Annotated in this window: 57 protein-coding genes and 2 pseudogenes (1 of these 59 running past the window's edge); 34 read left to right on the top strand and 25 right to left on the bottom strand. The window is 61.0% G+C overall.

Annotated features, from left to right (window positions below):
- The 6 genes and pseudogenes from urtE to BD293_RS19400 form a co-directional block, all read right to left on the bottom strand.
- Nucleotides 1-549, bottom strand: partial view of an urea ABC transporter ATP-binding subunit UrtE gene (gene urtE, locus BD293_RS19425; RefSeq protein ID WP_142085174.1) — the 5' portion only. 147 nt of this gene lie to the left of the window's left edge; the window shows 549 of its 696 coding nt (coding positions 1-549); it begins with the start codon at nt 547-549; its stop codon lies off the left edge, out of view.
- Nucleotides 550-558: 9 nt separating this feature from the next.
- A complete protein-coding gene (gene urtD, locus BD293_RS19420; protein WP_142085172.1) occupies nt 559-1,287 on the bottom strand; it encodes an urea ABC transporter ATP-binding protein UrtD in 729 nt (242 codons plus the stop codon).
- Nucleotides 1,284-2,342: an urea ABC transporter permease subunit UrtC gene (gene urtC / locus BD293_RS19415; RefSeq protein WP_281286717.1), complete on the bottom strand. Its 1,059-nt coding sequence runs from the start codon at nt 2,340-2,342 to the stop codon at nt 1,284-1,286. The genes urtD and urtC overlap by 4 nt, the downstream gene beginning before the upstream one ends.
- A gap of 67 nt (nt 2,343-2,409) precedes the next feature.
- The gene (urtB, locus tag BD293_RS19410) at nt 2,410-3,279 is read right to left on the bottom strand and encodes an urea ABC transporter permease subunit UrtB (protein WP_142085167.1); all 870 of its coding nucleotides are present in this window, start codon (nt 3,277-3,279) and stop codon (nt 2,410-2,412) included.
- Nucleotides 3,280-3,431: 152 nt separating this feature from the next.
- Nucleotides 3,432-4,676 carry a transporter substrate-binding domain-containing protein gene (locus BD293_RS19405; RefSeq protein ID WP_142085165.1) on the bottom strand — a complete coding sequence of 415 codons (1,245 nt, stop codon included), beginning with the start codon at nt 4,674-4,676 and terminating at the stop codon, nt 3,432-3,434.
- Between the two features lie 1,149 nt (nt 4,677-5,825).
- Nucleotides 5,826-6,422, bottom strand: a pseudogene (locus BD293_RS19400) (IS110 family RNA-guided transposase); the annotation flags it as partial.
- A gap of 525 nt (nt 6,423-6,947) precedes the next feature.
- On the opposite strand from BD293_RS19400, the gene BD293_RS19395 reads away from it, so the two are divergent.
- Nucleotides 6,948-7,232, top strand: coding sequence for an HU family DNA-binding protein (locus tag BD293_RS19395; protein WP_142085162.1), 285 nt, complete (start codon nt 6,948-6,950; stop codon nt 7,230-7,232).
- 169 nt (nt 7,233-7,401) lie between these two features.
- Nucleotides 7,402-7,710 (top strand): hypothetical protein, encoded by a 309-nt coding sequence (locus BD293_RS19390; RefSeq protein ID WP_142085160.1) that lies wholly within the window; start codon nt 7,402-7,404, stop codon nt 7,708-7,710.
- 356 nt (nt 7,711-8,066) lie between these two features.
- On the opposite strand, the gene BD293_RS19385 is transcribed toward BD293_RS19390, so the two are convergent.
- Nucleotides 8,067-8,879, bottom strand: a complete 813-nt coding sequence (locus tag BD293_RS19385; protein ID WP_170207236.1) for an N-acyl homoserine lactonase family protein — start codon at nt 8,877-8,879, stop codon at nt 8,067-8,069.
- A 931-nt stretch (nt 8,880-9,810) separates the two neighbouring features.
- Nucleotides 9,811-10,227 carry a MerR family transcriptional regulator gene (locus tag BD293_RS19380; RefSeq protein ID WP_142085156.1) on the bottom strand — a complete coding sequence of 139 codons (417 nt, stop codon included), beginning with the start codon at nt 10,225-10,227 and terminating at the stop codon, nt 9,811-9,813.
- 76 nt (nt 10,228-10,303) lie between these two features.
- Between BD293_RS19380 and BD293_RS19375 the strand changes: the two genes are divergently transcribed.
- The 6 genes from BD293_RS19375 to merA are packed head-to-tail and all read left to right on the top strand — an operon-like array spanning nt 10,304 to nt 13,071.
- Nucleotides 10,304-10,693: a mercuric transporter MerT family protein gene (locus tag BD293_RS19375; protein WP_142085154.1), complete on the top strand. Its 390-nt coding sequence runs from the start codon at nt 10,304-10,306 to the stop codon at nt 10,691-10,693.
- A gap of 17 nt (nt 10,694-10,710) precedes the next feature.
- Nucleotides 10,711-11,016, top strand: coding sequence for a cation transporter (locus BD293_RS19370; RefSeq protein ID WP_142085151.1), 306 nt, complete (start codon nt 10,711-10,713; stop codon nt 11,014-11,016).
- A gap of 4 nt (nt 11,017-11,020) precedes the next feature.
- On the top strand, nt 11,021-11,284 hold the full coding sequence (locus tag BD293_RS19365; protein WP_142085148.1) for a hypothetical protein: 264 nt from the start codon (nt 11,021-11,023) through the stop codon (nt 11,282-11,284).
- The gene (merF, locus tag BD293_RS19360; protein WP_211841092.1) at nt 11,271-11,495 is read left to right on the top strand and encodes a mercury resistance system transport protein MerF; all 225 of its coding nucleotides are present in this window, start codon (nt 11,271-11,273) and stop codon (nt 11,493-11,495) included. The genes BD293_RS19365 and merF overlap by 14 nt, the downstream gene beginning before the upstream one ends.
- 14 nt (nt 11,496-11,509) lie before the next feature.
- Nucleotides 11,510-11,665, top strand: a complete 156-nt coding sequence (locus BD293_RS22970) for a hypothetical protein (RefSeq protein WP_211841091.1) — start codon at nt 11,510-11,512, stop codon at nt 11,663-11,665.
- Entirely contained in the window at nt 11,662-13,071 is a 1,410-nt protein-coding gene (gene merA / locus BD293_RS19355) for a mercury(II) reductase (RefSeq protein ID WP_246086406.1), read from the top strand. Before BD293_RS22970 ends, merA begins: the two co-directional genes overlap by 4 nt.
- A 349-nt stretch (nt 13,072-13,420) precedes the next feature.
- Here merA and BD293_RS19350 read toward each other — a convergent pair whose 3' ends face one another.
- Nucleotides 13,421-13,741, bottom strand: coding sequence for an H-NS histone family protein (locus BD293_RS19350; protein WP_142085143.1), 321 nt, complete (start codon nt 13,739-13,741; stop codon nt 13,421-13,423).
- Nucleotides 13,742-14,167: 426 nt separating this feature from the next.
- On the opposite strand from BD293_RS19350, the gene BD293_RS19345 reads away from it, so the two are divergent.
- Entirely contained in the window at nt 14,168-14,572 is a 405-nt protein-coding gene (locus BD293_RS19345) for a single-stranded DNA-binding protein (RefSeq protein ID WP_142085141.1), read from the top strand.
- Between the two features lie 195 nt (nt 14,573-14,767).
- Here the strand turns inward: BD293_RS19345 and BD293_RS19340 are convergent, their stop codons facing one another.
- Both BD293_RS19340 and BD293_RS19335 read right to left on the bottom strand, forming a co-directional pair.
- Nucleotides 14,768-15,733 carry an SEL1-like repeat protein gene (locus tag BD293_RS19340; RefSeq protein ID WP_170207235.1) on the bottom strand — a complete coding sequence of 322 codons (966 nt, stop codon included), beginning with the start codon at nt 15,731-15,733 and terminating at the stop codon, nt 14,768-14,770.
- 442 nt (nt 15,734-16,175) lie between these two features.
- Nucleotides 16,176-17,621 carry an IS1182 family transposase gene (locus BD293_RS19335; protein ID WP_142082272.1) on the bottom strand — a complete coding sequence of 482 codons (1,446 nt, stop codon included), beginning with the start codon at nt 17,619-17,621 and terminating at the stop codon, nt 16,176-16,178.
- A 185-nt stretch (nt 17,622-17,806) separates the two neighbouring features.
- Between BD293_RS19335 and BD293_RS19330 the strand changes: the two genes are divergently transcribed.
- Complete coding sequence (locus BD293_RS19330) at nt 17,807-19,006, top strand: DUF932 domain-containing protein (RefSeq protein ID WP_142085136.1); 1,200 nt, start codon at nt 17,807-17,809, stop codon at nt 19,004-19,006.
- Nucleotides 19,007-19,056: 50 nt separating this feature from the next.
- On the opposite strand, the gene BD293_RS19325 is transcribed toward BD293_RS19330, so the two are convergent.
- Nucleotides 19,057-19,404 carry an SH3 domain-containing protein gene (locus BD293_RS19325; protein ID WP_142085134.1) on the bottom strand — a complete coding sequence of 116 codons (348 nt, stop codon included), beginning with the start codon at nt 19,402-19,404 and terminating at the stop codon, nt 19,057-19,059.
- 181 nt (nt 19,405-19,585) lie between these two features.
- Between BD293_RS19325 and BD293_RS19320 the strand changes: the two genes are divergently transcribed.
- The 6 genes from BD293_RS19320 to BD293_RS19295 all read left to right on the top strand — a co-directional run bounded on the left by BD293_RS19320 (nt 19,586) and on the right by BD293_RS19295 (nt 22,446).
- Nucleotides 19,586-20,104, top strand: a complete 519-nt coding sequence (locus BD293_RS19320; protein WP_142085131.1) for a DNA repair protein RadC — start codon at nt 19,586-19,588, stop codon at nt 20,102-20,104.
- A 97-nt stretch (nt 20,105-20,201) separates the two neighbouring features.
- The gene (locus BD293_RS19315; protein ID WP_142085129.1) at nt 20,202-20,717 is read left to right on the top strand and encodes a DUF6878 family protein; all 516 of its coding nucleotides are present in this window, start codon (nt 20,202-20,204) and stop codon (nt 20,715-20,717) included.
- The gene (locus BD293_RS19310) at nt 20,717-20,914 is read left to right on the top strand and encodes a hypothetical protein (protein ID WP_142085127.1); all 198 of its coding nucleotides are present in this window, start codon (nt 20,717-20,719) and stop codon (nt 20,912-20,914) included. Before BD293_RS19315 ends, BD293_RS19310 begins: the two co-directional genes overlap by 1 nt.
- A gap of 78 nt (nt 20,915-20,992) precedes the next feature.
- Nucleotides 20,993-21,412 carry a hypothetical protein gene (locus tag BD293_RS19305; protein WP_142085125.1) on the top strand — a complete coding sequence of 140 codons (420 nt, stop codon included), beginning with the start codon at nt 20,993-20,995 and terminating at the stop codon, nt 21,410-21,412.
- Nucleotides 21,405-22,049, top strand: coding sequence for an antitoxin of toxin-antitoxin stability system (locus tag BD293_RS19300; protein WP_142085123.1), 645 nt, complete (start codon nt 21,405-21,407; stop codon nt 22,047-22,049). The genes BD293_RS19305 and BD293_RS19300 overlap by 8 nt, the downstream gene beginning before the upstream one ends.
- Before the next feature lie 88 nt (nt 22,050-22,137).
- The gene (locus BD293_RS19295; RefSeq protein WP_142085088.1) at nt 22,138-22,446 is read left to right on the top strand and encodes a type II toxin-antitoxin system TacA family antitoxin; all 309 of its coding nucleotides are present in this window, start codon (nt 22,138-22,140) and stop codon (nt 22,444-22,446) included.
- Nucleotides 22,447-22,455: 9 nt separating this feature from the next.
- Here the strand turns inward: BD293_RS19295 and BD293_RS22830 are convergent, their stop codons facing one another.
- Both BD293_RS22830 and BD293_RS22825 read right to left on the bottom strand, forming a co-directional pair.
- Nucleotides 22,456-23,058, bottom strand: coding sequence for a hypothetical protein (locus tag BD293_RS22830; RefSeq protein ID WP_170207233.1), 603 nt, complete (start codon nt 23,056-23,058; stop codon nt 22,456-22,458).
- A 115-nt stretch (nt 23,059-23,173) separates the two neighbouring features.
- Complete coding sequence (locus BD293_RS22825; protein WP_170207234.1) at nt 23,174-23,320, bottom strand: hypothetical protein; 147 nt, start codon at nt 23,318-23,320, stop codon at nt 23,174-23,176.
- 176 nt (nt 23,321-23,496) lie between these two features.
- Between BD293_RS22825 and BD293_RS19285 the strand changes: the two genes are divergently transcribed.
- From BD293_RS19285 to BD293_RS19270, 4 genes are all read left to right on the top strand, one after another.
- Nucleotides 23,497-27,909, top strand: a complete 4,413-nt coding sequence (locus BD293_RS19285; RefSeq protein ID WP_142085121.1) for a strawberry notch family protein — start codon at nt 23,497-23,499, stop codon at nt 27,907-27,909.
- Between the two features lie 14 nt (nt 27,910-27,923).
- Complete coding sequence (locus tag BD293_RS19280) at nt 27,924-28,955, top strand: DUF7146 domain-containing protein (protein WP_142085119.1); 1,032 nt, start codon at nt 27,924-27,926, stop codon at nt 28,953-28,955.
- 367 nt (nt 28,956-29,322) lie between these two features.
- Entirely contained in the window at nt 29,323-30,258 is a 936-nt protein-coding gene (locus BD293_RS19275) for a DUF2493 domain-containing protein (protein WP_142085117.1), read from the top strand.
- Between the two features lie 101 nt (nt 30,259-30,359).
- A complete protein-coding gene (locus tag BD293_RS19270; RefSeq protein WP_142085116.1) occupies nt 30,360-30,617 on the top strand; it encodes a WGR domain-containing protein in 258 nt (85 codons plus the stop codon).
- Between the two features lie 383 nt (nt 30,618-31,000).
- Here the strand turns inward: BD293_RS19270 and BD293_RS19265 are convergent, their stop codons facing one another.
- The 4 genes and pseudogenes from BD293_RS19265 to BD293_RS19250 all read right to left on the bottom strand — a co-directional run bounded on the left by BD293_RS19265 (nt 31,001) and on the right by BD293_RS19250 (nt 33,915).
- Nucleotides 31,001-31,420 (bottom strand): type II toxin-antitoxin system VapC family toxin, encoded by a 420-nt coding sequence (locus BD293_RS19265; protein ID WP_142085114.1) that lies wholly within the window; start codon nt 31,418-31,420, stop codon nt 31,001-31,003.
- On the bottom strand, nt 31,420-31,665 hold the full coding sequence (locus tag BD293_RS19260) for a type II toxin-antitoxin system VapB family antitoxin (RefSeq protein ID WP_142085112.1): 246 nt from the start codon (nt 31,663-31,665) through the stop codon (nt 31,420-31,422). The genes BD293_RS19265 and BD293_RS19260 overlap by 1 nt, the downstream gene beginning before the upstream one ends.
- A gap of 316 nt (nt 31,666-31,981) precedes the next feature.
- Nucleotides 31,982-33,277, bottom strand: a pseudogene (locus BD293_RS19255) (IS1182 family transposase); the annotation flags it as partial.
- A 326-nt stretch (nt 33,278-33,603) separates the two neighbouring features.
- Nucleotides 33,604-33,915: an H-NS histone family protein gene (locus tag BD293_RS19250; protein ID WP_142085111.1), complete on the bottom strand. Its 312-nt coding sequence runs from the start codon at nt 33,913-33,915 to the stop codon at nt 33,604-33,606.
- Nucleotides 33,916-34,340: 425 nt separating this feature from the next.
- Between BD293_RS19250 and BD293_RS19245 the strand changes: the two genes are divergently transcribed.
- Entirely contained in the window at nt 34,341-34,745 is a 405-nt protein-coding gene (locus BD293_RS19245) for a single-stranded DNA-binding protein (RefSeq protein WP_142085109.1), read from the top strand.
- A 233-nt stretch (nt 34,746-34,978) separates the two neighbouring features.
- Here BD293_RS19245 and tnpC read toward each other — a convergent pair whose 3' ends face one another.
- From tnpC to tnpA, 3 genes are read right to left on the bottom strand one after another with little or no spacing between them, the layout of a single operon-like run.
- The gene (gene tnpC, locus BD293_RS19240) at nt 34,979-36,622 is read right to left on the bottom strand and encodes an IS66 family transposase (protein ID WP_142085107.1); all 1,644 of its coding nucleotides are present in this window, start codon (nt 36,620-36,622) and stop codon (nt 34,979-34,981) included.
- A 59-nt stretch (nt 36,623-36,681) separates the two neighbouring features.
- Nucleotides 36,682-37,032 (bottom strand): IS66 family insertion sequence element accessory protein TnpB, encoded by a 351-nt coding sequence (gene tnpB, locus BD293_RS19235; protein ID WP_142085105.1) that lies wholly within the window; start codon nt 37,030-37,032, stop codon nt 36,682-36,684.
- Entirely contained in the window at nt 37,029-37,445 is a 417-nt protein-coding gene (gene tnpA / locus BD293_RS19230; protein ID WP_142085103.1) for an IS66-like element accessory protein TnpA, read from the bottom strand. Before tnpA ends, tnpB begins: the two co-directional genes overlap by 4 nt.
- Before the next feature lie 138 nt (nt 37,446-37,583).
- On the opposite strand from tnpA, the gene BD293_RS19225 reads away from it, so the two are divergent.
- From BD293_RS19225 to BD293_RS19190, 8 genes are all read left to right on the top strand, one after another.
- Nucleotides 37,584-39,686 carry an ATP-dependent nuclease gene (locus tag BD293_RS19225; protein WP_142085101.1) on the top strand — a complete coding sequence of 701 codons (2,103 nt, stop codon included), beginning with the start codon at nt 37,584-37,586 and terminating at the stop codon, nt 39,684-39,686.
- 177 nt (nt 39,687-39,863) lie between these two features.
- On the top strand, nt 39,864-41,063 hold the full coding sequence (locus tag BD293_RS19220; RefSeq protein WP_142085099.1) for a DUF932 domain-containing protein: 1,200 nt from the start codon (nt 39,864-39,866) through the stop codon (nt 41,061-41,063).
- A gap of 173 nt (nt 41,064-41,236) precedes the next feature.
- Complete coding sequence (locus BD293_RS19215; RefSeq protein ID WP_142085097.1) at nt 41,237-41,755, top strand: DNA repair protein RadC; 519 nt, start codon at nt 41,237-41,239, stop codon at nt 41,753-41,755.
- A 105-nt stretch (nt 41,756-41,860) separates the two neighbouring features.
- Entirely contained in the window at nt 41,861-42,376 is a 516-nt protein-coding gene (locus tag BD293_RS19210) for a DUF6878 family protein (protein ID WP_142085095.1), read from the top strand.
- Nucleotides 42,376-42,573 carry a hypothetical protein gene (locus tag BD293_RS19205; RefSeq protein WP_142085093.1) on the top strand — a complete coding sequence of 66 codons (198 nt, stop codon included), beginning with the start codon at nt 42,376-42,378 and terminating at the stop codon, nt 42,571-42,573. The genes BD293_RS19210 and BD293_RS19205 overlap by 1 nt, the downstream gene beginning before the upstream one ends.
- Nucleotides 42,574-42,651: 78 nt before the next feature.
- Nucleotides 42,652-43,071, top strand: a complete 420-nt coding sequence (locus BD293_RS19200; protein WP_142085091.1) for a hypothetical protein — start codon at nt 42,652-42,654, stop codon at nt 43,069-43,071.
- The gene (locus BD293_RS19195) at nt 43,064-43,708 is read left to right on the top strand and encodes an antitoxin of toxin-antitoxin stability system (RefSeq protein ID WP_142085089.1); all 645 of its coding nucleotides are present in this window, start codon (nt 43,064-43,066) and stop codon (nt 43,706-43,708) included. The genes BD293_RS19200 and BD293_RS19195 overlap by 8 nt, the downstream gene beginning before the upstream one ends.
- 88 nt (nt 43,709-43,796) lie before the next feature.
- Nucleotides 43,797-44,105: a type II toxin-antitoxin system TacA family antitoxin gene (locus tag BD293_RS19190; protein WP_142085088.1), complete on the top strand. Its 309-nt coding sequence runs from the start codon at nt 43,797-43,799 to the stop codon at nt 44,103-44,105.
- A 9-nt stretch (nt 44,106-44,114) separates the two neighbouring features.
- On the opposite strand, the gene BD293_RS22820 is transcribed toward BD293_RS19190, so the two are convergent.
- Nucleotides 44,115-44,717, bottom strand: coding sequence for a hypothetical protein (locus BD293_RS22820; RefSeq protein ID WP_170207233.1), 603 nt, complete (start codon nt 44,715-44,717; stop codon nt 44,115-44,117).
- A 115-nt stretch (nt 44,718-44,832) separates the two neighbouring features.
- Nucleotides 44,833-44,979, bottom strand: coding sequence for a hypothetical protein (locus BD293_RS22815; protein WP_170207232.1), 147 nt, complete (start codon nt 44,977-44,979; stop codon nt 44,833-44,835).
- 176 nt (nt 44,980-45,155) lie between these two features.
- On the opposite strand from BD293_RS22815, the gene BD293_RS19180 reads away from it, so the two are divergent.
- The 5 genes from BD293_RS19180 to BD293_RS19160 all read left to right on the top strand — a co-directional run bounded on the left by BD293_RS19180 (nt 45,156) and on the right by BD293_RS19160 (nt 53,626).
- Nucleotides 45,156-49,553, top strand: coding sequence for a strawberry notch family protein (locus BD293_RS19180; protein WP_142085085.1), 4,398 nt, complete (start codon nt 45,156-45,158; stop codon nt 49,551-49,553).
- A 14-nt stretch (nt 49,554-49,567) separates the two neighbouring features.
- Nucleotides 49,568-50,599 (top strand): DUF7146 domain-containing protein, encoded by a 1,032-nt coding sequence (locus tag BD293_RS19175; RefSeq protein WP_142085084.1) that lies wholly within the window; start codon nt 49,568-49,570, stop codon nt 50,597-50,599.
- Nucleotides 50,600-50,965: 366 nt separating this feature from the next.
- Nucleotides 50,966-51,901, top strand: a complete 936-nt coding sequence (locus BD293_RS19170; RefSeq protein WP_142085083.1) for a DUF2493 domain-containing protein — start codon at nt 50,966-50,968, stop codon at nt 51,899-51,901.
- Nucleotides 51,902-52,003: 102 nt separating this feature from the next.
- Nucleotides 52,004-52,261 (top strand): WGR domain-containing protein, encoded by a 258-nt coding sequence (locus BD293_RS19165; RefSeq protein ID WP_142085082.1) that lies wholly within the window; start codon nt 52,004-52,006, stop codon nt 52,259-52,261.
- A gap of 345 nt (nt 52,262-52,606) precedes the next feature.
- On the top strand, nt 52,607-53,626 hold the full coding sequence (locus tag BD293_RS19160; RefSeq protein ID WP_142085080.1) for a threonine aldolase family protein: 1,020 nt from the start codon (nt 52,607-52,609) through the stop codon (nt 53,624-53,626).
- A 183-nt stretch (nt 53,627-53,809) separates the two neighbouring features.
- Here BD293_RS19160 and BD293_RS23460 read toward each other — a convergent pair whose 3' ends face one another.
- On the bottom strand, nt 53,810-53,980 hold the full coding sequence (locus BD293_RS23460; RefSeq protein WP_342781418.1) for a hypothetical protein: 171 nt from the start codon (nt 53,978-53,980) through the stop codon (nt 53,810-53,812).
- A gap of 429 nt (nt 53,981-54,409) precedes the next feature.
- The gene (locus BD293_RS19150; RefSeq protein ID WP_142085078.1) at nt 54,410-55,096 is read right to left on the bottom strand and encodes a hypothetical protein; all 687 of its coding nucleotides are present in this window, start codon (nt 55,094-55,096) and stop codon (nt 54,410-54,412) included.
- Nucleotides 55,097-55,505: the final 409 nt, after the last annotated feature.

Below are 55,505 nucleotides of genomic sequence, written 5' to 3'. Positions count from 1 at the left end.
CCCAAATTCGCGATTTAGCCGGGTTATAACTTCGTGAATTTGCTGCACTATGTTTGGCTGAATTCCCTCTGTTGGTTCATCCAGGATCAACAATTTGGGTTTCATTGCGAGGGCCCGCGCAAAGGCGATCTGTTGTTGTTGTCCCCCTGAAAGATCTCCACCCCGACGATGAAGAAATTCGCGCAAGACTGGAAACAAATCGAAGATATATTCGGGGATATCACGGCTTCCGTCTTTGCGTGCATAGGTACCCATCACAATGTTTTCTTCCACAGTGAACCGCGGGATCACCTCGCGGCCCTGCGGGATATAACCGATGCCTAAAAGCGCTCGATCACTGGTCGGCAAGCTTGCGATGTCTTTGCCATCAAAAGTCAGAGTCCCTTCAACACGGTCAGTCAGCCCCATGATCGTCCGCATCAATGTGGTCTTGCCCACGCCGTTGCGCCCAAGCACGCTTAGCAATTTTCCAGGCTCCAGCGTAAAGCCGATATTCTGCAAAACTGGGCTTTTCCCGTAATAGGAATAGAGGTTTTTTGCCTGAAGCATGTGTCTTTCCTAATGTCCGAGATACACGGCCTTGACCCGAGGGTCTGCTTCGATTTCAGCGATGGAGCCGTCAGCCAGCACGCTGCCTTGGTTCATCACGGTGACGCGTTCGGCTACTTCGCGCACGAATTGCATGTCATGTTCGACAACAATCAGCGTGTGCTCGCCTTTCAATGTATTGAATATCTCGGCCGTCTTGAGGGTTTCTTGAATGGTCATGCCTGCGGTGGGCTCGTCCATCAGGATCAGCTTGCTGTCCTGTGCCAGCAACATCGCTATTTCAAGCCATTGCGTCTGACCATGCGAGAGGTTGCCCGCGTGAGTGTCGATCATTTCTATCAGGCCGACGCGCTCAAGAACCTCTTTGATCCGACCGCGGACTGGCGTTCGAAATACCAGAAGCGCATCCAGCACACCCGCCTTTCGAGATTGGGCGACTTCAAGATTTTCCAGCACGGTCAGCTGTTTGAAAACAGATGGCACTTGGAACTTGCGGCCAACGCCTTGGCGCGCGCGCTTGTACTCCTTCAGCCAGGTGATGTCCTGACCCTGAAATAATATTTGTCCGGAGGTCGCCTTGGTCTTGCCGCAAATCAGATCAAGCATCGTGGATTTGCCAGCTCCATTCGGCCCCAAAAGACAGCGCAACTCGCCGGCTTTCACATCGAGGCTTAGATCGTTCACCGCCTTCAAACCGCCGAACTGAACCGTGAGGTTGCGTATTTCCAGAAAGCTCATGACGCAGTTTCCTTTGATACATGGGGGTCTGGATTTGGGCGACCCGGGCTTTCCATCCGCGGTTTGTTTTTTCTGATCAGCGCAAAGGTGCTGCGCATCAGCCCGTACAACCCGCGTGGCAGAAAGATTACAAAGAAGATAAACATTAGGCCAAGTATCAAGAGCCAGCCTTCGACGAAAACATCCGACAGCCGCCCTTCGGCTAGGTTGACCAATATCGCTCCGATGGCTGCCCCCAGCAGGGACTCACGTCCGCCGACGGCACACCAGATGACAATAGCCAAGCTAAAGGCGACTCCCATGTATGTGGGTGAAGCGAATTCCAGTACCAACACATACAGCATGCCGGCCCAGCCAGCGATTGCGGCTGAAAGACAGAACACAACTGTCTCATATCGCGCCACGTCGTATCCGAAGTATCGGACCCGCAGATTATCGTCGCGGATCGCGCGCAAGATCAGGCCAAATTTGCTTCGCGTCACCAGCGCCCCAATTAGGAGCGCAGTAATCAGGCAGCCTGCAACAAGATAGTAGAATTCAACACTATAGTTATCAACGCGCCATCCGCCCAGAACCAGTGGCGCTAGTCCGGTCAGCCCGTTTTGCCCGCCAGTATAGCGTTGCTCTTCGATAAAGATCAGCTGCAAGGCCACAAGGAAAGCCAGCATGATGATCGCGACAAACACCCCTGTCACTCTGCCGCGGAACATAAACTGCCCCATCAAGCCCGCGACCAATGCTGGGACGACAAATCCGGCAATCAGCGTGACAGGCAACGAATGGAACGGTTCCCAGAACAATGGCAACCTGTCGACATTGGTCCACCCCATGAAGTCAGGCATGCCCCCGGGGTTGTTGACGCTATTCTTCAGCTTCAGGTGCATGGCCATGATATAGGCACCGATCCCAAATGTAGCGGCTTGGCCTAAGTTCAGGATCCCTGCAGTCCCCCAAGAAAGCGCCAATGCCATCGCGACCATAGCCAGCGCCAAATAGCGTGCAAACGTGTTCAATTCGAACCCGTCAAAACCTAGCACCGAAGGCACTGCAAGCATGATAACGAATGCGAAAATAGCGTAACCAAGCAAATCATATTGGTTTGTGCGGTTCATTCCGGTCTCCTCAATGCCGTACTGACTGTGGGAACAATCCGTTTGGCCGAAAACGGATAAACAGAATGATTGCTATCAAGACACCGATGCGCCCAATTGTGTCGTTCATCATCATGGAGAAGAATGCTGTTGCCTCGCCGACGGCGCCGGCCGCGATTGCAGTGCCGGCAATTGAGCCCACACCACCCATAATCACGACCAGAAATGCATCAACAACCAGATATGTACCCATCGAGGGCGTCGTACTGACCAGAGGCGCGATCAGGGCACCAGCAACGCCCGCCAGCCCTGCTCCATATGCGAAGGTTAGAGAATAGATTTTCTCGGCACGAATGCCATAACACTCAGAAATTTCTCGATTCTGGATAACCGCACGAAGCTTCTTTCCAAATTCAGTGCGGCTGAGAAGTATCCAAGTGGCCATCAAAACGGCAATTGAAAAGACCAACACAAAGATTCGGTAATTCGACATGTAGACATTGCCGATTATCAGGTTGCCCTCGAGAATCTTGGGACCGGCTACGAACCGGGATTCGGAACCGATGCCCATGCGAACGCACTGTTGCAGCACAATTCCAATACCCCATGTCGCGAGGATCGTGTCCAGCGGTCGCCTGTAAAGTCGGTGAACAACTCCACGCTCGATCAACCAGCCGACGACACCAATCGCGATGAAAACCACTGGAAGTGCCATCAGCAGCCCGACGCCCAGAAATGTTTGCATGGCCCAAGTGACATAGGCCCCAAGCATGACAAATTCACCATGCGCGAGATTGATGACCCCCATGGCCCCGTAGATGATGGCCAACCCAAGGGCGACCATCAAAAGTATCGAGGCCATGCTGAGGCCTGCAAATGCCTGATTTAGGATCGCATCCATCGGCGACATCCCTTTGGTTTTTTGGACGAAGCATGCTTGTCAGTTAGTCGCGCCATGACACGACCAACTGACAGAAAACATGTCATTCCAGGGTGGCTTATAATTCACCGTGGGCACTTTGATTGCCCAGTGTGTATGGCTGATTGGCGGTATTAGCCTCGGATGAGACCTTCTCCGGTACAAGTTTCCCCCTCATAGGCCCAGTAGGGTTCTGGCGCCACGCGTGCCCCAGACTGTACCAGAACTTCTGCTTGTCCGTCCGACTTCCAGCGAGCGATTTTGGGCCAGAGATGTGTGTGCAGATTGGGATCGATTACTATTTCACCCTGAGGTGCGGTGATCGTGGTTCCGACTGATGCATCGCGTATTGCCTCAGGGGTGATGTTTGCGGGATCGAGTTTCTCCAGCGCTGCCTTGAACTGATAGACTTGGAAATAGGCAGCCTCTGAGACAAAATGCGTCACTTCATTTGCACCGAAGCGCGAGCGATACGCTTCGACAAAGCGTTCGTTTTCAGTAGACTGGTGACCCATGAAATATGGTGCCGACGAAAAATGTCCGGCTGCGGCGTCACCACCGATTGCTGCAACTTCAACTTCTGAGCGCGTAAGGCTGGCGCAAGGCATCTTTTCTGGATCGAAGCCAGCAGCGCGATATTGCCGCGCGAAGGCCACATCCGAGTCGCCGACCAGAGTGCAAAAGATGACATCGGGTTGTTCCGAACGGATCCGGTTTATAACTGAGCTGAAATCAGAATGCCCAAGAGGGACATATTCTTCGTGAACCGCCTCCCCGCCAATCTGGGCAAGGATCATCTTACATACGTTGTTTTCCTCGCGCGGATAGACGTAGTTATTACCAATCAGATAGAAACGGCCACCAAAATTTTCTTTCAGCCATGGCACAAACTCCTGCTGCTGTTGGTTTGGAACAGCGCCGCCGTACATGACGTTGCGCGAACACTCACGGCCTTCGTAGAGAGTTGGGTACCAGTAAAGATTGTTTCGCCCCTCTACGACTGGCAACACTGCCTGTCGGCTTGCGGATGTGTAAGAACCGAACACGCTGACGCAATTATCACGGATCATCAACCGGCGCGCACGATCAGCATATGTCGCCGGATCTGATGCCGGATCCTCAATGAATGTCCTCAATTGCATTCCGTGTATTCCGCCGGCCGCATTGATTTCTTCAATGGCCAGCAACGCTGCATCATGAAGCGTTCGCTCAACAACGGCGACTTCACCTGTCAATGAAAACAGCAATCCAATCGGGATTTCTCCATTTGCTGCAAACGCTCGACCGCCACCGGAAATAAGTGCTGGGGCACCGAGTACACCTGTTGTTGCCATCGCGCCTACGGCTCCGACACTTCGTATAAAACTGCGACGCTTCATCGTTACATTCCTCCCTGGACATGATTCTTGAGTACCGCCAAAACAGAAAAAGCCCTGCAAGAAGCATCACTCTTGATGCTGTCATGCAGGGCTTTATTGCCTTAACTCTGTGAAGATCGCTGTTGATCTCTCTCTTTACGCTACAATATTTTTATAAAATTAGCAACACAAAAGAATGTATATTTTTCAGATTCTTACGTGTTTCAGCCAGGAAGGAGATTAGGCTTGGATTGACAACATCTGTTTTAATCTTTCGAACTTATACGGGAGCGAGCGTCGCAAAGAGCCAAGCTTCCTCATCAGTTGAGGCAACCTAATGGAGTGTCCGGTTGGGCGATTGAACAGCTGCCGGGGATGTGAACTTCAACATCACCGGTTAGCCAGATAGGCGTTTGTTTTGAGGCCGCCAACAAATGATAAACTTGAAGAGGGTAGCGTTCGATGCTCCGCACCCGCACTTCAACATGGGAGGCGCTTCAAGGCTTTCGATCATTTGCCAGAGCTGTCAGGGCGTTATCGCGCGCTACATGACCTTCAACAGAAATGCCAATCTGAATCCCGGATCCGGTAAAGATGATACCAACTTTGCTGCCTGGACCGGTGGTCAACCACGACTCATCAAATAATGCCCTAAACCATCTTACAGACAATAGGTTGCCGCGAAATCATGGTAGGATAGGGCATGTCATTGAAGCGGATCCTGTCACCGCGTGATCGAGACAGCGCGAATGAAATGGCTGCTTTCGGAGGACTCTCCGGAAGCATTGCCGCGGCGCCGTCAGTCGGCTTTCGCCCTGTCTGTCGATCTCCCGGTACATGCCTCACCCTGCCTGAGGGTCCGCAATGAGGCTCCTGCAGCCGACTGCCCCTGCAGCATTTCAACTTGGCGGAATGTCCTCTGTGGGTGGCTCCTGCATTGCAAGCGTTTTCTGTCGATGTTTGCGGTCATTTTCGTCAGTACTGTCGTCTGTCCGGCCTGTTTATGTTTTGGCATTGCCTCCACTGGCCCTGATGAATTCCGCGAGCGAGGTTCCAATCGGCTTATCGACCTCAGAGGGCCGTAGCCATTCCCGGAGTGTCCTTGCTCTTGGTTGACTTATTTCCGCATCATCACTTCAACGTCTTGCATCTCGTAGGCAGTCGGCGCGGTTAGAACGCAGGCTGCCGGTATTCCTGTTTCTTTGTGAGCATCGCCCAGATGGAACGCGCTGCTTTGTTTGCCATCGCGACTGTTGCCAGCCGGAACGGTTTCTCCGCGATAATCTTGGCCGTCCACAAATCCACTTTTTCAGGTGAGCGCTTCGCCATCACGGCGCGAGACGTCATGCCCACGACCAGAAGCTTGCGAATGTAGCGGTCGCCAGCCTTTGTAATCTTGCCCAATCGCTCCTTGCCGCCACTGGATTTGTTGAGCGGGGTCAGCCCCAGCCAAGCCGCTAGATCGCGCCCGGTGCGGAATTGTTTTGCGTCCCCGACCGTGGCGACAATGGCCGATGCCGTTATTGGCCCAATTCCTGGCATACGCATCAATCTGCGCGCATCAGCATTTAGCAGAGCATGTTGTTCGATCATCTTTGAGTAGCCTTCGACGCGCTCGTTCAAACCGATGAATTGGTAGCACTGGATGCCAAGCATTCCGTTCGCGATCTCGGGCATGTCCGGGTGATCACCGTCAAGGTGGCGCTTCGCAAAGGCCGTTACCGCTTCGATCCCGATAGGCAAGATATGCCCGAACTCGCGCAACAAGGGGTTGGTTGAAAGTACGTGTAAAAAGTTCACACTCGGTCGATAGTTCTGTTGCTCGAACAGCGCGTGGTCACGTATCGCTGTGTCGCCGACAGGGCTACACCTCAGTTTTTTATGGGCAATCTAGCTGATATTTGAAACACCTGCCTCAGGGAGGAGTGTCAGGCACGCAATCGCGTTTTCTAAAAAGACGTAATAGAAAGGGCAATAGTGAACGCTCACCATCATGCTGCAGGTTTGGTTTTTGCAAGCTCGGCCAGATTGCGTCGTCCACAAATGTTTTCCTTTTTGGACATCAAAGCGCTATCGCCTAAGTTGCTCAATATAAACACCTTTTGATAAGCCTATGGCTGACCCTTTTTTGGACACTCATTATCATGCCCCTGATCCGTGCGCCAAAGCGAGCTGTGCAGAGCACAAACCATCATACTTCAACACGCCACAGTGAACTTTTTACACGTACTTTCAACCAACCCGATGAGCGAGCATCAGTACATTCTCAAGGCAACAAGAGGAGACAATGTAATGGTCAGATCAGAATTGATTGCGCAGCTCGCGTCGCACTATCCTGACCTCACGCACAGGCAGATTACGGCAGTTGTAGATGCGGTCTTTGATGAAATCACTGATGCCCTGGCGCGTGGTAATAGGGTCGAGTTCAGAGGCTTTGGTGTCTTCGCGCCGAAGCAGCGTGGCGGGCGTATAGGGCGAAATCCGAAAACTGGGGAATCTGTTCAGGTTGCGCCCAAGCAGATTGCGATGTTTCGCGCCTCCAAGGCGCTTCTGGCGCGCCTCAATGGTGAGACCTGAGCCCACGCCCGAAACCGCAACGATACCGATATTGACAATGTGCACTTAGATGCCCGGTAGTCATCAATGCGGAACTATATGTAGTGTTTCTTACGAAACAACACACAATATAATTGAATTATACCCGGATTTATGCCATCATTTGATCACATCAATTGGGGGCACTGCCATGTCAACAACCGAAACCCTGGACCGGCCACAGGCTCTTCCTGCAACCGAGAAACAGCTCATGTTTGCCCGCAAACTTGCGTTACAGAATCAGGTCATTCTCCCGTGGAATGTCCAGCAAGATCGGCGGGCTCTGAGCCAGTGGATTGACGCGCAATCTCGAATGATGCCCGCTGCGTCTGAGCACCCCACCTCCAAGCAGGTCGCATTCGCTGAGCGGCTTGCGCGTGCGAAGCGGAGATCAGTGCCCGAGGAATGCTTTCGCAGCCGCGAACTGATGTCACGCTGGATTGACTGCAACAGGTTTTGAAATCTCGAGGGAACCGAGCTGGCAGTCCAACACAAAGCGGCCGGTCGCGGTGCCAGCTCGTTCGGCCGTAAGTCGCGGGAAACAACCCATCAGAAGCTTCAAACAGTGGCCGGCCTTCGTAACGTACCCGGCCCTTTGCGGTCGGTCAGCGTCGGTGGCACGCTGCAGTTCTGCGTCACCAAACCGGCCAATCGTGCATCGCGCAGCATTTTTTGCTATTGAACGTCGCTGATGCGGGACGAGCGGTCATTGAGGGGAAAGCTATGTGTGGAGCCATCAACGCGGTGTTCCGGACATATAGGCACTTACCAGCCGGTCGATCGCTTCCCTGCGGACCGTGGGTTTCGCAACAAGACTCAGGCAGGCAACGCTTCCGAAAGGCGGGCGGCGGTTTCCATGTCATGACTGGGCAATACAATCAGCCCCGGCAGCCGCTCGCGCAGGGCGCGCACCCGGGCGTAGGAGTCGCGCATCGCGTCGAAATCCTCGCCCACGCCGGGCATGTGATCGGCCATGAGCATGTCGAGTTCGAAGGCAAGATCGGCAATCAGCAGAATCGGAGGCATACCGGCGCTGCGCAACAGCATCGATACCGACCCCGCCGTGTGACCCGGGGTCGGCAGGATCATGATCGAGCCATCACCCATGACATCGAGACAGCCATCGAACGACGCAAGATCAGGGTCATCGCATGGCGCCATGTCGAACAGGGTCCATTGCGCGCCCGGCAGGTCGACGTGCTGGCGCAGATACCAGCTGCGCTCAGCCTTGGGCCGGGTCAGTGCCTGCCATTCGCGCCGTGGCGCAATGAGTTCGGCATGGAGCAGGTGATCGATGCAGCCGGTATGGTCGAAATGCAGATGCGAGAACACCACCTTGCGCACCGCCCCGGCATCATGTCCCATCAAGGCCAGCTGATCGGTGACGTTGTCCTCGGGGCGGATCTGCCAGCGAAACAGACGGTTGAGGAAGAATACTCCCAGTGCGCTGCCCAGATACTCCCGTGGATTGCTTGCGCAGGCCGGGTCGAGGCCCGTGTCGAACAACACCAGCCCGTCGCGATGGTCGATGGCGAAGAAATGCACCGGCACCCCGTCGACCCAGCGTCGCGACAGAAGCACCCAAAGCAATGTTGGCAGCGGGGAGCCATACCTGTGCTCGCGGTGCATGCTGCCGGTCCCTGTCGTACCAACGCGCACGCTTCGAATGGCTGGCAACTCTCCAGGGCTCTGCATGGATCAATCCCTTCGCATCGGGGTGGACGTCCGTCACGCGCGTGGCACGCTGTCGTCGTGCAGCCTAACGGGTTTTTGCCCCGCGATCAAAACTGCCGAAGCAATTCAATGGGACAACGCCAGAACCCGCCACTGACAGAGATCTCGGAATGGACAACCGAGGGCGAAGAAAGACCCCAATAGCCGCTGTGGGCTCCCTTGCGGTCATGCGACGTCGCAGCATGGGCCGTGTCTTCGCGCGTCTGATGCCATCGACGTGGTCGGCCCATTGCGGCCTGTCGGCCTGCGGTGCATCATTCTCCGAAGCTGCCGCTCAGGGACGGCGCAGCATATGACAGGAAGAGCCCCTCTAACGTCGGGAATATTGGTGCGGCCCTTGGCATTGATGATGCAGAGGGCAAGGGGCGGACGTGCGCCGTGTTTGCTCATCGGGTATTAACTTACCGGACGGGGCCACTTTTTTGGGGTCCGGTTGAGAAATTCCGTGCTTGCCATTGCGGTGATGTTTGCCTCACATGGGAGCGTGATGCTCGACAACCCGGGTGTGATCCTCTTGATAATCGGTCCCGGAGCCACCTTCTTCGCGGTGATCTTCATCGTGATGTTGGGCGTCAGCTGGACGGCGAACCTGACCAATCCGCAGACCGCGCTAATGGTCTTCACGACGCCGGTACGAAACTCCAAGGCTTCACCGGACGTGGCGGTGACAGCCTTTACCAGCCCGCTGATTGCCTTGACGGTCGTGATCGGTCCCGCAATCGAGCTTCCCGTCCTGATCGTCCTGCTGAACATCCTGAAACAGATGCGGACACGTAGGGACGCTGCCGACGCGTGTCCTTTGGTCACGCCTTCGAAGGCCGCCTTGTCAGTCCCCGGCAAGCGTCCTGAGTACTGGGCACTGCGGCACCTGATCGCCAGAGCATTGCGCTGCGGTCTGGGCCAGAACCGCCTCGATCCGCTTCAGGTCCGCGATTTTCGCCCGCACATCCGAAAGATGCCGTTCCGTCCGGTACTTGACCTCTGAGCACGTTGGCGCGGCACCATCCCCCAGCCCCAGAAGCCCGCGGATGTCGTCCATGGAGAAGCCGAGTTCGCGGGCGCGCAGGATGAATCGAAGGCGCAGGGCGTGGGCCGCTGAATAGACACGGTAGCCCGCGCCCGTTCGCGGCGGGTCGGGCAGCAGGCCGGTTTTCTCGTAGTAGCGGATCGTCTCGATGTTGCTGCCTGTCGCGCGGGCAAGTTCGCCGCGCGACAGGCCACTCTCGCTCTTGTGACCGGACATGGTGCATTATTTCCTTGAGCCTGTAGTTGCTACAGACCGTACACCGATCCTCGATGATAGACGAGAGGTGACTTGCATGAGCATTGCGGAAGACAAGACAAGTAGCACGGTTCCGGGTCGCCCGGCGCGCAAGGGCTGGTTCGCGGCAGGCGGTGTTGTCGGGGCGTTTCTCGCCTCGGCCTGCTGCATCGGACCTCTTGTGCTGCTGACACTGGGGATTTCCGGCGCGTGGATCGGCAACCTGACAGCGCTGGAGCCCTACAAGCCGATCTTCGCTGTCATTGCGCTCGGCTTCATCGCGGCGGGGTTTTGGCAGGTGTATTTCCGCCAGCCCACAGTCTGCGAGCCCGGGTCCTACTGCGCGCGGCCCAACTCGGCCCGGATCACCAAGACCCTGCTCTGGGCGTCGCTCGCCCTCGTTCTGGCCGCTCTCACCATCAATTGGTGGGCGCCGCTTCTCTACTGACCCCGAAAGGAAACCCCATGAAGAAGATACTTGCCCTTGCCCTGTTTGGTCTGACGGCCGTGGTGCCGATGGCCGTGGGTCCCGCCGCGGCGCAGTCGGTCGCCACCGAGCATAGCGTGACCTTTACGGTCGAGAACATGACCTGCGCGCTCTGCCCGGTGACGGTGAAGCGTGCGATGGAGGGAGTCGAGGGCGTGCGCGCTGTCGAGATCGACTTTGCCGCCCGTACCGCCACCGTACTGTTCGATACGGCATCGACAAGCGCCGAGGCCATTGCTGCCGCCTCTGCCAACGCAGGTTATCCTGCGCTCGTTGAGGGCTGACCCCATGCGTGATGACCTGATGGGCGGTGTGCTGGCAACGGCGGTCGCCGCCCCTGCCATGATCGTCTGTTGTGGCGGTGGCGGGGTTCTGCTGGCCGGGCTGACCGGCGCGGTCGGCGGCTGGCTGAGTGGGCTTGGCGGCATTGCGGCGCTGATCGTCGCGGCGGGTGCCGCGCTGGCCTGGCGCAGTTTGCGGCGGCGAAGGGGCGATGTCGAATGCTGCGTTGATGCAGCTGACGCAAAGGAGACAGTCCATGGCCAGTCCTGACGACCGCAAGCTGCTCGGCATCGGGATTGTTGGCACCGTCATAGCCGCGCTCTGCTGCTTCACGCCGGTGCTGGTCATCCTTCTGGGGGTTGTCGGCCTGTCTGCGGTGCTGGGCTGGATCGACTATGTGCTGTTTCCGGCGCTCGCCTTCTTCATCGCGCTGACCGTCTACGCCGTCTGGCGCAGGCAGCGGCGTCAGAATCACACCTGAAAGGACATTCCATCATGACCCACTGCTTTTCCGCGATGGCCTGGTTCGGCCCTAGCTGGACCCTGACCGTCACCTTGATCCTGGCTGCGGTCGCGCTGACCTACCTGGTCACAAGGCGTGCAGATGCGCAGCACGGCGAGGCGATCGGAAACGAAAGGCGCACCTCGTGACAGACACATATGACTACGATCTGATTGTGATTGGCGCCGGATCGGCGGGGTTTTCCGCAGCGATCACGGCGGCCGAAGCGGGCAAACGTTTGGCGTTGATCGGTCATGGCACAATTGGCGGCACCTGTGTCAACGTCGGCTGTGTTCCGTCCAAGACGATGATCCGCGCCGCCGAGGCCCTGCATGGTGCGAAAGCCGCAGAGCGGTTTCCCGGCTTGCAGGGAGAGGCACGGGTGGATGATTGGGCGGCGCTGGTCGCGGCCAAGGACGATCTGGTCGGGACGCTGCGGGAGAAGAAGTACGCCGACCTGCTGCCAGGTTATGAGAACGTCACCTATATCGACGAAGGCCCTGCGCGGCTGGTGGATGGCGGAGTCGAGGTCGGAGAGCGTAAGGTTACTGCGCCCAAGATCATAATTGCCACGGGCGGTCGGCCTGCGGTGCCAGAGATCGCGGGGATCGATGCGGTGCCGACGCTTGATAGCACGCAGTTGCTGGACCTTGAGACCCTGCCCGAAAGTCTGATCTTTCTTGGCGGGGGCTATGTTGGCGTGGAACTGGCGCAGATGATGGCCCGCATGGGCGTTGCGGTGACGATTGTCTGCCGCTCGCGTCTGTTGCCGCAGGCTGAGCCGGAGGTGGGCGGGGCACTGGCCGATGCACTGCGCGCCGAGGGCGTGTTAATCATGGATGGCGTTGCCTATGGGGGGGCACGGCGCAACAGCGATCGGGCGATCCTGATCGTGATGCGGAATGGCGAAACCCATGATCTGACGGCCGATCATATCGTCCTGACCACCGGGCGCAGGCCCAACACCGAAGGGCTAGGACTGGTCGAGATGGGCATAAAGACTGACGCACACGGCGCGGTCGTGGTTGGAGATGACATGCAAACCACCCGCCCCGGCATCTATGCAGCGGGCGATGTGACCGACCGCGACCAGTTCGTCTACATGGCTGCCTATGGTGCCAAACTCGCCGCGCGCAATGCCGTGCTGGGCGGCGTCGAGCGGTATGACAGCGCCGCCATGCCCTGGGTGGTGTTCACCGATCCACAGGTGGCGGGCGCGGGCCTGACCGAGGCACAGGCGATCAAGGCCGGCCGCACCGTCAAGACCAGCCTCATCAGCCTCAACAACGTGCCCCGCGCCCTGGCCGCGCGCGATACGCGGGGCCTGATCAAGCTGTTGGCGGACGCAGAAACCGATCACCTGCTGGGCGGGGTGATCATGGCACCCGAGGGCGCGGACTGCGTCCAGACGCTTGTCATGGCACTGAAGTTCGGCATGACGATCAAGGCACTTGGCGAGACGATCTTTCCCTATCTCACCACGGTTGAGGGGCTGAAACTTGCCGCGCAGACCTTCGACAAGGACGTGGCAAAGCTGTCCTGCTGCGCGGGGTAGGTTGAAAAGACTGCTTCGGTTCAGTCGATGGCGCATTATGAGCGTCATTTAAGGACGATCGCTCAAATCCAACCGGACGACTGCGCCCGATCTCGGAATAGCGCTTCTGCGTATTTTCATCGGTCGAGCGGGGCACGACGACCGACCGCTTTCGCAAGGTGCTGCGAATGCAATGCTGCGGTGCCGTCAGGCAGCTCACCGCCCTCTGCGTCGGTCTCGCGCAGGTTCTCTATGCAAGACCTGCACCCCATTGAGACTGGTGGCGCTCGGTTGCTGCGCCACGCCTGAGCGGCCGCTTTGCTGAAATATGGCAATGGTGAGCTGCCGCCGGGATGTCAGCCGCAGCTCATCACCCGATGGCCATGTCCTCTGCGGTTTTGCCCGCCTCCAGCGCCTCCACAAACCACAGCGGTTTGCGCCCCCGGCCGGACCAGGTGAGCGCCGGGTTCTCAGGGTGGCGGTATTTCGCCGGGGCGGGCGCACGCTTGGGTTTTGCATCCTCGCCCATGAGTTCGGCCAGCGAATAGCCCAGCTCTCTGGCGAATGCTTCCACCTTGGCGCGGGTTTCTGCCTTTTGCCGGTCCTCGTAGGTGGTGATCGCCTTGGCGATGTCCTTGTGCAATTTGCGCAGTTCCGTGAGCGACAGCGCCTCGAGATCGAAATCAGCCATGTTATGCTTTCCGTGTCCTGAATGATCCCGCAAGGTAGCCTGTATCGGCAGTACCCCGCAACTCCCTGACGGCGCGGGGGCGGATGGCGGTTGGGGATGATTGCTATCGACCGCCAGTGCAGTGCCGGGCTCGGGTTCTGACAGGCCATGTGTGCCGGATGACAGGGTCTGGCACGGGCTTCCCCGTGTCGCTCTGTCTGCTGGCCCATCCCTTCGACTGACAATCCCCTAATCCCGTTCGGGCTCTCGCGCGCAACCCCGCGTCAGACCGGGCCGTGTTGCCCCTTTGGGGCTGCCCGCGCCACCCCGGTCCTCTGGGGGTTTCCGGCGTCCGTTCCGTCCACCGTGCACGCGTCACCCGACGGGCTTTTTCAGGGTCTTGTCGAAGGGACGGTCCCGAAGACAGGACACAGAAGGAAGCTACCCATGCAAAACATCGTCATCCTCGCTGGCAACATTGGCCAAAAACCCGAAACCCGCACCACCCAAGGTGGCACAAAGATCACCAATTTCAGCCTCGCCACCTCCCGCCCCCGCCTCTCGGAAGGTCGCGTGCTGCGCGACGAGAACGGCTACCGGGTCATGGACACGGAATGGCACCGCATCACCTGCTTCAATGGCCTCGGCAAGACGGTCGCGGAGCACTGCGAAAAGGGCATGAAGCTCCTGGTCCATGGCCGCATCCACTACACGAAATGGACCGACGCCGCAGGCAACGACCGCTACGGCTGCGAAATCATCGCCGAGAAGGTCGATTTCCTGAGCCGCCCGAAATCGGCCGAGAGTGAAAACCCCGAGCTGGTCGACCGCGACGACGAGATCCCGTTCTGAAAGGAACGGGGTCTCCCCCTCGGGCCCGGCGGGGAAACCCGCCGGGTTCGCTGCACTGCCGCAAGGCAGCTTCGAGCCCTTTGCGGACGGTCAGTTGCTCACAGCGCCAACTTTACGCGCATGACAGAGATCCACCACCGCGATGCCAAACAAGCTGTCATTTCGAAGTTTGGGTGTTGATCGACGATTATTGGCTCACAGGCCGCAATCGCGGTAGTCCTGTTCGATGCAGCGCTCGGCGCGTCTTTGCAAAAGCGCGCGATCTTCCGCGGGCAGCGCATCGATCGCCTCATCGATGGCGAAAATTCTGTGGCCGGAATTGTTTTGTGCGCCGATGACATACCAGAGCAGCGCCTTTTCCACGTCGGGCGCGACGCCTTCGCCATCGAAATACATGCCGGCAACTTCGGTTTGCGAAAACGCCAAGCCCGCGAGCCCGGCGCGCCGGTACCAGTGATGGGACAAGGCCAGATCCCGAACCGCGGTTGAATTGCGGTAGATATTCCCCAGATTGTGCATCACCGCCCTAGAGCCAGTCTGGGCGACGTAACGCTCGAATAATTGCGCTGCGCGGGCGCGGTCGGACTCGATGGAGAGAGGGCCGCGATCCAGGATCGCAGCGAGTTGATACATCGCCTCCAGGTCATCATTCTCGCGTATCTCGCGCTCAAGATGAACCAGCGCCTGGTCGTACCAGTGCGTGGCCTCGTCATGATCCTCGAAGAAGCCTTCGCCATCAGGATACCCTAACTCCAGATGCCTCGCCAAAATGGCCATCGAGATGGCATGACCTGACAGCGCCGCCTGTCGCCGCCAATGGATCGCCCGAGGCTGCGCCATGCCACGCGCTGAAAAGTCAAAACTTTCGTAATGCTCGGCCATGATGATCTGCGCGCGCTGCTCGCCGTTGTTTGCGGCAGCCTCGAACCATTCCAGCGCGGTGCCCGGATCACGCGCCACGCCCTGGCCATTGGCATAGAGCACGGCTATATTGAACTGCCAGGTGGCGTCGCCCGCCAGCGCCAGCGGCAGCCATTGCGCATAGGCCTCCGCGAAATCGCCGGCGCGATAGGCATCGATCCCGCGCTGGGCGTCCTGTGCGGTGGCATTGCCAGACATGAAAAAAAGCAAAGCACCGACCAGCAAGCCTGATTGTCGCATCCTGTTCACCTCGTCCAACTTGGGGTGTCCACGCATACACCCACACTCGACTGTATTAGCTTTTCCGAAGCGCATCACCGAGTCAAGGTGATGTCGCCATAGCGATGCCTGCCCCGGGCGTCCGCTGCAAATGCGAACAAGCGACAGGCGCTATGCGGGTGGGTGCGAACAGCGCCGCATCGGTGCTGACCGACCCCTATAGCAAAAGTCGCGGTTATGGCTAAACAGCGAAGGATCATGGGCGGATGGCGCGAACGTCCGCAAGGTCCGGAGGGTGTGTGAAAACTCGACTATTTTTGGAAAAACCGGTCGTTCTCGCCGTATGGGCGTGTTTTTAGTCGTGCGAAGTATTTGGTCCGTCTCGGGGGGCCACGAGGGCGGCGGGAGCATCTGAGGATGGTTTCTGTGTTTTCGGGAGCGGATTTTGAGCAATCAAGGCCATTTACGCCTTCATCGCCGCGATCATCGCCGGAATGCCCATGATGTTCATGACACGGGTCATGTTATAGGCCAGCACATGCAGCGCCATTTCCGTCGCCACCTTTTTCAGGGTCCGCATTTTGAAATGCGTAGCACCCATCCATGATTTAATCGTGCCGTAGGGGTGCTCTACCGTCATGCTTCGGACAGCCAATTGGCCCGGGTCGGCATCCAGCCGCGCCTGAACGCGCTCAAGGACAGCCTCGTGTTCCCACCGGCGCACGCGGCGTTCCTTGCCGGTCGTGCATTTGTCCTTGATGACGCAATCAGCACATGCGCCCGACCAGTATGATCTGATGGCTTTGTCGTCTTGTTGACTGGTAAATCTGTAAATCAAATCCTCGCCCGCTGGGCAGATGTAGACATCCTTTGCGGCGTCATACGCGAAGTCTGCCTTGTCAAACTGGCCGCGCGCACCGGAATTTGATGTCATGGGTTTGGGAACGACAACCGAGATGCCAGCCTCTTCGCTGACGACGATTTCCTCCCCCTTGTAGTAGCCTTTGTCCGCGATTGCCGTGAGTTGATCTGTCGTCATTTCATCGCCCGCGGCTACCGCCATCATCGATAAAGCGTCCCGATCAAACCCAAGCATGGTGACTTCATGTGCGACGATCAGATGGTGATCGGCTTCGACAGCGGTCTGAACATTGTAGCCGACAATGCGCGGCATGCGCGCTGTTGTTGCCATTGATCTGGCGTCAGGGTCGCTGAGCGAGACCTGGCTTTCACCAGTCTCATCCATGCGCTGTTCAATTGATCGGTAGCGGACCGCCTCTTTTTTCAGATGTTCCAGCTTTCTCAGGGTGCGTTCCATGCGGGCCTCTGGCAGCACAGTGCCCGTCTGCTCAAACACCGCATCAGCACGATCCAACTCGCCCAGATAACGCTCGATTGCTTTATCAATCTCATCGAGCTTCTGGCGCAGCTTGCCGCGCGTGTAATTCTTGGCCTTGGAGTTCAGCGCTTTAAAGCGGCTGCCATCAATCGCGACAACATCGCCGTCGAGCAAACCCATGTTGCGGCATAGGGCAACAAATTGCTGGCAGGTTTTGCGGATCGCAGGCCCGTTATCCTTACGAAAATCAGCAATCGTCTTGAAATCCGGCTTCAACCGACCGGTCAGCCAAATGAGTTCCAGGTTCCGACCGCATTCTCGTTCCAGCCGCCGTGATGACTGGATCTGGTTCAAATACCCGTAAAGATAAATCCGCAGCAACAGCCCAGGATGATAGCCTGGCCGACCGGTCGGCGATGGCTGCACAGTGAAGCCAAGCATCGCGAGATCAAGCATGTCGAGAAAGGCATCAATGGCGCGGACCGGGCTGTTCTCATCAACATAATCGTCCAGATGTTCAGGCAGCAACATCGTCTGCTGGCGGTCCAAACCTTCGATAAATCCCGCCATGATATACCCCCGCTTCAGATGTAGAGAGCATACCACAATTCACTAAAAGAGGCGAGTTTTCACACACCCTCTCCGCATTGCTGCCCCTCACATCTGCGTTTGAGAGTCAGAGAAGGGCTGGTTGCTTTCGCGACAGGTTAAGGGCTGGGAGAGTGGCTTCCAGCGCCTGTCACGGAGGAATACCGATGGGTGTTGTGGAAGTTCTGGATCCGGTCGCGCCGACGCGGGCTGGCGGCTGGAAAGTGGATGTGAGCCGAGGCGAGCGGAACGGGCGGGTGTCGTCCGAATGGTTCAACCGGCCGGATGATGAGCGGTATCTGTCGCTCGACGATCTCTGGGCCGATGTGAAAGGCCGGTCCGAGCGCAGCCGGAGCCGGGTGGTGCAGACCGCCGACATCCGGGTCGAGGCCGCGCGCGACAACCCCGAGCGGTTGCACCTGATGTTGCCGAAGGCGCAAGAACCGGTCGCACCCACGCATTGGGCCTTCGGCCAGCTTGCCAGCATCGTCGGTGCACCAGCGTCCTACCTGCGGCAGCTGCCTGCGCCGCTTGCGGGGATCAACCTGCAATATGGTCTGACCAACCACCGCGCTGAGCAGGTGAAGACTTTCGAGACGGAAGATGGCCGGACCGAACTGCGCGCGATAACGGGTTTCAGCTACGGCAGGATCCATGACCATGAACTGGTTGAGGCGGTGCAGCGCATCGCGGGCAATGGCACCGGTGATACGCGGTGGAAGGTGCCGGGCGTGCTGGACTGGTCGACGGGCGTCTATAACCCCGATGTCGAAATCAGCCGCGACACGACCACGCTCTATGCCTCGGACCGCGACGTCTTCCTGTTCCTGGTCGACGATCGCAACCCGATCGAGGCGGGCAAGCTGCCCGATGGCTCGCCCGATCTCTACTTCCGGGGGTTTTACTGCTGGAACTCCGAGGTTGGGGCCAAGACCCTCGGAATGGCGAGCTTTTACCTGCGGGCGGTGTGCCAGAACCGCAACCTCTGGGGCGTCGAGGATTTTCAGGAGATCAGGATCCGGCATTCGAAATACGCGGCATCGCGTTTCGCACATGAGGCAGCCCCGGCGCTGACGCGGTTTGCCAATTCCTCGCCGCAGGGGTTTGTGAACGGCATCAAGGCCGCGCGGCAGCAGATCGTGGCGCGCAGCGATGAGGATCGCGCGGATTTCCTGCGCAAGCGCGGCTTCTCGAAGGCGGAGTCTGGCAAGATCATCGAGAAGGTGCTGATGGAAGAGGGCCGCCCGCCCGAGAGCATCTTCGACTTCGTGCAGGGCATCACGCGGCTGGCGCGCGACAAGACCCAGCAGGATGCCCGCCTCGACATGGAAGGGCGGGCCAAGAAGCTGCTCGACCGGGTCGGATGAAGTTGGGTGGGGCGCCTCACTGGCGCCCCATAAAAAATCAAGATGAACCCTTACTCGACACTCGACACAAGGTTTTTCAGCGGAACCCAACCGGCAGAACCGTCCGCTGACCGGCAGAATACCCAGCCGTGTGTTTCCTTTTCGCCTGTAACAATTTCGCCCACCTGACAAGTAAGTTCAGCAGCATTATAATCTTCAGCTGCTGCACAGCCATCGTTTGCTTTTCTTACGATGGTATCGGGTATCCAGCCCTCCAGACCGCCTGCGGATTTCGCCCATAGCCAGATGTAGCCATCCCAGTTTTCCTTACGACCCGTGAGATAAAGCACGTCGCCGGCCTGTAAAACTATTGGATCAACATAAGTGGCTGTCCAGTCCTCTGTAACCTTGAACTTCATGATGGCTGTCCCCCGGTCGAGCGATCCGAGGCTGGCATAAGCTGGTAGTGTCTGCAACATCCTGATTGCTGACTTAAGCCTAGATTATCTGCCGCCCCCTTTCGAGGAAGAGGGCGGCGGTTTGGTCTTTGACGGTTTGAAGCGGGGAGAGAGGCTTTCCGCGCCGTCGGAGATATCAGCCATGTTCGACTTTCCCATGCCGTTTCACCCGACCCCTCGCCCGAGCGGCCCCGCGCCACACAACCCAAATGGCACCGCTGATCCCAATCGCCCCTTCGCCCTGACAGTCTCAAACACCTTGCCCGCTGCGCAGATGTCGGGCCGGGCCGCGCCCATGGTCCTTGCCCGGTTCGCCACGTTGGCCGAGGCCATGCAGGGCGCGATCGATCATGCCGAGGACATGGCCCCCGATGCTGCCCGGCAGATGATCGCCATTCTGGACCGCGACGCGCGTCTGGTGCTCGCGGGTGCGGCCAGCGAGAGCGCAGTGGCCTGGTGCCATCCGGTGACCAGTGCTGCCGAGGCGCGATCCGTGGTGCAGGAGGCAAGCCAGCTGCGCGCACAGGCGGGCCGTGCCACTGACTGGCGCGAGACCGATATGGCGCAGCGGCTGCGCCACCGCGCCGATCTTCTGGATGGGCGTCTGGTCGATCCGCTCTGGCGCGCCTTTGCCGCCCGCGTGCTGCAGCTGGCCGCGTGAAGAGGAAGAGGCTGGCAGGGCAGAGATGCGCCTTGCGGGGCAGAGGAAAGACCACCCCGCGACGCGCACGTCCCCCGCCTGTTTCAAGGAGAGATCGATGCGCCAGAATACCCCGACATTACCCGCCCCGCTGCCCCCGGCCCGCACGGATTTTCACGGGCTGCAGGCCCGGCATGCCGAGGCCGAGGCTTGCCTCGCCGCGCTGATGGCCGCCAATATGACCCGGCTTTATGATCACCTGATCCAGGCCGGTATCACCCATGTCATGGTCAGCTTTCACTGTGATCATGACATCTGCCTGATCACAGGCCTCACCGCCTGGGCGGGTGATGTGGAATGCCCCTGTCCAGACGTGATCATCCCCTATGTTGCGCTGGACCAGCCAGCACCTGCGCCCCGCAATCTGGCGCTCAGGCACGCGATTACGCGCATCGCCTGCGATGTGCTGCAGGATTTGCGCGCGGCATCCGGAACGACCCGTGCCGCAGATGGCAGCTTTTGCTTCGACGCCGCCGCGCGCGCGAACCTGCTCGATTACAACCCATGCGGTGCCCTGTCCCCCTCCGGCCCGCCGCAAGCTTGCCCCGCCAGTTATGCGCAGGGGTCATGGTGATGGACCCGTTCTATGCACATCTCGGGGTAACCCCTCAGGACAGGCCCTGCACTGTGCTGCGCGCCGCGATCCGGGCGCTGCATCCCAGCTTGCGGCGCATGCGCGGGCTTCGCGTCGCGCGCCAGCGGTTTTACCGCGCCATGCTGGCCAGCCATGCGCGCCTGCAGACAAAGGCTAACCCAATGGGCGCGGACTGACGCCGCCGCCCCTGATCACCCCAACCCATCACACCCCACGCCCGGCCATCGGTCGGGCCTTTTCTTATGGAGACCCCAATGGCGGATTATTTCACCCGTTTCTCGTGCCTGCTGGACGTTGGCACGCCCCAGAATGCCGCGCGCGCCTATGAGGCGTTTCTCGCACTGCGCAACGACGCCTATGCCAAGGCAGAAACGCTGTGTTGCGGTTTTGACCTGACGATCGAGAGCGATCCTTCCGGCTCACAACTCTGGATCCGCAGCGAAGACCACGGCGACCCCGAAGCGGTCACCCGCTTCGTGCTGAGCCTTGCGGAAGACCTCGATCTCACCGGCCTGTGGGGGTTCACCTATGCTGTGACCTGTTCCCGCTTGCGCCTCGACGCCTTCGGCGGTGGCGCGCATGCAATCGACCTTGGCGCGCGCAAATTGATTGGCTGGATCAGCACGCAAGACTGGTTGGCGGCCGCACTGAACGGGGAGGACCCCCATGCCTGAGGTGATTTGCACGACAGTCTACCAGTTCCCGGAACTCTCTGACGCCGCCAAGGACAAGGCGCGCAGCTGGTATCGCGAGTTGGGCCCACATGATGATTGGTGGGATGCGGTCTATGAGGATTTTGAGCAGGTCTGCGAGATTCTCGGCATTCGCCTCAAGACCACCCCTGTGCGCCTGATGGGCGGCGGCACGCGTCAAAAGCCCTGCATCTGGTTCTCCGGGTTTTGGAGCCAGGGCGATGGGGCCTGTCTGGAAGGATTTTACAGCCACGCCAAGGGCGCAGCCGCACGCATCCGCGCCTATGCGCCCCAGGACGCAACTTTGCACGGCATCGCCGACCGGCTGCAGGCCGTCCAGCGGCGGAATTTCTACCAGCTCGCCGCCGAGATCAGCCACCGAGGCCGCTACTACCACGAATACACCATGTCGGTGGACGTCACCCGCGACAGCCCGACCTGGCAGCCGCCGACCGAGGACGCCGAGGAAACCGTGGTTGAAGCAATCCGCGATCTGGCCCGTTGGTTCTATCGCCAGCTTCATGTTGAGTATGACCACCTCACCTCGGACGAGGCCATCGAGGAAGGGATCATCGCCAATGACTACACTTTCACTGAGACTGGGCGACGGTTTGGGTGAGCGGGCTTTCGTTGAATTTCTCTGACCGAACGCTTGTATTGTACGTCAAAATGGCGTACATGATGGATTGGCAAAACAGGAGGCGACCATGCTTGGTTTCCACGACACCACGCGCGCGATCGATGAGCGCAACGAGGCCCGGATGAATTTCCGGACGAAGCCGCGCATCAAGACTGCGATCCAGCAGGCGGCGGCGCTTTCTGGCGTCGACGATTCCGTCTTCACGATGAATGCCGCTTACCAGGCAGCGCTGGCAACGATCGCAGCGCATGAACGGACGGTGCTGCAGCCGGTCGATCATGAGGCGTTCTTCGCAGTGCTTGATGCGCCGGCGGCGCCGACTGAGGCCCTGCGCGCGGCCTTCCGTCGGCACAGCAAAACAGTTGTGTCGCAGTAAATGTCGGGCTCACGACCTGCTACCTATATCATTGAGCCGTTCGATCCTTCGAGGCATGATCGGGCGGCTTTTTCTTGCGGTGTCGAGCAAGTCGACAACTATTTTCAGAAGACCGCAAACAAGCTCGCCAAGGCAGATAACGTCCGCCTCTATGTTATGGTTGACCGAGACGGCACGGTCATCGGCTTCTATGCTCTGAATGCGCACGCGGTTGAGTTTACCGATCTTCCTGCAAAGTTTGCGCGGTCCCGGCCTTCGCATGGGAACATCCCCGCCGCCTATATCTCGATGATCGGGCGTGATCAGAAGTTCCACGGGGGCGGGTTTGGCGGCGATCTGCTTGTCGACGCCCTCCGGCGAATCGCCGTTGCGGCCGACGCCATTGGCGTCGCGGTCGTCATGCTTGATGTCCTTGACTGCGGTGATCCTGATCGCGTTGCGCGCCGCAGGGCACTTTACGAAGGCTACGGGTTCCAATCCTTGGCTTCGAACCCGCTCAGAATGTTCATGTCCGTCAGCAATGTTCGCAAGCTCATCGCTGGAGAGAACGACTTGTAGAAAAAGGACGCCGCGCTCACGGAGCTGGTGCGGCTCGGACAGGAGTTTGATCAAGGTTGAAGTCCTGACGACCCAATCTGCCACTCTACAGGTTGGCAAATACGATCGGTTTGTGAACCTATGGAGTGGCAAAAGCTCCGAATGCTCGCGCGGCGGTATCGTGCCACCCTCACCTGATCCCGTCGATCCATTTCGCCATCAGCCCCTTGTCGCGAAAGCATTCATTCGGGACGGCGCGGCGTTTGATGCGGGCGAGGCGTTCGGCGAAGGCGATCTGCTTCGGCGTTGCGGGCAGGGCGTAAGTGGTGCTGTCCATCGGGGCTCTCCCTTCATAGCTCGACCCTCAATATAGAACATAACAGGAACAAAAGCAAGCCACCTGCGCAGATCATGGGGTTCGAGAGGAAGAGGAGGGCCGGGGAGGGTCAGGCCTGAGGGTGCCCGAGAGAGGGTGTCCTGGCCTGATCCTGTCCCTCATTCCGGAGTTTCCCGATGACCCATCTCGCCCATTTTGCGACCGAGCGCGCACTTGCTTCTGTTGCCCCCATCCCGTCGCCCGATACGGCCGCTGCGATCTTGAGCGTGGCCGAGGCGCTGCAGCCCGATCTGGCGCAGGGCTTCCAGATCGACACGTTGCGCCTGCGCGTTGAGATGGAGCGCGCCTTTGGCGGCTCCGATGCGACCGGCGCCTGGGACTGGAAACTCGCCTATGAGGCGGGCGAGGTGGCGCTGGTCCTGTTTCTGCGGAAATTCGGCCGCGCGCTTCTGGCCCGTGCCGGCTCGCCTGCAGCACTCTTTCCCATCCTCGCCAAGGTGGCGGGCCTTTTGCCCACGCATACCCGCCGCTCGGAGGAGATGGAGCGGTTCCAGCAATTCAGCACACCCCTGCCCATGGGGCTGGCGGCTTTGGCTGCGGCACAGATCACGCCCCGCGATCTTGTGCTGGAGCCCTCGGCCGGGACCGGCCTTCTGGCGATCCTCGCCGAGATCGCAGGCGGCAGCGTGATGCTGAACGAGTTGGCTGACACCCGCGCCGATCTTCTGCGCCGCCTGTTCCCGGGCCGTCCGGTCACCCGTTTTGATGCCGCACAAATCGACGATCATCTGGACGCAGGCCTGCGCCCGAGCGTCATCCTGATGAACCCGCCCTTCTCGGCAGTGGCCAATGTCGACGCCCGCACCACCGAGGCGACAGCCCGGCATCTGCGCTCGGCCCTCGCGCGTCTGGCCCCCGGCGGACGGCTCGTCGCCATCACAGGTGCGGGTTTTGCGCCCGATACGCCCGCCTGGGCCGAAACCTTCGCCCGCCTGACCGAGTCTGCACATCTGGTCTTCACTGGTGCTGTGTCAGGTGCCGCCTTCGCCAAGCACGGCACCAGCTTCGAGACGCGCATTTCGGTCTTCGACAAATGTCGCGGTGGCGAGCCGGGCGGCATCACCGCCGATCTGGCGCGCCCGATATCGCCCGATGTCGCCAGCCTGCTCTCGCTGATCACCGTCCATGTCCCCCCGCGCCTCACGCTGGCGCAGGTCGTACCAGCCGGGCAGGGCCCCAGTTCCCCCTTCCCGGGAAATCCTGCCCGCACCACGCGCACGGCCATCAGCACATCGCGCGCCACGCCAGCAACACCCCCCACCAAAACGGCCGCGCAGATCGAGGCCACAGACCTCGCCTACACGCTGCGCGATGCGACCGAAGACGATGCCAGTGCGCGCCTGTCGGATGCCATTTATGAAACCTTCCGCCTGCAGGCGATCGACATCCCAGGAGCGGAACCGCACCCGACCAAGCTGGTGCAATCAGCGGCGATGGCCTCGGTCGCGCCTCCCAAACCCAGCTACCGCCCCAAGCTGCCCGCCGCCGTTCTGCACGACGGATTGCTTTCAGACGCCCAGCTCGAGACCGTGATCTACGCGGGCGAAGCGCATTCGGCGTATCTCGCCGGATCATGGTGCGTCGATGAAACCGGCGACATGGTCTCGGCTGCGCCCGATGATGCCGCTGACGCCATCCGCTTCCGCCGCGGGTTTTTCTTGGGCGATGGCACGGGCGCGGGCAAGGGCCGCCAGTCGGCCGGAATTGTTCTTGACAACTGGTGCTGCGGCCGGCGCAAGGCGCTCTGGATTTCCAAAAGCGACAAGCTGTTGGAGGATGCGCAGCGCGACTGGTCGGCCCTCGGGCAGGAGCGGCTGCTGGTCACGCCCCTGTCGCGCTTTGCGCAAGGCAAAGACATTCCGCTCACCGAGGGCATCCTCTTCACCACCTATGCGACGCTGCGCTCGGAAGAGCGGGGCGCCAAAAAGTCCCGCGTCGATCAGATCGTTGACTGGCTGGGGGCTGATTTCGACGGGGTGATCCTCTTTGACGAAAGCCATGCCATGGCGAATGCCGCAGGGTCCAAGGGCGAGCGCGGTGACACCGAGGCATCGCAGCAGGGCAGGGCGGGTCTGCGTCTGCAGCACAAGCTGCCCAATGCCCGCGTGGTCTATGTCTCTGCCACCGGCGCGACTTCGGTGCACAATTTGGCCTATGCGCAGCGGCTTGGCCTCTGGGGTGGGGAGGACTTTCCGTTTTCAACGCGGGCAGAATTCGTGCAAGCCATCGAGGCAGGCGGGGTTGCCGCGATGGAGGTCCTCGCCCGCGACCTGCGGTCCCTTGGCCTCTACACGGCCCGCTCTCTCTCCTATGACGGCGTCGAGTACGAGATGCTGGTTCATGCGCTGACGCCGGAGCAGCGGAGCATTTATGATGATTTCGCGACCGCGTTCAAAATTATCCATCAGAACTTGTCCGCTGCGATGGAGGCGGCCAACATCACTGGCCCGGCCAGCTCGACTGGTCCGACCAGTTCGACTGGCTCCAGCAGCACGCTGAACCGCCAGGCCAAGTCGGCCGCGCGCTCGGCGTTTGAATCCGCCAAGCAGCGCTTCTTCGGCCATCTGCTCACTTCCATGAAAACCCCCACCCTCATATCCTCCATCGAAGCCGATCTCGCAGCAGGCCATGCGTCGGTCATCCAGATCGTCTCGACCGGCGAGGCGCTGATGGAACGCCGCCTGTCAGACATCCCTACGGATGAGTGGAACGACATTCGCGTTGACATCACGCCGAGGGAGGCGTGCCTGGACTACCTCGCCCATTCCTTCCCGGTGCAGCTGTTTGAGCCTTTCACCGATAGCGAGGGCAACCTCTCCTCGCGCCCTGTCACGCGCGATGGCCAGCCGGTGGAATGTCGCGAGGCGGTGCGCCGCCGCGATGCGCTGATCGAGCATCTGGCATCGCTTCCGCCTGTGCCCGGCGCGCTGGATCAGATCGTCCAGCGCTTCGGCACCGATCTGGTGGCCGAGGTCACGGGCCGCTCGCGGCGCATCGTGCGCAAGGGCGAGGGTCACGCGGCGCGGCTCGTTGTGGAAAGCCGGGCAGGATCTGCCAACCTCGCGGAAACCGCAGCCTTTATGGATGACCAGAAGCGCATCCTGATCTTCTCGGACGCGGGCGGAACGGGACGCAGCTATCATGCCGATCTTGGCGCGAAAAACCAGCGCCTGCGGGTCCATTACCTCCTTGAGCCCGGCTGGAAGGCAGATGCAGCGATCCAGGGCCTTGGCCGCACCAACCGCACCAACCAGGCGCAGCCGCCACTGTTCCGCCCCGTCGCCACCGATGTGAAAGCAGAAAAACGGTTCCTGTCGACCATCGCGCGCCGTCTCGACACGCTCGGTGCCATCACGCGCGGTCAGCGCCAGACCGGTGGCCAGGGGTTGTTCCGGCCCGAGGACAACCTCGAGAGCCCCTATGCCCGCGACGCGCTCCGCCAGCTCTACCGCAAACTGCATCGCGGCGATGTGGCGGGGTGCTCGCTGGAGACGTTCGAGGATGCGACGGGCCTCAGCCTGACCGATGACAATGGCCTCAAGGACAATCTGCCCCCCATCACCACTTTCCTCAATCGCCTTCTGGCGCTGACAATCGACATGCAGGGCACTTTGTTCACCGCATTCGAAGAGCTTTTGGCGCAGCGCATCGAGGGCGCCATCGCCGCCGAGGTCTATGACCTTGGTCTCGAGACCCTGCGCGCAGAGAGCTTTCGGGTGACGGATGCACGGGTGATCTATACGCACCCCGGCTCTGGCGCGGAAACCCAGCTCCTGACCATCGCGCAAAAGCAGCGCAACACGCCGCTGTCGCTGGCCGACGCGCTGGATTGGCTCGAAGACCCCAAAGCGCGCCTTCTGGTCAACAGTCGCTCAAACCGCGCTGCGGTGCAGGTGCCCGCAACCAGCCTGATGCTGGATGACGGCACGATTGAGCCGCGGCTGAGGCTGATCCGCCCCACGGAATCCAGCACGGTCCCGGCCAAGATCATGGACGACACCCACTGGCTGGAAGCCGACCGCGCGGCGTTCACTGCCGCCTGGACCGCGGAACTGGCCGAGGTGCCGGAATTCTCGGAGACCACGCTGCATATCGTGGCAGGCCTTCTTCTGCCGATCTGGAAGCAGCTTCCTCAGGACGAAACCCGCGTCTACCGGCTGCAAACTGACGATGGGCAGCGTATCATCGGCCGCCGCGTCTCGCCCGCCTGGGTCGCAACCACGCTGGCGGACGATGCACCAAAACTGTCCGCGGCGCAGGTCCATGCCCTCATTCTGGAGGGCAAGACCGTGGTGCGCCTCTCGGAGGGGATGGAGTTGCACCGCTCGCGCGTCATGGGCGTCAACCGGATCGAACTTTCCGGTTTCTCCGAGGCCGCCAAGGACCGGCTCAAGGCCGATGGGTTCTTCTCGGAAATCATCGCCTGGAAGCTGCGGCTCTTTTGCCCGACGGATCCGCGCGGGATTGCGGTGCTGGAGCAGCTGCTTGCGCGCCTGCCTGTGGCTGGCCTACATGCACGCAATGGTTGAAAAAGATGTGGTGCATGTCGGTTGAAACAGAAAATCTTCTGCGCGAACTTGCGCAAAACGCTGAAAGCGTATGTCGTCATTACCTTCCCGCCGGACGGCGGGAAGGGTCTTACTGGATGGTGGGCGATCTGCAGAACAGCCCCGGCCGGTCGCTTTTTGTGCGGCTGACCGGGCCAAGCTCGGGGCCGGGGGCGCGCGGAAAATGGAGTGATTCCGCCACGTCGGAATATGGGGATCTGCTGGACATCATCCGTGCACGCACGGGGATCACGCGGTTTCCCGAGCTTCTGGACGAGGCCCGCGCGCATCTTGGCCGCCCAATGCCGGTGATGCCGGATGCGCCAGGCCCTCGAAAACCCAAACCCCCCGGGGGCACACTAGGGGCGGCGGCGCGTCTGTTTGCAGCCTCGGTGCCGGTCGCAGGCACGCTTGCCGACAGCTATCTGCGCGCCCGGGGCCTCACCCAAGGCGGCATGATGAGTGCCCTTCGCTTCCACCCGAAGTGCTGGCATCGCGATGAGGGCCAGACCCGGAGCCTCCCCAGACCGGCGCTGATCGCGGCGGTCACCGATGGGGCAGGGGCCTTGCAGGGTTTGCATCGCACCTGGTTAGCACCTGACGGTCAGGGAAAGGCGGCGGTCAAAACGCAGCGGCGGGCGATGGGTCACCTTCTGGGCAATGCCGTCAGGCTGACCCCGCATGACAACATCCTCGTGGTTGGCGAGGGCATTGAGACCATGTTGTCGCTCACGCAAGCGGTCCCCGGCCTTCCTGTCTGGGCGGCGCTCTCATCGGGTCACCTCGGGGCTGTCCTGCTGCCGAAGGAGGTGCAGCGCCTCTATATCGCCATCGACCGCGATCCTGCGGGTGCGCGCGCGGCAGAGCGGTTGAGCGCCAGAGCAACCGAGGTCGGGGTTGCTGTTCGGGTGCTGGAACCGCGTCTCGGGGATTTCAACGATGATCTCCGAGCGAACGGCGCGGAGGCGCTGCGCCAGCATCTGGCAGGGCAGATCGGGCCCCAGGATCGGCAGCGCCTGTTCGGCTGAGCCGCATCGCGCAGGGGTCGGTCGGGGATGGCGGGGCAGGGGTCACGGATCCCTGTCGCGGCTCTGGACCATCGCTTTGCCTCTTCCCGGGTGAATCTTATCCCCCCGACACCCGCACGGCCTTCTCAGAGATGGGCGTGCTGCCGTCAAAGGGTCCGCCCCCTCAAGGGCGGCAGGCAGGCTATTTCCGCCGCGGGATAAATCCCGCTTTGCATCGCGAAACAAATAGCCCGCCTGCCGCCCTCCTCCACATGCGTTTCGGCCCCGAAGAGGGGGTGAAGGGGCGTCCGCCATGACGGCTCAGAGCTGCCCATGAAGGCCGCGCGGGATGTCGCGCGGACGAGACAAGCCCGGAGGCAAGAAACAGATGACGATCCAGACCCATGAGGATGCCTATGACCCCGCCCAGACCGTATCCCAGACCGCCCATGCGCTCGAAGAGCTGCAGCTCTATGGCTACCGACCCTTTGAAGACGAGCCCGATCCGCGCCCGATGCCGGATGCCGATCACCTGCGCCGCGCCGCTGCCGATATCTTCGATGCCCTCGTCGCGACCCTCGAAGACACCCGCATGGAACCCGACCTCGAAGAAGTCCTCTGGGGCCAGGTCAACCTCTTCCACCGCGCCACGGCGAGGGTCGAGCGGTCGCTCGATGAGAACGAACAGGCGCAGCGCCGCCTCCAGCGCGAGCAGGACGGCTCCGAGGTGAAATCCACCGAACTTGAGCGCCTGATGGCCGAAGGGCTGACGCTTGTCGAGCGACGCAACTGCATGGACATGATGCGCGATCACGCCGCCACCGAGTTTGTCCATCACACGGGATCCGCCTGGCGCCCCCGCACGGGATCGATGGTGAACCGCCAGCACATGACCGCAGCGCTCATTGACAGCCGCGACTTCCTGGCCGCCAAGCGCCGGGCAGAGACTGAGGTGATGCTGCCCGCAGGCCCCAAGGTTGCCCTCACCGGTGGCAGCGATTTCAACGATCACCGCCTGATCTGGGGCAAGCTCGATCAGGTCCGGACCAAACATCCCGACATGGTCCTTCTGCACGGGGGAAGCCCGAAGGGCGCAGAGCTCATCGCCGCCAAATGGGCCGAGGCCCGAGGTGTCACGCAGGTGGCCTTCAAACCTGACTGGACCAAGCATGCCAAGGCCGCGCCCTTCAAGCGCAACGACGCCATGCTGGACGTCCTGCCAGTAGGCGTCCTCGTCTTCCCGGGCAATGGCATCCAGGAGAACCTCGCCGATAAGGCCCGCAAGCTGGGCATCCCGGTCATGAAGTTTGAGAAGGGGGCGTGAGCCCCTTTCCTCTCACGGGGACATCACAGCGGCGGACATCACGGTGGAAGCAAGCGCTTTCCCCTGATATCATGGCACAAACCCCGCGCCCGGATTGCGACATGTTTGATACTGTCAGCCAACTGGAAATCTTCCCGACCGACCTGCAGATGCGCCGGGTCGATGCTGCGCGCAACATGCGGCGATTTTACCGCATGAGCATCCAGCCCGACCTGTTCGGCGGTGCCAGCCTTGTGCGCGAATGGGGCCGGATCGGATATCGTGGTCAGATGATGATCGAGCCGCACGCCGATGAAGGGCAGGCCGTGACCGCGCTGATGAAACTCGCGCGCGTGAAGCAGCGGCGGGGATATGCGTGACCTGCGTGGTGCCGCCTGTGCCTTGGCATGTTGCGCGCGTGCGCGCTGTGCGCATCGCAGGGTGACGTTTGACCCACCCGAGATGTTGCAGCCGCGCTGAAATTTGTATTCGCAGGGTTTTTGGTCAATAGTGGCGGGTGCCGACGTACCGTAGGGGAGGGTCGGCGACATGCGAGGATAGCATCATGGCCAAGAAACCCGAGATCAAGAAGCTCAAGAAAGAAGTCAAATCGCGCAAGGCAAAAGTCGCCAAGCAGGAAGCCAAGCTGAAAACCGCCCGCAAGGCCCTCAAGAAAGCCTCCTGAGACGGCTTTGCAACAAGATGCGCGCATCTGGCGGGGGTTTTGCAAGGAGCAATGATAGCGGCTGTCGACCGCCAGCGTTCACGCAAGATCTGTCTGCGCGAAATCATTGCCCTTGTAGATCAGCTTGAGCCGATAGGCCCGGGCGCAGGCATAGGCAAAGCAATCGCCGAAATTCAGATCGGCGGGATGTCCGACGATCTTGCCATATTCCGCCGCGGCTTGAATCGCGCCATCCCCGATGCTGCCCGTGATATGGATATCCCGCGCGGATAATTCTTCCACGAAATCCTTAACCAGCCCGGCACAGGCGTCCATCAACGCGCGCGATGGCCTTGCCTGCGCGCCGGAGCGCGAGCGCGCAAGGCTGACACTCGCCTCAAACCGCGCCATCGGCGATGTGTAAAGCTGGCCTTCATGATCGCCCATGCGGCGCACCATATCCTCATACCCTGCCTCGCGGTTCAGGACCGCCACGATCGCGGAGGCGTCGATGAACATCAGCGCGCGTCCCACATCTCATCTGTGAAGCGCTTCATGTCGAAATCAGGATCGGGGGGCCCCAGCTCATCCGCGCGATGCAGCAGCGGGGCCAGCCGGTCGAGCAGCGGCTTGCGTGCCTGCTCGACGGCAAGCTGCGCCGTCAGCGCCATGCGCACAGCCTCCGTCTTGGTCTTCGCGCCGCTCAGTTTCATGAAGCGCGTCGCGAGATCATCGACCTTGTCATCCCGGATGTAGAGCGGCATTGTCTGTCTCTCACTGATGACCGGCGCATATCCGATGACGCGCCTGCAATGATCATATGTATATCCCAATGTGCATATTCAAGCAATGCGTATAGGGATATCCCATTGCGGCGGGACGGAGCTTGTGACTGGCGGCTGTGCGGAGAGGGTGTGTGAAAACTCGACTATTTTTGGAAAAACCGGTCGTTCTCGCCGTATGGGCGTGTTTTTAGTCGTGCGAAGTATTTGGTCCGTCTCGGGGGGCCACGAGGGCGGCGGGAGCATCTGAGGATGGTTTCTGTGTTTTCGGGAGCGGATTTTGAGCAATCAAGGCCATTTACGCCTTCATCGCCGCGATCATCGCCGGAATGCCCATGATGTTCATGACACGGGTCATGTTATAGGCCAGCACATGCAGCGCCATTTCCGTCGCCACCTTTTTCAGGGTCCGCATTTTGAAATGCGTAGCACCCATCCATGATTTAATCGTGCCGTAGGGGTGCTCTACCGTCATGCTTCGGACAGCCAATTGGCCCGGGTCGGCATCCAGCCGCGCCTGAACGCGCTCAAGGACAGCCTCGTGTTCCCACCGGCGCACGCGGCGTTCCTTGCCGGTCGTGCATTTGTCCTTGATGACGCAATCAGCACATGCGCCCGACCAGTATGATCTGATGGCTTTGTCGTCTTGTTGACTGGTAAATCTGTAAATCAAATCCTCGCCCGCTGGGCAGATGTAGACATCCTTTGCGGCGTCATACGCGAAGTCTGCCTTGTCAAACTGGCCGCGCGCACCGGAATTTGATGTCATGGGTTTGGGAACGACAACCGAGATGCCAGCCTCTTCGCTGACGACGATTTCCTCCCCCTTGTAGTAGCCTTTGTCCGCGATTGCCGTGAGTTGATCTGTCGTCATTTCATCGCCCGCGGCTACCGCCATCATCGATAAAGCGTCCCGATCAAACCCAAGCATGGTGACTTCATGTGCGACGATCAGATGGTGATCGGCTTCGACAGCGGTCTGAACATTGTAGCCGACAATGCGCGGCATGCGCGCTGTTGTTGCCATTGATCTGGCGTCAGGGTCGCTGAGCGAGACCTGGCTTTCACCAGTCTCATCCATGCGCTGTTCAATTGATCGGTAGCGGACCGCCTCTTTTTTCAGATGTTCCAGCTTTCTCAGGGTGCGTTCCATGCGGGCCTCTGGCAGCACAGTGCCCGTCTGCTCAAACACCGCATCAGCACGATCCAACTCGCCCAGATAACGCTCGATTGCTTTATCAATCTCATCGAGCTTCTGGCGCAGCTTGCCGCGCGTGTAATTCTTGGCCTTGGAGTTCAGCGCTTTAAAGCGGCTGCCATCAATCGCGACAACATCGCCGTCGAGCAAACCCATGTTGCGGCATAGGGCAACAAATTGCTGGCAGGTTTTGCGGATCGCAGGCCCGTTATCCTTACGAAAATCAGCAATCGTCTTGAAATCCGGCTTCAACCGACCGGTCAGCCAAATGAGTTCCAGGTTCCGACCGCATTCTCGTTCCAGCCGCCGTGATGACTGGATCTGGTTCAAATACCCGTAAAGATAAATCCGCAGCAACAGCCCAGGATGATAGCCTGGCCGACCGGTCGGCGATGGCTGGCCCCATCGGAAGGTTTCTTCGTAAAACCACGCTAAGGAAGAACATATAAGAAACATCGCTTTTGGGGGCACGTCCATCAAACGGCGGCGATGAATTTTGGGACGCTGAGGAAATAGAGACGGTTTTAAGGACGCCATGAGGGCCTTTTCTAGGGCGCAGCCCGCTTCCGAGGCAGCCGCCTCTAAAACGAGCGTTTTGTGGACTGGCAGAGTCGCGGACTCAACTCCTGGAAATCCTCCATTATCGCCTTGATGGAATAAAGTGTTGATAACTTTTATGTATTTCGCGTTCTCTCTGAAAAATGTTCGCTAAAAGTTCCTTGTTAACGTGGTTTTACGAAGAAACCTTCCGATGGGGCCTCGACGAACCACTGCGGTTTCCGCCCCCGGCCGGACCAGGTGAGCGCCGGGTTCTCAGGGTGCCGGTATTTCGCCGGGGCGGGCGCACGCTTGGGTTTTGCATCCTCGCCCATGAGTTCGGCCAGCGAATAGCCCAGGTCTCTGGCGAAGGCTTCCACCTTGGCGCGGGCCTCTGCCTTTTGCCGGTCCTCGTAGGTGGAAATCGACTTGGCGATGTCCTTGTGCAATTTGCGCAGTTCCGTGAGCGACAGCGCCTCGAGATCGAAATCGGCCACGTTATGCTTTCCGTGTCCTGAATTATCCCGCAAGGTAGCCTGTATCGGCATGGACCCGCAACTCCCTTACGGCTGGGGCAGGGGGGCGGTTGGGCATGATCGGTATCGACCGCCAGTGCAGGGCCGGGCTTGGGTTCTGACGGGCCATGTGTGCCGGATGACAGGGTCTGGCATTGGCTTCCCCCGTGTCGCTCTGTCTGCTGGGCCATCCTTTCGACTGACAATCCCCTAATCCCGTTAGGGCTCTCACGCGCAACCCCGCGTCAGACCGGGCCGTGTTGCCCCTTCGGGGCTGCCCGCTCCACCCCGGTCCTCTGGGGGTTTCCGGTGTCCGTTCCGTCCACCGTGCACGCGTCACCCGACGGGCTTTTCAGGGTCTTGTCGAAGGGACGGTCCCGAAGACAGGACACAGAAGGAAGCTTACCATGCAGAACATCGTCATCCTCGCTGGCAACATTGGCCAAAAACCCGAAGCCCGCACCACCCAGGGCGGCACCAACATCACCAACTTCAGCCTCGCCACCTCTCGCCCCCGCCTCTCGGAAGGTCGCGTCCTGCGCGACGAGAACGGCTACCGGGTCATGGACACGGAATGGCACCGCATCACCTGCTTCAATGGCCTCGGCAAGACGGTCGCGGAGCACTGCGAAAAGGGCATGAAGGTCCTTGTCCACGGCCGCCTCCACTACAGCAAGTGGATCGACAGCATGGGCAACGACCGCTACGGCTGCGAGATCATCGCCGAGAAGGTCGACTTCCTGAGCCGCCCGAAGTCGGCCGAGAACGAAAACCCCGAGCTGGTCGACCGCGACGACGAGATCCCGTTCTGAGGAACGGGGGCTCCCCCTTGGGCCCGGCGGGTTAGACCGCCGGGTTTGACTGATTGCCGCAAGGCGGCTCGGAGTCCATCTTCCCGATGCTCCACCATGCGAAAATTCCCTCGAACTGCAGCGTGCCGACACTGGACATGACGGGGATAGATCATTCAATCCTTCAAGCGACTCCGGTCCTTCCTAGCTCTCATTCTTGTTGTTGATGTGTAAGCATCCGGCGAGGGACGCGGTCACGCGGCCTTGACGGCTTCCTGCTGGGCCTTCCAGTTCCATGGGAGCAACTCGGGCAAGCGAGACACGGTGATGTCCGGCATGCGCGCCAGGACGTCTGCCATCCAGGCCTGCGGATCAATGTCGTTCATCTTGCAGCTGACGATCAGGGTGTACATGAAGGCCGCCCTTTCGCCACCGCGTTCAGACCCTGCGAAGAGCCATGACTTTCTGCCCAATGCGATGCCTCTCAGGGCGCGTTCGGCGGCGTTGTTGGTCAGGCAGATACGCCCGTCATCCAGGAAAGCGGTGAAGGCATGCCATCGGTCACCCTTGGGCGGCATCAGATAGTCGATGGCCTTTGCGACGCTGTTGTGTTTCGACATTCGGGCGCGTTCTTCCAGAAGCCAGCTACGCAGGCCTTCAACCAACGGTAGCGACCGTTCCTGCCGCACGGCAAGGCGAGCAGCCGCGCCCATAACGTTGATGTCGCGCTCGATGTCGAAGATCGCGTCGATCCGTTTCACCGCTTCCAAGGCGACGGGCGAGATATCATGTGCAGGCTTGTTCTTGCGCACGTTGCCCGCGATGTCGGCCAGCTCAAAGAATTTGCGCCGTGCGTGACTCCAGCAGAGCGCGCTGCGTGCAGGGCCGGGGCTGCGGTCAGCCAGATACAGGTCGTTATAGCCGCTATAGGCATCAGCCTGCAGAACGCCCTGCCACCCCGCGAGATGCTTGTTGGGGTGGATCATCTGGCGGTCACGGGAGAATTTGAACAAGGCGGCAGGTGGCGCGCTGCCACCCCATGGCTGGTCATCGCGCACATAGGTCCAGAGCCGCGCAGTTTTGGTGCCGCCACGCGCCAGAAGCGGCACCGTCGTATCATCGCCGTGCAGGCGTGCTGCTGTCAGAACATGGGCCTCAATCAACTCATGGATCGGGGCCAGCGCAACGCAGGCATGGCCGATCAGATCAGCCAGGGTGGACAGGCTGAGATCGATGCCCTCGCGCGCAATGCGCTCGGATTGGCGGTTCAGTGGTTGGTGCTGGCCGTATTTGTCGAAGGCCACCATGGCGATCAGTTGCGGTCCGGCCCAACCCCGAGGAATGGTGTGGAAGGGTGCAGGTGGCTGGCTGATCTTCTCACAACACCGGCAGGTAAACTTCTCGCGCACCGTCTGGATCACCTTCCACTGGCGCGGGATGACCTCCAGCGTCTCGGTAATATCCTCGCCCATCTTCACGATCCGGTCTGAACCACAGCAGGTGCAGTTGGACGGGGCCTCGACCACCACACGCTCTCGCGGCAGATGCTCGGGAAAGGGTTTGCGCACGGGCTTGCGTCGTGTGAAGGCGCGCACGGTGCTGGTCTTATCCTGCGCTGCTGCTTGTTCCGCCGCCAACGCATCCTCCGTGGCAGCGGCTTCCAATTCCTCAAGCTGCAACTCCAGCTGATCGATCAGCCGCGCCCGGCGTTCGGATGAGATGCCGTATTTGTCGCGGCGCAGCTTGGCGATCTCCAGCTTCAATTCCTGGATCATCGCTTCCGTGCAGGATGCCAAGGCGCGCGCCTGCGCCAGGTCGCGTTCGGCGGCCTGGGCACGGGCTGTTTGCGCGGCCAGCTCAGCGCGTAATCTGGCGATTTCGGAAGCGGCATCTGACATGGCAGAGGACTACCACAGATGCGCTGGATCGCCAATAAAAACAGGCACTTCAGCAGGGATTATCCAGCCTTTGCAGGGCGTTGCGTCCAACGCGGATTGCGCCAATCGATCCCTTCCAGAAGATAGCCGAGCTGCGCGGCGGATATCGAAACGGCCGTCCCATCCTGACTTACAGGCCAGATGAACTTGCCCGCCTCCAGCCGCTTCACATACAACGACATGCCGACCCCGTCATGCCAGAGCAGTTTCACCAGATCGCCTTTGCGGCCCCGGAAGCAGAAGATTTCGCCGCCATGCGGGTCACGGCCAAGTCCCTGCTGCACCGCCAGCGCCAGGGTGTTCATGCCACGCCGCATGTCCGTCACCCCGCCCGCGATCCAGACCTTGGTGCCAGCCGGAAACGCGATCATGCCGGATCCAGCACCTGCACGAGGCGCGTCAGAACCGCAGGGTCGATCATCGCTGCAACCGAAAGACGCCGACCGTTCAGCAGCGTGATCTCTGCACGGTCGCACGCAGTCGGCACAGGTGCCGGTTCTGGCGCATTTGCCTTCGCCGGGGCTTCAGGGTCCGCGAGCGTCACCGGCATGAACCGCAACGGCGCAGCATCTCCCGACAGTTCACCGTCGCGATATTGACGCCGCCAGCGCACAAGCAGCGTGCGACCAATATCATGGCGTCGCGCTGTCTCGGACATGCTCCCGCGCGGGCCGAAACTCTCTTCAACTATGCGAACCTTCTGCGCATCCGTCCAGCGCCGACGGCGACCGGTATCGGTGACAGAAAGGATCTCGACTTCGGGTCTGTATCTATGGTCGGACATAACGTCGGACCTAAGCGGAAATCTTCAGCGCAGAAAGACGGCCCTCGGCGTAGGCTTACGTTGATGTCAGTACATGGTGTTGCATTGCTTTGCAGCAACACAACCAGTAGTATTGCGCTTGATTAGGAGTGCTCGCATATGAAATTGTCCAGGTTCAGAGTTTCCAATTTCCGGTCCGTGTCCGACAGCGGTTGGCTTGAGGCCGACGACGTGACAGCGCTGATTGGGGTCAACGAGTCTGGCAAGACGAACTTGCTGCTGCCACTTTGGAAGCTAAAGCCTGCCCAAGACGGTGAGATTCAACCGACGTCCGATTATCCGAAAACGATGTTCGGAGAAATCCGCAACGCGCCGGGCGATTACCATTTCATCGAAGCCGAGTTTGATACCGGTGCATCCGGCGCTGCTATCGCGCAAGCCGCTGGTATTTCGGCTGAGATTGCTAAGACGGTCCGCGTCACGCGCTTCTTCGACGGTCACTACGACATCGAATTTCCAAAGCACCAACGGATCACCACCGTTACGCGTGAGTGGCTCGCGGGCAAGCTAACGGGGGCCGCAGGCACAGTTGAAGCGGCGCAGGCTCTCAAGAAAGAAGCCGAGCTGCAGCCTCAGTTGGTTCAAGGCCTCAGGGCCACCTCCGACGCGCTGCCCGAAACGGAGAACCTTGGAGCGGTTCAGTTGCGCGCGGCCATCAAGGCAGTCGATGCGCTAATACCCGAAGAGCCTGCAGAGACCAGCGTTATTGTCCCGATGGTCAGGCAACTATCGTCAGAACTAGGCGACCAGCTCCGCGTGCTGATGACACCGCCACCAGGCCGTGTCGAAGGCGTTGAAGCAGTAATCGTGAACGCAATCCCGCCATTTGTCTATTACTCCAACTATGGCAACCTCGATTCAGAAATCTACCTACCGCATGTCGTTGAGAACCTCGTGCGGCAGGATTTGGGGGCGAAAGAAGCCGCAAAGGCGAGAACGCTGCGGGTGCTGTTCAGCTTCGTGCAGTTGGAGGCAAAGGAAATCCTAGAACTCGGACGTGACTTCAAAGAGGTGAATGGCCAGAACCGAGAGCCAACCGCGGATGAGATTGCCGCAATCGCGGAGCAGAAACGGACGCGCTCAATCTTGCTGCAGTCTGCGGGCGCAACTCTGACCACTCGTTTTCGGGATTGGTGGAAGCAAGGCGATTACCGCTTCCGTTTTGAGGCGGACGGAAATCACTTTCGTATTTGGGTTGCTGACGACCGGCGTCCGACTGAGGTAGAGCTTGAGAACCGAAGCACGGGTTTGCAGTGGTTCCTGAGTTTCTATCTCGTCTTCCTTGTCGAAAGCCGAGGCGACCACAAAAAGGCGGTGCTGCTCCTCGACGAACCGGGCGTGTCGCTGCACCCGCTTGCCCAACGTGACCTCTCTGCGTTCTTTGAAAGTCTGTCCCAGACCAACCAGATCATCTATACATCGCACTCGCCCTTCCTGGTCGATGCGGATCGACTTGAGAGGGCTAGGAAAGTCTATGTAGCGGCGGACGGCACCACCAAGGCAACACCAAACCTGCGGCATAGCGAAGGCCGGGATGAGCAGGCGGGCGCGGCGTATGCCGTCCATTCTGCACTGAACCTGAGCGTCGCTGAGAGCCTACTTGTTGGTTGTCGGCCCGTGCTGGTCGAAGGCCCGTCGGATCAACATTACCTGACTGCAATCAAGGCTCTCTTGGTCTCCGGCGCGAAAATTACGCCCAAACGAGAATTGGTCTTCCCACCCTCTGGCGGAACGAAGACAGCGCGGGTAGTGGCCAGCATCCTCACTGGTCGCGACGAAGTGCTGCCGATGATGCTGCTCGACGACGATGGACCTGGCCGACAGATGCGCGCCAACTTGGCTCAGGGTTTGTATGCGGAAAGCCCGGACAAGGTGCTTAGCGTCGCAGCCCATGTTGGCTACGAGCGTGCCGAGATTGAAGACCTGATACCATTCGACATCATCGCCGACGAACTGGACCGAATGGAACGCGAACCTGACGTGAGGTTCGCGGACGTTGTGCAGGCAGGCCTGCCAATTGTGGGCCAGATCGAAGCCTGGGCACAGGCGCAGGGCGTGCACCTTGACGAACATTGGAAAGTGCCGCTGTCGATCAAGGTCAAACAAAGGATGCTGACACGGGGATTGAACGCGATCCCGCCGCACGTGGTGGAGCGGTGGGTCGGGTTGTTCGAGGCATTCTCGCCGCAAGACGCACCGTAGTGGCACCTGAAGGGGCGCGAGGAAAGCGCAAATAAGCTACGTTCGGTTCGAAACAACATGAACACCAGCTTGGTCCCGCATTGCTCGACTTTTGAAGAGTGAGAGACGTGCCGGTTTCCCGGTGACAGGTTAAGGGCTGGGAGAGTGGCTTCCAGCGCCTGTCACGGAGGAATACCGATGGGTGTTGTGGAAGTTCTGGATCCGGTCGCGCCGACGCGGGCTGGTGGCTGGAAAGTGGATGTGAGCCGGGGTGAGCGGAACGGGCGGGTGTCGTCCGAATGGTTCAACCGGCCGGATGATGAGCGGTATCTGTCGCTCGACGATCTCTGGGCCGATGTGAAGGGTCGGTCCGAGCGCAGCCGCAGCCGGGTTGTGCAGACGGCGGACATTCGCGTCGAGGCCGCGCGCGACAACCCAGAACGGTTGCACCTGATGCTGCCGAAAGCACATGAACCTGTTGCCCCCACGCACTGGGCCTTTGGCCAGCTGGCCAGCATCGTCGGCGCCCCGGCGTCATATCTGCGGCAGCTGCCAGCGCCGCTGGCGGGGATCAACCTGCAATACGGCCTGACCAATCACCGCGCCGAGCAGGTGAAGACCTTCGAGACCGAAGATGGCCGGACCGAACTGCGCGCGATAACGGGTTTAAGCTACGGCAGGATCCATGACCATGAACTGGTCGAGGCGGTGCAGCGCATTGCGGGTAATGGCACCGGCGACACGCGCTGGAAGGTGCCGGGCGTGCTCGACTGGTCGACCGGGGTCTATAACCCCGATGTCGAAATCAGCCGCGACACGACCACGCTCTATGCCTCGGACCGTGATGTCTTCCTGTTCCTGGTCGATGATCGCAACCCGATCGAGGCGGGCAAGCTGCCCGATGGCTCGCCCGATCTCTACTTCCGGGGCTTCTACTGCTGGAACTCCGAAGTTGGTGCCAAGACCCTCGGCATGGCGAGCTTCTACCTGCGGGCGGTGTGTCAAAACAGGAATCTGTGGGGCGTCGAGGATTTCCAGGAGATCAAGATCCGCCACTCGAAGTACGCGGCCTCGCGCTTCGCGCATGAGGCCGCCCCGGCGTTGACGCGCTTTGCCAATTCCTCGCCGCAGGGGTTTGTGAACGGGATCAAGGCGGCGCGGCAGCAGATCGTGGCGCGCACGGACGAGGACCGGGATGACTTCCTGCGCAAGCGCGGCTTCTCGAAAGCCGAGTCGGGCAAGATCATCGAGAAGGTGTTGATGGAAGAAGGCCGCCCGCCGGAGAGCATCTTCGATTTCGTGCAGGGCATCACGCGGCTTGCGCGCGACAAGACCCAGCAGGATGCGCGTCTAGACATGGAAGGGCGCGCGAAAAAGCTGCTCGACCGGGTCGGCTGACACGATCCTTTTGAACGTGGCTGCCCAGGGCAACGGGCGGCCACGTCCGTTTCACGTTTTGCATGGCTATCTACATCACCGCCGCCGCCCCCTTTCGAGGAAGAGGGCGGTGGTTTGGTCTTTGACGGATGAAGCGGGGAGAGAGGCTTTCCGCGCCGTCGGAGATATGCGCCATGTTCGACTTGCCCCTGCCGATCCACCCGACCCCTCGCCCGAGCGGCCCCGCGCCACACAGCCCAAATGGCACCGCTGATCCCAAGCGCCCCTTCGCGCTTACAGTTCCGAACCCGCTGCCCGCTGCGCAGATGTCAGGCCGGGCCGCGCCCATGGTCCTTGCCCGTTTCGCCACGCTGGCGGAGGCCATGCAGGGCGCGATCGATCACGCCGAGGACATCGCCCCCGATGCTTCCCCGCAGATGATCGCCATTCTGGACCGCGATGCGCGTCTGGTGCTCGCGGGTGCGGCCAGCGAGAGCGCAGTGGCCTGGTGCCATCCGGTGGCGAGCGCGGCCGAGGCGCGATCTGTGGTGCATGAGGCAAGCCAGCTGCGCGCACAGGCGGGCCGGGCCACTGACTGGCGCGAGGCTGATCTGGCAGAACGCCTGCGCCAGCGTGCCGATCTGCTGGATGCGCGTCTGGTTGATCCGCTCTGGCGCGGATTTGCCGCCCGCGCGCTGCAACTGGCCGCGTGAGGCCCGAAGAGGCAGAGGCGGGCAGGGCAGAGATGCGCCTTGCGGGGGAAGAGGAAAGATCGCCCCGCCCCGCGCATGTCCCCAGCCTGTTTGAAGGAGAGATCGATGCGCCAGAATACCCCGACATTACCCGCCCCGCTGCCCCCGGCCCGCACGGATTTTCAAGGGCTGCAGGCCCGGTATGCCGAGGCCGAGGCCCGCCTGGCCGCCCTGATGGCCGCCAATATGACCCGGCTTTATGATCATCTGACCCGTGCTGGCATCACCCATGTCATGGTCAGCTTTCACTGTGGTCATGACATCTGCCGGGTCACCGGCATCACCGCCTGGGCGGATGATGTGGAACGCCCCTGTCCCGATGTGACCATCCCCTATGTTGCGCTGGACCAGCCCGGGTTCGCGCCCAGCAATCTGGCGCTCAGACACGCGATTGCGGGCATCGCCTGCGATGTGCTGCAGGATTTGCGCGCGGCATCCGGCACGACCTGCGCTGCAGATGGCAGCTTTTGCTTCGATGCCGCTGCGCGCGCGAACCTGCTCGATTACACTCCGTGCGGTGCTGTGTCCCCCTCCGGCCCGCCACAAGCCTGCTCCGCCAGTTATGCGCAGGGGCCATGGTGATGGACCCGTTCTATGCACGCCTGGGGGTAAGTCCTCAGGACAGGCCCTGCACTGTGCTGCGCGCCGCGATCCGGGCATTGCATCCCAGCCTGCGGCGCATGCGCGGGCTGCGCGTCGCGCGCCAGCGGTTTTACCGCGCCATGCTGGCCAGCCATGCGCGCCTGCAGACAAAGGCTAACCCAGTGGGGGCGGACTGACGCTGCCGCCCCTGATCATCCCAACTCATCACACCCCACGCCCGGCCATTGGTCGGGCCTTTTCTTATGGAGACCCCAATGGCGGATTATTTCACCCGTTTCTCGTGCCTGCTGGACGTTGGCACGCCCCAGAATGCCGCGCGCGCCTATGAGGCGTATCTCGCGCTGCGCAACGACGCCTATGCCGAGGCAGAAACCCTGTGTTGCGGTTTTGACCTGACGATCGAGAGCGATCCTTCTGGATCACAACTCTGGATCCGCAGCGAAGACCACGGCGACCCCGAGGCGGTCATCCGCTTCGTGCTGCGCCTTGCGCACGACCTCGGCCTCACTGGCCTTTGGGGCTTCCAGTACGCCCTGACCTGTTCCCGCCCCCGCCTCGACGCCTTCGGCGGCGGCGCGCATGTCATCGACCTTGGCGCGCGCAAATTGATTGGTGCCACCAGCACGCAAGACTGGTTGGCCGCCGCACTGAACGGGGAGGACCCCCATGCCTGAGGTGATTTGCACCACCGTCTACCAGTTCCCCGAACTCTCCGACGCCGCCAAGGACAAGGCACGCAGCTGGTATCGCGAATTGGACCCCCATGATGATTGGTGGGACGCGGTCTATGAGGATTTCGAACAGGTCTGCGAGATTCTCGGCATTCGCCTCAAGACCACGCCTGTGCGCCTGATGGGCGGCGGCACGCGCCAAAAGCCCTGCATCTGGTTCTCGGGGTTCTGGAGCCAGGGGGATGGGGCGTCGTTTGAGGGCTACCTCAGCCACGCCAAGGGCGCGACCGCACGCATCCGCGCCTATGCGCCCCAGGACGCGACCTTGCACAGCATCGCTGACCGGCTTCAGGCCGTCCAGCGGCGGAACTTCTACCAGCTCGCCGCCGAGATCAGCCATCGGGGCCGCTATTACCACGAATACACCATGTCGGTGGACGTTACGCGCGACAGCCCGACCTGGCAGCCGCCGACCGAGGATGCCGAGGAAACCGTGGTTGAAGCAATCCGCGATCTGGCCCGCTGGCTCTATCGCCAGCTTCAGGTTGAGTATGACCACCTCACCTCGGACGAGACAATCGAGGAAGGGATCATCGCCAATGAATACACTTTCACTGAGACTGGGCGACGGTTTGGGTGAGCGGGCTTTCGTTGAATTTCTCTGACCGAACGCTTGTATTGTACGTCAAAATGGCGTACATGATGGATTGGCAAAACAGGAGGCGACCATGCTTGGTTTCCACGACACCACGCGCGCGATCGATGAGCGCAACGAGGCCCGGATGAATTTCCGGACGAAGCCGCGCATCAAGACTGCAATCCAGCAGGCGGCGGCGCTTTCTGGCGTCGACGATTCCGTCTTCACGATGAATGCCGCTTACCAGGCAGCGCTGGCAACGATCGCAGCGCATGAACGGACGGTGCTGCAGCCGGTCGATCATGAGGCGTTCTTCGCAGTGCTTGATGCGCCGGCGGCGCCGACTGAGGCCCTGCGCGCGGCCTTCCGTCGGCACAGCAAAACAGTTGTGTCGCAGTAAATGTCGGGCTCACGACCTGCTACCTATATCATTGAGCCGTTCGATCCTTCGAGGCATGATCGGGCGGCTTTTTCTTGCGGTGTCGAGCAAGTCGACAACTATTTTCAGAAGACCGCAAACAAGCTCGCCAAGGCAGATAACGTCCGCCTCTATGTTATGGTTGACCGAGACGGCACGGTCATCGGCTTCTATGCTCTGAATGCGCACGCGGTTGAGTTTACCGATCTTCCTGCAAAGTTTGCGCGGTCCCGGCCTTCGCATGGGAACATCCCCGCCGCCTATATCTCGATGATCGGGCGTGATCAGAAGTTCCACGGGGGCGGGTTTGGCGGCGATCTGCTTGTCGACGCCCTCCGGCGAATCGCCGTTGCGGCCGACGCCATTGGCGTCGCGGTCGTCATGCTTGATGTCCTTGACTGCGGTGATCCTGATCGCGTTGCGCGCCGCAGGGCACTTTACGAAGGCTACGGGTTCCAATCCTTGGCTTCGAACCCGCTCAGAATGTTCATGTCCGTCAGCAATGTTCGCAAGCTCATCGCTGGAGAGAACGACTTGTAGAAAAAGGACGCCGCGCTCACGGAGCTGGTGCGGCTCGGACAGGAGTTTGATCAAGGTTGAAGTCCTGACGACCCAATCTGCCACTCTACAGTTTGGCAAATACGATCGGTTTGTGAACCTATGGTGTGGCAAAAGCTCCGAATGCTCGCGCGGCGGTATAGTGCCACCCTCACCTATTCCCATCGATCCATTTCGCCATCAGCCCCTTGTCGCGGAAACATTCGTCCGGGACGGCGCGGCGTTTGATGCGGGCGAGGCCTTCGGCGAAGGCGATCTGCTTCGGCGTTGCGGGCAGGGCGTAAGTGGTGCTGTCCATCGGGGCTCTCCCTTCATAGCTCGACCCTCAATATAGAACATAACAGGAACAAAAGCAAGCCACCTGCGCAGATCATGGGGCTCGAGAGGAAGAGGAGGGCCGGGGAGGGTCAGGCCTGAGGGTGCCCGAGAGAGGGTGTCCTGGCCTGATCCTGTCCCTCATTCCGGAGTTTCCCGATGACCCATCTCGCCCATTTTGCGACCGAGCGCGCACTTGCTTCTGTTGCCCCCATCCCGTCGCCCGATACGGCCGCTGCGATCTTGAGCGTGGCCGAGGCGCTGCAGCCTGACCTGGCGCAAGGTTTCCAGATCGACGCGCTGCGCCTGCGCGTTGAGATGGAGCGCGCCTTTGGCGGCTCTGACGCGACTGGCGCCTGGGACTGGAAGCTGGCCTATGAAGCGGGCGAGGCAGCGCTCGTCCTGTTCCTGCGGAAATTCGGCCGCGCGCTTCTGGCCCGGGCGGGTTCACCCGCAGCACTCTTGCCCATCCTTGCCAAGGTGGCTGGCCTCTTGCCGACGCATACCCGCCGCTCGGAGGAGATGGAGCGCTTCCAGCAGTTCTCGACCCCGCTGCCCATGGGGCTCGCGGCGCTCACTGCTGCACAGATCACGCCCCGCGATCTTGTGCTGGAGCCCTCGGCCGGAACCGGGCTTCTGGCGATCCTCGCCGAGATCGCAGGCGGCAGCGTGATGATGAACGAGCTGGCCGACACCCGCGCCGATCTTCTGCGCCGCCTCTTTCCGGGGCGTCCGGTCACCCGTTTTGATGCCGCACAAATCGACGATCATCTCGACGCGGGGCTGCGCCCGAGCATCATCGTGATGAACCCGCCCTTCTCGGCGGTGGCCAATGTCGATACCCGCAGCACCGAGGCGACAGCCCGGCATCTGCGCTCGGCGCTCGCGCGTCTGGCCCCCGGCGGACGGCTCGTCGCCATCACAGGGGCTGGTTTCGCGCCCGATACGCCCGCCTGGGCTGACACTTTCACCCGCCTGACCGAGTCCGCGCATCTGGTGTTCACCGGCGCGGTGGCGGGTGCCGCTTTTGCCAAACACGGCACGAGTTTCGAGACGCGGGTTTCGGTCTTCGACAAATGCCGGGGCGGTGAGGCGGGCGGCATCACCGCCGATCTGGCGTGCCCCATATCCCCAGATGTCGCCAGTTTGCTTTCGCAGATTTCAGCCGGTGTCCCCCCGCGCCTCACGCTGGACCCGAGCATAGCGACAGCAAAGCGCCCCACCTCCCCCTTCCCGGGAAATCCTGCCCGCCTCACGCGCGCTGCCATCAGCACATCGCGCGTAACCCCTGCGGCCCAGCCACACCAGTCCAGTGCACAAGTCGAGGCCGAAGATCTGGCCTATGCGCTGCGCGATGCAACCGAAGACGATGCCAGCGCGCGCCTTTCTGACGCGATCTACGAGACCTTCCGCCTGCAGGCGATCGCCATCCCCGGGGCAGAACCGCACCCAACCAAGCTGGTGCAGTCGGCGGCGATGGCGTCCGTTGCGCCCCCAAAACCCAGCTACCGCCCGAAGCTGCCCGCGGCTGTGCTGCGCGATGGCCTGCTCTCTGACGCACAGCTTGAAACGTTGATCTATGCGGGCGAGGCGCATTCTGCGCATCTTGCTGGCTCGTGGTGCATTGATGAAACTGGCGACATGGTCTCAGCCGCGCCCGACGGTGCCGTGGACGCCATCCGCTTCCGCCGTGGCTTCTTCCTCGGCGATGGCACCGGTGCGGGCAAAGGCCGCCAGTCGGCCGGAATTGTTCTGGACAACTGGGCGCAGGGACGGCGCAAGGCGCTCTGGATTTCCAAAAGCGACAAGCTGTTGGAGGATGCGCAGCGCGATTGGTCGGCCCTCGGGCAGGAACGCTTGCTCGTCACGCCGCTCTCGCGCTTTGCCCAAGGCAAGGACATTCCGCTTACGGAAGGCATTCTCTTCACCACCTATGCCACGCTGCGTTCGGAAGAGCGGGGCGCAAAAAAGTCCCGCGTCGATCAGATCGTCGACTGGCTCGGGGCGGATTTCGACGGGGTGATCCTGTTTGACGAAAGCCATGCCATGGCCAACGCCGCAGGGTCCAAGGGCGAGCGCGGTGACACCGAGGCATCGCAGCAGGGCAGGGCGGGCCTGCGCCTGCAGCACAAGTTGCCCAATGCGCGCGTCGTGTATGTTTCGGCCACGGGCGCGACCTCGGTGCATAACCTCGCCTATGCGCAACGCCTCGGCCTCTGGGGCGGGGAGGACTTTCCGTTCACCACCCGTGCGGAGTTCGTCCAGGCCATCGAGGCAGGCGGCGTCGCCGCGATGGAAGTCCTTGCCCGCGATCTGCGGTCGCTTGGCCTCTACACCGCCCGGTCGCTTTCTTATGACGGCGTCGAATACGAGATGCTGGTTCACGCGCTCAGTCCCGAGCAGCGCGGCATCTATGATGCATATGCGCTCGCCTTCGGAGTCATACATCGGAACCTGTCCGCGGCGCTGGAAGCGGCCAACATTACTGGCCCGGCCAGCTCGACAGGCGAATCCGGCGGTACGCTGAACCGCCAGGCCAAGTCCGCCGCCCGCTCGGCTTTCGAGTCCGCCAAGCAGCGCTTCTTCGGCCATCTGCTCACTTCCATGAAAACCCCCACCCTCATTTCCAGCATTGAAGCCGATCTGGCAGCAGGCCATGCAGCGGTCATCCAGATCGTCTCCACCGGCGAAGCGCTGATGGAACGCCGCCTGTCAGACATCCCCACGGATGAATGGAATGACGTCCGCGTTGACATCACGCCGAGGGATGCGTGCCTGGACTACCTCGCCCATTCCTTCCCGGTGCAGCTGTTTGAGCCCTTCACCGACAGCGAGGGCAACCTGTCTTCGCGGCCTGTCACGCGCGATGGCCAGCCGGTGGAATGCCGCGAGGCGGTGCGTAGGCGCGATGCGCTGATCGAGCATCTGGCAAGCCTGCCGCCCGTCCCGGGCGCGCTCGACCAGATAGTGCAGCGCTTCGGGACCGATCTCGTGGCCGAGGTCACAGGCCGCTCGCGCCGCATCGTGCGCAAGGGCGAGGGTCCTGCCGCGCGCCTTGTCGTGGAAAGCCGCGCGGGCTCAGCCAATCTCGCGGAAACTGCCGCCTTCATGGATGACCAGAAGCGCATCCTGATCTTCTCGGATGCCGGCGGCACGGGGCGCAGCTACCATGCCGATCTCGGGGTGAAAAACCAGCGCCTGCGGGTCCATTACCTCCTTGAGCCGGGCTGGAAGGCCGATGCGGCGATCCAGGGCCTTGGCCGGACCAACCGCACCAATCAGGCGCAACCGCCACTGTTCCGCCCCGTCGCCACCGATGTGAAGGCGGAGAAACGGTTCCTCTCCACCATCGCCCGCCGCCTCGACACGCTGGGTGCCATCACGCGCGGCCAGCGCCAGACCGGGGGGCAAGGGCTGTTCCGGCCCGAAGACAATCTCGAGTCGCCCTATGCCCGCGACGCGCTGCGCCAGCTCTACCGCAAACTGCATCGCGGCGATGTGGCGGGCTGCTCGCTGGAGGCGTTCGAGGATGCGACGGGCCTCAGCCTGACCGATGACAACGGTCTGAAGGACGACCTGCCCCCCATCACCACCTTCCTCAATCGCCTGCTGGCGCTGACGATTGATATGCAGGGCGTGCTGTTTGCGGCCTTTGAGGACTTGCTCGACGCGCGCATCGAGGGCGCCATCGCCGCCGGGGTCTATGACCTCGGTCTCGAGACGCTGCGCGCCGAAAGCTTTCGCGTCACCGATGCAAGGGTGATCTACACCCATCCCGGCTCTGGCGCCGAAACCCAGCTGCTCACCATTGCGGAAAAACGGCGCAACACGCCGCTGTCGCTGGCGGATGCGCTGGACTGGCTCGACGACCCGAAGGCACGCCTTCTGGTCAACAGCCGCTCAAACCGGGCTGCGGTGCAGGTGCCCGCCACCAGCTTGATGCTGGATGATGGCACGATAGAGCCCCGCCTGCGGCTGATCCGCCCGCTTGATGCCAGCACGGTTCCGGCCAAAATCATGGAGGACACCCACTGGCTGGAAGCCGACCGCGCGGCGTTCACTGCCGCCTGGACGGCGGAACTGGCCGAGGTGCCAGAGTTCAGCGAGTCCACCCTGCACATCGTGGCGGGGCTCTTGCTGCCGATCTGGAAGCAACTGCCGCAGGATGAAACCCGCGTCTACCGGCTGCAAACCGATGACGGCCAACGCATCATTGGCCGCCGCGTTTCGCCCGCCTGGGTCGCAACCACGCTGGCGGAGGATGCACCAAAACTGACAGCGGCGCAGGTCCATGCCCTTGTTCTCGAGGGCAAGACGGTGGTGCGGCTGGCCGAGGGGATGGAACTTCACCGCTCCCGCGTCATGGGCGTGAACCGGATCGAGCTCTCCGGGTTCACCGAGGCCGCCAAGGACCGGCTGAAGGCCGATGGCTTCTTCTCGGAAATCATCGCGTGGAAGCTGCGGCTGTTCTGCCCGACGGATCCGCGCGGGATTACGGTTCTAAAGCAGTTGCTTGCGCGCCTGCCCGTGGCTGGCCTACATGCACGCAATGGTTGAAAAAGATGCGGTCCATGTCGGTTGAAACAGAAGATCTTCTGCGCGAACTTGCGCAAAACGCGGAAAGCGTATGTCGTCATTACCTTCCCGCCGGGCGGCGGGAAGGGTCTTACTGGATGGTGGGCGATCTGCAGAACAACCCGGGCCGGTCGCTTTTTGTGCGGTTGACCGGGCCAACGTCCGGGCCGGGCGCGCGCGGAAAATGGAGTGATTCCGCGACGTCGCAATATGGGGATCTGCTGGACATCATCCGTGCGCGCACGGGGATCACGCGGTTTCCCGAACTCCTAGACGAGGCCCGCACGCATCTTGGCCGCCCAATGCCGGTGATGCCGGATGCGCCAGCACTAAGGAAACCCAAACCCCCCGGTGGCACGCCAGCAGCAGCGGCGCGCCTGTTTGCGGCCGCAAAGCCGCTCAACGGCACGCTTGCCGACACTTACCTCCGCGCCCGGGGCCTCACCCAAGGCGGCACGATGAGGGCCCTGCGCTTCCACCCCAAGTGCTGGCATCGGGATGAGGGCCAGACCCGGAGCCTCCCCAGACCGGCGCTGATCGCGGCTGTCACCGATGGGGCAGGGGCCTTGCAGGGTGTGCATCGCACCTGGTTGGCGCCAGACGGTCAGGACAAGGCGGCGGTCAAAACGCAGCGGCGGGCCATGGGTCACCTTTTGGGCAATGCCGTCAGGCTGACCCCGCATGACAACATCCTCGTGGTCGGGGAGGGCATCGAGACCATGTTGTCGCTCACGCAAGCGGTCCCCGGCCTTCCTGTCTGGGCGGCGCTCTCATCGGGTCACCTCGGGGCCGTCCTGCTGCCGGAGGGTTTGCAGCGCCTCTACATCGCCATCGACCGCGATCCTGCGGGTGCGCGCGCGGCAGAGCGGTTGAGCGCCAGAGCAACCGAGGTCGGGATTGCCGTCCGGGTGCTGGAACCGCGTCTCGGGGATTTCAACGATGATCTGCGGGCGAACGGCGCGGAGGCGCTGCGCCAGCATCTGGCAGGGCAGATCGGGCCCGAAGATCGGCAGCGCCTGTTCGGCTGAGCCGCACCGCGCAAGGGGGCGGTCTGGGAGTGCGCGGCAGGGGTCACGGATCCCTGTCGCGGTTCTGGACCGTCGCCTTGCCTCTTCCCGGGGTAATCTCATCCCCCGACACCCACACGGCCTTCAAGAGATGGGCGTGCTGCCGTCAAAGGGTCCGCCCCCTCAAGGGCGGCAGGCAGGCTATTTCCGCCGCGGGATAAATCCCGCTTTGCATCGCGAAACAAATAGCCTGCCTGCCGCCCTCCTCCACATGCGTTTCGGCCCCGAAGAGGGGGTGAAGGGTCGTCCGCCATGACGGCTCAGAGCTGCCCATGAAGGCCGCGCGGGATGTCGCGCGGACGAGACAAGCCCGGAGGCAAGAAACAGATGACGATCCAGACCCATGAGGATGCCTATGACCCCGCCCAGACCGTATCCCAGACCGCCCATGCGCTCGAAGAGCTGCAGCTCTATGGCTACCGCCCCTTTGAAGACGAGCCCGATCCGCGCCCGATGCCGGATGCCGATCACCTGCGCCGCGCGGCGGCCGATATCTTCGATGCCCTCGTCGGCACGCTGGAAGACACCCGCATGGAACCCGACATGGAGGAACTGCTCTGGGGCCAGGTCAACCTCTTCCACCGCGCCACGGCGAGGGTCGAGCGGTCGCTCGACGAGAACGAGCAGGCGCAGCGCCGCCTCCAGCGCGAGCAGGACGGCTCCGAGGTGAAATCCACCGAGCTCGAGCGCCTGATGGCCGAGGGGCTAACTCTTGTCGAGCGGCGCAACTGCATGGACATGATGCGCGATCACGCCGCCACAGAGTTTGTCCATCACACGGGGTCCGCCTGGCGCCCCCGCACCGGATCGATGGTGAACCGCCAGCACATGACCGCAGCGCTGATCGACAGCCGCGATTTCCTGGCCGCCAAGCGCCGCGCGGAAACCGAGGTGATGCTGCCCGCAGGTCCCAAGGTTGCCCTCACTGGTGGCAGCGACTTCAACGATCACCGCCTGATCTGGGGCAAGCTCGACCAGGTCCGGACCAAACATCCCGATATGGTGCTCTTGCATGGGGGAAGCCCGAAGGGTGCAGAACTCATCGCCGCCAAATGGGCTGAGGCGAGGGGGGTGACGCAGGTGGCCTTCAAGCCTGACTGGACCAAGCACGCCAAGGCCGCGCCGTTCAAGCGCAATGACGCGATGCTGGATGTGCTGCCGGTGGGTGTTCTGGTCTTCCCGGGCAATGGCATCCAGGAGAACCTCGCCGACAAGGCCCGCAAGCTGGGCATCCCGGTCATGAAGTTTGAGAAGGGGGCGTGAGCCCCTTTCCCCTCACGGGGGACAACACAGCGGCGGACATCACGGTGGAAGCACGCGCTTTCCCCTGATATCATGGCACAAACCCCGCGCCCGGATTGCGACATGTTTGATACTGTCAGCCAATTGGAAATCTTCCCGACCGACCTGCAGATGCGCCGGGTCGATCCTGAGCGCAACATGCGCCGCTTTTACCGCATGAGCATCCAGCCGGACCTGTTCGGCGGTGCCAGCCTTGTGCGCGAATGGGGCCGCATCGGATATCGCGGCCAGATGATGGTCGAGCCGCATGCCGATGAAGGGCAGGCCGTGACCGCGCTGATGAAACTCGCGCGCGTGAAGCAGCGGCGGGGATATGCGTGACCTGCGTGGTGCCGTCTGTGCCTTGGCATTTTGCGCGCGTGCGCGCTGTGCGCAACGCAGGGTGACGTTTGACCCACCCGAGATGTTGCAGCCGCGCTGAGATTTGTATTCGCAGGGTTTTTGGTCAATAGTGGCCGGTGCCGACGTACCATGGGGGAGGGTCGGCGACATGCGAGGATAGCATCATGGCCAAGAAACCCGAGATCAAGAAGCTCAAGAAAGAAGTCAAATCGCGCAAGGCAAAAGTCGCTAGGCAGGAAGCCAAGCTGAAAACCGCCCGCAAGGCCCTGAAAAAAGCCTCCTGAGACGGCTTGTCACAGGGCGGATAAATAGCTGACAGGTTCGATGCACGATTTTTACTCCGACACTCAAACCCGCCCGACGCGCGCGATGCGCGAGGCCGCGCTTGACGTTCCCCTTGGGGATGAGCGCCATGACGCAGATCCGCCGACACTTGAGCTTTGTGCCCGGGTGGCGGAAATGCTGGGCATGGAGGCCGCGCTTTTCCTGCCCTCGGGCACAATGTGCAACGAGATTGCCATCGCAGTGCATACCCGCCCGGGTGATGAGGTCATCTGTACACGCGAAAGCCACATCATTTTTGCCGAGAGCGGCGGACCGGCTGCGCTGTCGGGTGTGATGATGTATCCGATCGACAGCGAAAGAGGAATGCTGACGCCCGAGCAGTTGGGTGCGGCCATTCGACCACGTTCTGCCCATGCCCCTCGGTCACGCCTGCTTGTCGCGGAGCAGACCGCGAATCTTGCCGGTGGCGCGATCTGGCCTTTGGAGCAGTTGAATGGCGTGGTCCTTGCGGCGCAAGAGGCAGGGCTTGCCACGCATCTGGACGGGGCGCGGCTGCTCAATGCGCAAGTCGCAACCGGTATCCCGGCCGCGGAATATGCGCGCGGTTTCGACAGTGCCTGGATCGCCTTCACCAAAGGGCTTGGCTGTCCGGTTGGCGCAGTGCTTGCCGGCTCGCATGATTTTATCGCACAAGCGTGGCTGCTGAAGCGGCGTTGGGGCGGGGCAATGCGTCAGACCGGGGTTCTGACCGCTATGTGTCTTTATGCACTTGATCACCATGTAGACCGTCTGGCAGAAGATCACGCGCTCGCACAATCGATAGGCGCAAGGCTCTCAGTGCTTCCGCTGATCAAGAGCGTCATGCGGGTAGACACCAACATCGTGATGGCCGATCTCGCCGACCACGCGCCAGATGCGCGGGAAACAGCGCGGCGGTTGCGGGAAAAGAATGTCACTGTGACCGTTGTTGGGCCTAAACGCTTGCGCATGGTCACGCATCTCGATGTCGGTCCTGCCGATGCGGATGCGTTGATTGATGCGCTTGCGGGGATCGCGTGAAAAATCGGCGTTTGCAGGCCCTCGCAACGAACCGCGACATGTCCAACTGCTCACCTTGGTTGGCTTGATAGCGACATCGTTCATCAACCGATTTCCATGTCCGCTGCGGATTTGCCCGCCTCCAACGCCTCGTTGAGCTACAGCGGTTTGCGTCCCTGGCCGGGCCAGGTGAGCGCCGGGTTTTCAGGGTGGCGGTATTTTGCAGGGGCGCGCGCGCTTGGGTTTTGCATCCCCGCCCCTGAGTTCGGCCAGCGAATAGCCCAGGTCTTTGGCGAAGGCTTCCACCTTGGCGCGGGCCTCTGCCTTTTGCCGGCCCTCATAGGTGGTGGTGATCGCCTTGTCGATGTCGTTCATGCAATTTGCGCAGTTTCGCGAGCGACAGCGCCTCGAGATCTCTATCTCCAATGTCATGAAATCTGATGGCGATGACGAAAACCTCGAGCAGCGCCAGATAGGCAAATGAAAAATGGGCCAGCATAAAGCTGGCCCAGTATAAGGCATGTGAGACAGCACAGGCGGTTGCTGGCTCAGGAGCAGATCGACAGCGAATGCCTGATCTTGATTGAGTATATTCTGCACGCAACCGATTCTACAATACAGAATGCACTATATTTTGTATGCTCGTCTGGCATGGAGCCCTTATATGGTGTTATGGTGCGATCTGGATGTCCGCATCTTGCCAGGTTCCCTGAATGGCGATGACAGCTTTCGGCGTCTGCCGGTGCCGCACAGACTGAGGCAGAGCCGATTTCAGGGTTACGCGACAGCGGCATGGCAAACTGATCAGTTCATCAGGCTCGCGATAACCTTTCCCGCCTTGGGGTGATCGATGGTATCCAGCACAGCAATCACGACTTCGCACCATTCGGGTTTTTGACGCCCGAGCTGCCCAAGCCGGATGACGACGTCCTCATTCGCGACAAAGCTGAGAGCCTCAAGCAGGGGCCGACTTGGCCGAACCAGCATCTCGCAGAGTAGCATATCGCGTGCCGCCTCTTCTCCAGCCTCGGCAAGGGTGATCGCTGCCGCTCGGCGGACCTCGCGTACAGGGTCCGTTAGGCTTGCATAGATGTCATCCCGCCCAAGGCCGGATATTACTGCCAAACGCAGGGCCGCGCAGCGCACATCTGCCTGTTTGTTGCGCAGACCAGCCTCTACCATTTCCGTTGGAAGCGCCGCCCCATTTGCTGCCGCCGCGCGGACCAGGAAAGGCTCAAAGCAAGGCAGAATCTGCCCCTCGACCATAATCGCTTCCAGCAAGCGTCGATCGGCGGTTTCGACCGCCATTGTGAGGATGATCTCTTGCTCAACCATGGGTCTCTCACCCCCAAAGCCACGAAAGCGGCACCACAGCTTGATGGCGGCCTCTTGCCAGCCCGCTGGGCGCCGTTTGATTAGTTCAGCGCCCAGAGCCGAGACGGCGGCCACCGACGCCCTTGGAAATTCCGTAAGCAAGCACTCGTCGCTCATCTCTTCTGGTGGCACCGACGGGGCGGCAGCGGGTTTGTGCGCGGCTATGGTCTCAGCAGGCGTCACGGGCTCTGACGGCGAACAATCCGGTGAAAAAAGGTCGAGCTGGACTTGGTTAGAGGGTGGTATGATCTTGCGCATACGATGATCCGAGTGTCGCGGGTGCCCATCATTTATTATGCTTTGGGCGGCATGTCATGTCGATGGGATTGAATATCGAGGGGGCATTGGGGGCGCACGCAGGCTTTGGCACGCTAAACAAAGCCCAACTGACGGGCTCGCGAGTCGTGACACGATCAAGCGACCGGCCCATTGTCGTCGGTCAGGACGAACACGATGCTCCGGCGCAGCTTTCCAGAACCGGTACTCATGCACTGCGCAGCATTTTGTGCCCCGAATGTCGCTGATG

The organism is Roseinatronobacter monicus, from assembly GCF_006716865.1.
Taxonomy (GTDB): domain Bacteria; phylum Pseudomonadota; class Alphaproteobacteria; order Rhodobacterales; family Rhodobacteraceae; genus Roseinatronobacter; species Roseinatronobacter monicus.
Note: the sequence above shows the minus strand (reverse complement) of the source record. Positions and strands in the feature narration are given on the sequence as shown.

Excerpts from the sequence above, each read along its gene's own strand:
- BD293_RS19305 (WP_142085125.1), top strand. The coding sequence starts at position 20,993 with ATGGCGGATTATTTCACCCGTTTCTCGTGCCTGCTGGACGTTGGCACG.
- BD293_RS22825 (WP_170207234.1), bottom strand. The coding sequence starts at position 23,320 with ATGGACAGCACCACTTACGCCCTGCCCGCAACGCCGAAGCAGATCGCC.
- BD293_RS19300 (WP_142085123.1), top strand. The coding sequence starts at position 21,405 with ATGCCTGAGGTGATTTGCACGACAGTCTACCAGTTCCCGGAACTCTCT.
- BD293_RS19260 (WP_142085112.1), bottom strand. The coding sequence starts at position 31,665 with ATGCCGCTCTACATCCGGGATGACAAGGTCGATGATCTCGCGACGCGC.
- tnpB (WP_142085105.1), bottom strand. The coding sequence starts at position 37,032 with ATGATCGCGTTTCCGGCTGGCACCAAGGTCTGGATCGCGGGCGGGGTG.
- merF (WP_211841092.1), top strand. The coding sequence starts at position 11,271 with ATGGCCAGTCCTGACGACCGCAAGCTGCTCGGCATCGGGATTGTTGGC.
- BD293_RS19150 (WP_142085078.1), bottom strand. The coding sequence starts at position 55,096 with ATGAGCGACGAGTGCTTGCTTACGGAATTTCCAAGGGCGTCGGTGGCC.
- BD293_RS19370 (WP_142085151.1), top strand. The coding sequence starts at position 10,711 with ATGAAGAAGATACTTGCCCTTGCCCTGTTTGGTCTGACGGCCGTGGTG.
- tnpC (WP_142085107.1), bottom strand. The coding sequence starts at position 36,622 with ATGTCAGATGCCGCTTCCGAAATCGCCAGATTACGCGCTGAGCTGGCC.
- BD293_RS22970 (WP_211841091.1), top strand. The coding sequence starts at position 11,510 with ATGACCCACTGCTTTTCCGCGATGGCCTGGTTCGGCCCTAGCTGGACC.
- tnpA (WP_142085103.1), bottom strand. The coding sequence starts at position 37,445 with ATGTCCGACCATAGATACAGACCCGAAGTCGAGATCCTTTCTGTCACC.
- urtC (WP_281286717.1), bottom strand. The coding sequence starts at position 2,342 with ATGCTTGCAGTGCCTTCGGTGCTAGGTTTTGACGGGTTCGAATTGAAC.
- BD293_RS19245 (WP_142085109.1), top strand. The coding sequence starts at position 34,341 with ATGCAGAACATCGTCATCCTCGCTGGCAACATTGGCCAAAAACCCGAA.
- BD293_RS19335 (WP_142082272.1), bottom strand. The coding sequence starts at position 17,621 with ATGGCGGGATTTATCGAAGGTTTGGACCGCCAGCAGACGATGTTGCTG.
- BD293_RS19295 (WP_142085088.1), top strand. The coding sequence starts at position 22,138 with ATGCTTGGTTTCCACGACACCACGCGCGCGATCGATGAGCGCAACGAG.
- BD293_RS19350 (WP_142085143.1), bottom strand. The coding sequence starts at position 13,741 with ATGGCTGATTTCGATCTCGAGGCGCTGTCGCTCACGGAACTGCGCAAA.
- BD293_RS19365 (WP_142085148.1), top strand. The coding sequence starts at position 11,021 with ATGCGTGATGACCTGATGGGCGGTGTGCTGGCAACGGCGGTCGCCGCC.
- BD293_RS19275 (WP_142085117.1), top strand. The coding sequence starts at position 29,323 with ATGACGATCCAGACCCATGAGGATGCCTATGACCCCGCCCAGACCGTA.
- BD293_RS19325 (WP_142085134.1), bottom strand. The coding sequence starts at position 19,404 with ATGAAGTTCAAGGTTACAGAGGACTGGACAGCCACTTATGTTGATCCA.
- BD293_RS19395 (WP_142085162.1), top strand. The coding sequence starts at position 6,948 with ATGGTCAGATCAGAATTGATTGCGCAGCTCGCGTCGCACTATCCTGAC.
- BD293_RS19210 (WP_142085095.1), top strand. The coding sequence starts at position 41,861 with ATGCGCCAGAATACCCCGACATTACCCGCCCCGCTGCCCCCGGCCCGC.
- BD293_RS19195 (WP_142085089.1), top strand. The coding sequence starts at position 43,064 with ATGCCTGAGGTGATTTGCACCACCGTCTACCAGTTCCCCGAACTCTCC.
- BD293_RS19310 (WP_142085127.1), top strand. The coding sequence starts at position 20,717 with ATGGACCCGTTCTATGCACATCTCGGGGTAACCCCTCAGGACAGGCCC.
- BD293_RS19280 (WP_142085119.1), top strand. The coding sequence starts at position 27,924 with ATGTCGGTTGAAACAGAAAATCTTCTGCGCGAACTTGCGCAAAACGCT.
- BD293_RS19345 (WP_142085141.1), top strand. The coding sequence starts at position 14,168 with ATGCAAAACATCGTCATCCTCGCTGGCAACATTGGCCAAAAACCCGAA.
- BD293_RS19175 (WP_142085084.1), top strand. The coding sequence starts at position 49,568 with ATGTCGGTTGAAACAGAAGATCTTCTGCGCGAACTTGCGCAAAACGCG.
- urtD (WP_142085172.1), bottom strand. The coding sequence starts at position 1,287 with ATGAGCTTTCTGGAAATACGCAACCTCACGGTTCAGTTCGGCGGTTTG.
- BD293_RS19265 (WP_142085114.1), bottom strand. The coding sequence starts at position 31,420 with ATGTTCATCGACGCCTCCGCGATCGTGGCGGTCCTGAACCGCGAGGCA.
- BD293_RS19315 (WP_142085129.1), top strand. The coding sequence starts at position 20,202 with ATGCGCCAGAATACCCCGACATTACCCGCCCCGCTGCCCCCGGCCCGC.
- BD293_RS19180 (WP_142085085.1), top strand. The coding sequence starts at position 45,156 with ATGACCCATCTCGCCCATTTTGCGACCGAGCGCGCACTTGCTTCTGTT.
- BD293_RS22815 (WP_170207232.1), bottom strand. The coding sequence starts at position 44,979 with ATGGACAGCACCACTTACGCCCTGCCCGCAACGCCGAAGCAGATCGCC.
- BD293_RS19390 (WP_142085160.1), top strand. The coding sequence starts at position 7,402 with ATGTCAACAACCGAAACCCTGGACCGGCCACAGGCTCTTCCTGCAACC.
- BD293_RS19200 (WP_142085091.1), top strand. The coding sequence starts at position 42,652 with ATGGCGGATTATTTCACCCGTTTCTCGTGCCTGCTGGACGTTGGCACG.
- BD293_RS19380 (WP_142085156.1), bottom strand. The coding sequence starts at position 10,227 with ATGTCCGGTCACAAGAGCGAGAGTGGCCTGTCGCGCGGCGAACTTGCC.
- BD293_RS19190 (WP_142085088.1), top strand. The coding sequence starts at position 43,797 with ATGCTTGGTTTCCACGACACCACGCGCGCGATCGATGAGCGCAACGAG.
- BD293_RS23460 (WP_342781418.1), bottom strand. The coding sequence starts at position 53,980 with ATGAACGACATCGACAAGGCGATCACCACCACCTATGAGGGCCGGCAA.
- BD293_RS19220 (WP_142085099.1), top strand. The coding sequence starts at position 39,864 with ATGGGTGTTGTGGAAGTTCTGGATCCGGTCGCGCCGACGCGGGCTGGT.
- BD293_RS19285 (WP_142085121.1), top strand. The coding sequence starts at position 23,497 with ATGACCCATCTCGCCCATTTTGCGACCGAGCGCGCACTTGCTTCTGTT.
- BD293_RS19375 (WP_142085154.1), top strand. The coding sequence starts at position 10,304 with ATGAGCATTGCGGAAGACAAGACAAGTAGCACGGTTCCGGGTCGCCCG.
- BD293_RS19215 (WP_142085097.1), top strand. The coding sequence starts at position 41,237 with ATGTTCGACTTGCCCCTGCCGATCCACCCGACCCCTCGCCCGAGCGGC.
- BD293_RS19205 (WP_142085093.1), top strand. The coding sequence starts at position 42,376 with ATGGACCCGTTCTATGCACGCCTGGGGGTAAGTCCTCAGGACAGGCCC.
- BD293_RS19170 (WP_142085083.1), top strand. The coding sequence starts at position 50,966 with ATGACGATCCAGACCCATGAGGATGCCTATGACCCCGCCCAGACCGTA.
- BD293_RS19165 (WP_142085082.1), top strand. The coding sequence starts at position 52,004 with ATGTTTGATACTGTCAGCCAATTGGAAATCTTCCCGACCGACCTGCAG.
- BD293_RS19160 (WP_142085080.1), top strand. The coding sequence starts at position 52,607 with ATGCACGATTTTTACTCCGACACTCAAACCCGCCCGACGCGCGCGATG.
- urtB (WP_142085167.1), bottom strand. The coding sequence starts at position 3,279 with ATGGATGCGATCCTAAATCAGGCATTTGCAGGCCTCAGCATGGCCTCG.
- BD293_RS19270 (WP_142085116.1), top strand. The coding sequence starts at position 30,360 with ATGTTTGATACTGTCAGCCAACTGGAAATCTTCCCGACCGACCTGCAG.
- BD293_RS19225 (WP_142085101.1), top strand. The coding sequence starts at position 37,584 with ATGAAATTGTCCAGGTTCAGAGTTTCCAATTTCCGGTCCGTGTCCGAC.
- BD293_RS19320 (WP_142085131.1), top strand. The coding sequence starts at position 19,586 with ATGTTCGACTTTCCCATGCCGTTTCACCCGACCCCTCGCCCGAGCGGC.
- BD293_RS19405 (WP_142085165.1), bottom strand. The coding sequence starts at position 4,676 with ATGAAGCGTCGCAGTTTTATACGAAGTGTCGGAGCCGTAGGCGCGATG.
- BD293_RS19330 (WP_142085136.1), top strand. The coding sequence starts at position 17,807 with ATGGGTGTTGTGGAAGTTCTGGATCCGGTCGCGCCGACGCGGGCTGGC.
- BD293_RS19385 (WP_170207236.1), bottom strand. The coding sequence starts at position 8,879 with ATGCACCGCGAGCACAGGTATGGCTCCCCGCTGCCAACATTGCTTTGG.
- BD293_RS19340 (WP_170207235.1), bottom strand. The coding sequence starts at position 15,733 with ATGCGACAATCAGGCTTGCTGGTCGGTGCTTTGCTTTTTTTCATGTCT.